Annotated in this window: 43 protein-coding genes, 1 other RNA gene and 1 pseudogene (2 of these 45 only partly in view); 22 read left to right on the forward strand and 23 right to left on the reverse strand. The window is 70.7% G+C overall.

Annotation, left to right across the window (positions count from 1 at the left end; genetic code table 11):
* Positions 1-2,703 carry the 3' portion of a preprotein translocase subunit SecA gene (secA, locus tag QF037_RS28260; RefSeq protein ID WP_307029907.1) on the forward strand. It extends 135 nt beyond the left edge of the window, so 2,703 of the gene's 2,838 nt are visible here — the last part of the coding sequence; the start codon falls outside the window, past its left edge; its stop codon occupies positions 2,701-2,703.
* Positions 2,704-2,785: 82 nt separating this feature from the next.
* Here secA and QF037_RS28265 read toward each other — a convergent pair whose 3' ends face one another.
* Positions 2,786-3,403 carry an Rv3235 family protein gene (locus QF037_RS28265; protein WP_307029909.1) on the reverse strand — a complete coding sequence of 206 codons (618 nt, stop codon included), beginning with the start codon at positions 3,401-3,403 and terminating at the stop codon, positions 2,786-2,788.
* A gap of 318 nt (positions 3,404-3,721) precedes the next feature.
* On the opposite strand from QF037_RS28265, the gene QF037_RS28270 reads away from it, so the two are divergent.
* Entirely contained in the window at positions 3,722-4,237 is a 516-nt protein-coding gene (locus QF037_RS28270) for a DUF6912 family protein (RefSeq protein WP_307029911.1), read from the forward strand.
* A 69-nt stretch (positions 4,238-4,306) separates the two neighbouring features.
* Positions 4,307-4,981, forward strand: coding sequence for an HAD family hydrolase (locus QF037_RS28275; RefSeq protein WP_307029913.1), 675 nt, complete (start codon positions 4,307-4,309; stop codon positions 4,979-4,981).
* 145 nt (positions 4,982-5,126) lie between these two features.
* On the opposite strand, the gene QF037_RS28280 is transcribed toward QF037_RS28275, so the two are convergent.
* Complete coding sequence (locus tag QF037_RS28280; RefSeq protein WP_307029915.1) at positions 5,127-5,693, reverse strand: DJ-1/PfpI family protein; 567 nt, start codon at positions 5,691-5,693, stop codon at positions 5,127-5,129.
* A gap of 509 nt (positions 5,694-6,202) precedes the next feature.
* Between QF037_RS28280 and QF037_RS28285 the strand changes: the two genes are divergently transcribed.
* Both QF037_RS28285 and QF037_RS28290 read left to right on the forward strand, forming a co-directional pair.
* Positions 6,203-11,134, forward strand: coding sequence for an NAD-glutamate dehydrogenase (locus tag QF037_RS28285; RefSeq protein ID WP_307029917.1), 4,932 nt, complete (start codon positions 6,203-6,205; stop codon positions 11,132-11,134).
* Positions 11,135-11,260: 126 nt separating this feature from the next.
* Positions 11,261-11,722 (forward strand): GtrA family protein, encoded by a 462-nt coding sequence (locus QF037_RS28290; protein ID WP_307029919.1) that lies wholly within the window; start codon positions 11,261-11,263, stop codon positions 11,720-11,722.
* Here the strand turns inward: QF037_RS28290 and QF037_RS28295 are convergent.
* The gene (locus QF037_RS28295; protein ID WP_307029921.1) at positions 11,719-12,579 is read right to left on the reverse strand and encodes an ABC transporter ATP-binding protein; all 861 of its coding nucleotides are present in this window, start codon (positions 12,577-12,579) and stop codon (positions 11,719-11,721) included. The genes QF037_RS28290 and QF037_RS28295 overlap by 4 nt on opposite strands.
* Positions 12,572-13,501 (reverse strand): ABC transporter permease, encoded by a 930-nt coding sequence (locus QF037_RS28300; protein ID WP_307029923.1) that lies wholly within the window; start codon positions 13,499-13,501, stop codon positions 12,572-12,574. Before QF037_RS28300 ends, QF037_RS28295 begins: the two co-directional genes overlap by 8 nt.
* A gap of 198 nt (positions 13,502-13,699) precedes the next feature.
* Here QF037_RS28300 and QF037_RS28305 point away from each other — a divergent pair, with 198 nt between their 5' ends.
* Positions 13,700-14,326: a TetR/AcrR family transcriptional regulator gene (locus QF037_RS28305; protein WP_307029925.1), complete on the forward strand. Its 627-nt coding sequence runs from the start codon at positions 13,700-13,702 to the stop codon at positions 14,324-14,326.
* 48 nt (positions 14,327-14,374) lie between these two features.
* Here QF037_RS28305 and QF037_RS28310 read toward each other — a convergent pair whose 3' ends face one another.
* From QF037_RS28310 to QF037_RS28325, 4 genes and pseudogenes are all read right to left on the reverse strand, one after another.
* The gene (locus QF037_RS28310) at positions 14,375-15,307 is read right to left on the reverse strand and encodes an ADP-ribosylglycohydrolase family protein (protein ID WP_307029927.1); all 933 of its coding nucleotides are present in this window, start codon (positions 15,305-15,307) and stop codon (positions 14,375-14,377) included.
* 99 nt (positions 15,308-15,406) lie between these two features.
* The gene (galE, locus tag QF037_RS28315; RefSeq protein WP_307029929.1) at positions 15,407-16,405 is read right to left on the reverse strand and encodes a UDP-glucose 4-epimerase GalE; all 999 of its coding nucleotides are present in this window, start codon (positions 16,403-16,405) and stop codon (positions 15,407-15,409) included.
* A gap of 270 nt (positions 16,406-16,675) precedes the next feature.
* Positions 16,676-17,227: pseudogene (locus QF037_RS28320) on the reverse strand (glycosyltransferase family 2 protein); the annotation flags it as partial.
* 156 nt (positions 17,228-17,383) lie between these two features.
* Positions 17,384-17,851, reverse strand: coding sequence for a MarR family winged helix-turn-helix transcriptional regulator (locus QF037_RS28325; RefSeq protein ID WP_307029931.1), 468 nt, complete (start codon positions 17,849-17,851; stop codon positions 17,384-17,386).
* A gap of 135 nt (positions 17,852-17,986) precedes the next feature.
* Here QF037_RS28325 and QF037_RS28330 point away from each other — a divergent pair, with 135 nt between their 5' ends.
* Positions 17,987-18,400, forward strand: coding sequence for an organic hydroperoxide resistance protein (locus QF037_RS28330; protein ID WP_307029933.1), 414 nt, complete (start codon positions 17,987-17,989; stop codon positions 18,398-18,400).
* On the opposite strand, the gene QF037_RS28335 is transcribed toward QF037_RS28330, so the two are convergent.
* The 6 genes from QF037_RS28335 to QF037_RS28360 all read right to left on the reverse strand — a co-directional run bounded on the left by QF037_RS28335 (position 18,390) and on the right by QF037_RS28360 (position 29,915).
* Positions 18,390-19,772 carry a hypothetical protein gene (locus QF037_RS28335; protein ID WP_307029935.1) on the reverse strand — a complete coding sequence of 461 codons (1,383 nt, stop codon included), beginning with the start codon at positions 19,770-19,772 and terminating at the stop codon, positions 18,390-18,392. The genes QF037_RS28330 and QF037_RS28335 overlap by 11 nt on opposite strands.
* Before the next feature lie 187 nt (positions 19,773-19,959).
* A complete protein-coding gene (locus tag QF037_RS28340) occupies positions 19,960-22,218 on the reverse strand; it encodes a bifunctional glycosyltransferase/CDP-glycerol:glycerophosphate glycerophosphotransferase (RefSeq protein WP_307029937.1) in 2,259 nt (752 codons plus the stop codon).
* Between the two features lie 164 nt (positions 22,219-22,382).
* Entirely contained in the window at positions 22,383-23,264 is an 882-nt protein-coding gene (locus tag QF037_RS28345; RefSeq protein ID WP_307029939.1) for a carbohydrate ABC transporter permease, read from the reverse strand.
* Complete coding sequence (locus QF037_RS28350) at positions 23,261-24,613, reverse strand: carbohydrate ABC transporter permease (RefSeq protein WP_307029941.1); 1,353 nt, start codon at positions 24,611-24,613, stop codon at positions 23,261-23,263. Before QF037_RS28350 ends, QF037_RS28345 begins: the two co-directional genes overlap by 4 nt.
* A 4-nt stretch (positions 24,614-24,617) precedes the next feature.
* Positions 24,618-25,991: an ABC transporter substrate-binding protein gene (locus tag QF037_RS28355; RefSeq protein WP_307029943.1), complete on the reverse strand. Its 1,374-nt coding sequence runs from the start codon at positions 25,989-25,991 to the stop codon at positions 24,618-24,620.
* A 195-nt stretch (positions 25,992-26,186) separates the two neighbouring features.
* Entirely contained in the window at positions 26,187-29,915 is a 3,729-nt protein-coding gene (locus QF037_RS28360) for an FHA domain-containing protein (protein WP_307037402.1), read from the reverse strand.
* Positions 29,916-30,244: 329 nt separating this feature from the next.
* Between QF037_RS28360 and QF037_RS28365 the strand changes: the two genes are divergently transcribed.
* The 4 genes from QF037_RS28365 (at position 30,245) to QF037_RS28380 (ending at position 35,380) form a co-directional block, all read left to right on the forward strand.
* Positions 30,245-31,912, forward strand: coding sequence for a serine/threonine-protein kinase (locus QF037_RS28365; protein WP_307037405.1), 1,668 nt, complete (start codon positions 30,245-30,247; stop codon positions 31,910-31,912).
* Positions 31,913-32,045: 133 nt separating this feature from the next.
* A complete protein-coding gene (locus tag QF037_RS28370; RefSeq protein WP_307029945.1) occupies positions 32,046-33,284 on the forward strand; it encodes a serine/threonine-protein kinase in 1,239 nt (412 codons plus the stop codon).
* Positions 33,285-33,358: 74 nt separating this feature from the next.
* Positions 33,359-34,462 (forward strand): peptide chain release factor 2, encoded by a 1,104-nt coding sequence (prfB, locus tag QF037_RS28375; protein WP_307029947.1) that lies wholly within the window; start codon positions 33,359-33,361, stop codon positions 34,460-34,462.
* Between the two features lie 291 nt (positions 34,463-34,753).
* Entirely contained in the window at positions 34,754-35,380 is a 627-nt protein-coding gene (locus QF037_RS28380; protein WP_307029949.1) for a hypothetical protein, read from the forward strand.
* 96 nt (positions 35,381-35,476) lie between these two features.
* On the opposite strand, the gene QF037_RS28385 is transcribed toward QF037_RS28380, so the two are convergent.
* On the reverse strand, positions 35,477-35,668 hold the full coding sequence (locus tag QF037_RS28385; protein ID WP_307029951.1) for a hypothetical protein: 192 nt from the start codon (positions 35,666-35,668) through the stop codon (positions 35,477-35,479).
* 231 nt (positions 35,669-35,899) lie between these two features.
* On the opposite strand from QF037_RS28385, the gene ftsE reads away from it, so the two are divergent.
* Positions 35,900-36,589: a cell division ATP-binding protein FtsE gene (gene ftsE, locus QF037_RS28390; protein WP_030780423.1), complete on the forward strand. Its 690-nt coding sequence runs from the start codon at positions 35,900-35,902 to the stop codon at positions 36,587-36,589.
* Positions 36,590-36,623: 34 nt separating this feature from the next.
* Positions 36,624-37,541 (forward strand): permease-like cell division protein FtsX, encoded by a 918-nt coding sequence (ftsX, locus tag QF037_RS28395; RefSeq protein ID WP_307029954.1) that lies wholly within the window; start codon positions 36,624-36,626, stop codon positions 37,539-37,541.
* 39 nt (positions 37,542-37,580) lie between these two features.
* On the opposite strand, the gene QF037_RS28400 is transcribed toward ftsX, so the two are convergent.
* Positions 37,581-38,765, reverse strand: a complete 1,185-nt coding sequence (locus QF037_RS28400) for an RNA-guided endonuclease InsQ/TnpB family protein (RefSeq protein ID WP_307037408.1) — start codon at positions 38,763-38,765, stop codon at positions 37,581-37,583.
* Between the two features lie 237 nt (positions 38,766-39,002).
* Between QF037_RS28400 and QF037_RS28405 the strand changes: the two genes are divergently transcribed.
* The 6 genes from QF037_RS28405 to dacB all read left to right on the forward strand — a co-directional run bounded on the left by QF037_RS28405 (position 39,003) and on the right by dacB (position 44,618).
* The gene (locus QF037_RS28405; protein ID WP_307029956.1) at positions 39,003-40,172 is read left to right on the forward strand and encodes a S41 family peptidase; all 1,170 of its coding nucleotides are present in this window, start codon (positions 39,003-39,005) and stop codon (positions 40,170-40,172) included.
* 58 nt (positions 40,173-40,230) lie between these two features.
* Positions 40,231-40,773 (forward strand): SsrA-binding protein SmpB, encoded by a 543-nt coding sequence (gene smpB / locus QF037_RS28410; protein WP_307037410.1) that lies wholly within the window; start codon positions 40,231-40,233, stop codon positions 40,771-40,773.
* Between the two features lie 98 nt (positions 40,774-40,871).
* Positions 40,872-41,259: a transfer-messenger RNA gene (gene ssrA, locus QF037_RS28415) on the forward strand.
* A gap of 76 nt (positions 41,260-41,335) precedes the next feature.
* The gene (locus tag QF037_RS28420) at positions 41,336-41,974 is read left to right on the forward strand and encodes a hypothetical protein (RefSeq protein ID WP_307029958.1); all 639 of its coding nucleotides are present in this window, start codon (positions 41,336-41,338) and stop codon (positions 41,972-41,974) included.
* Between the two features lie 75 nt (positions 41,975-42,049).
* Positions 42,050-43,015, forward strand: a complete 966-nt coding sequence (locus QF037_RS28425; protein ID WP_307029960.1) for an extracellular catalytic domain type 1 short-chain-length polyhydroxyalkanoate depolymerase — start codon at positions 42,050-42,052, stop codon at positions 43,013-43,015.
* A 46-nt stretch (positions 43,016-43,061) separates the two neighbouring features.
* The gene (dacB, locus tag QF037_RS28430) at positions 43,062-44,618 is read left to right on the forward strand and encodes a D-alanyl-D-alanine carboxypeptidase/D-alanyl-D-alanine endopeptidase (protein ID WP_307029962.1); all 1,557 of its coding nucleotides are present in this window, start codon (positions 43,062-43,064) and stop codon (positions 44,616-44,618) included.
* 25 nt (positions 44,619-44,643) lie between these two features.
* Here the strand turns inward: dacB and QF037_RS28435 are convergent, their stop codons facing one another.
* The 7 genes from QF037_RS28435 to QF037_RS28465 form a co-directional block, all read right to left on the reverse strand.
* On the reverse strand, positions 44,644-47,550 hold the full coding sequence (locus QF037_RS28435; RefSeq protein ID WP_307029964.1) for a glycoside hydrolase family 3 protein: 2,907 nt from the start codon (positions 47,548-47,550) through the stop codon (positions 44,644-44,646).
* Between the two features lie 59 nt (positions 47,551-47,609).
* Positions 47,610-48,620 carry a LacI family DNA-binding transcriptional regulator gene (locus QF037_RS28440; RefSeq protein WP_307029966.1) on the reverse strand — a complete coding sequence of 337 codons (1,011 nt, stop codon included), beginning with the start codon at positions 48,618-48,620 and terminating at the stop codon, positions 47,610-47,612.
* On the reverse strand, positions 48,620-50,869 hold the full coding sequence (gene yicI, locus QF037_RS28445; RefSeq protein ID WP_307029967.1) for an alpha-xylosidase: 2,250 nt from the start codon (positions 50,867-50,869) through the stop codon (positions 48,620-48,622). The genes QF037_RS28440 and yicI overlap by 1 nt, the downstream gene beginning before the upstream one ends.
* Before the next feature lie 11 nt (positions 50,870-50,880).
* Positions 50,881-51,705 (reverse strand): carbohydrate ABC transporter permease, encoded by an 825-nt coding sequence (locus tag QF037_RS28450; protein WP_307029970.1) that lies wholly within the window; start codon positions 51,703-51,705, stop codon positions 50,881-50,883.
* The gene (locus QF037_RS28455; protein WP_307029971.1) at positions 51,702-52,646 is read right to left on the reverse strand and encodes a carbohydrate ABC transporter permease; all 945 of its coding nucleotides are present in this window, start codon (positions 52,644-52,646) and stop codon (positions 51,702-51,704) included. The genes QF037_RS28450 and QF037_RS28455 overlap by 4 nt, the downstream gene beginning before the upstream one ends.
* Positions 52,643-53,914: an ABC transporter substrate-binding protein gene (locus QF037_RS28460; protein ID WP_307029973.1), complete on the reverse strand. Its 1,272-nt coding sequence runs from the start codon at positions 53,912-53,914 to the stop codon at positions 52,643-52,645. Before QF037_RS28460 ends, QF037_RS28455 begins: the two co-directional genes overlap by 4 nt.
* A 324-nt stretch (positions 53,915-54,238) precedes the next feature.
* Entirely contained in the window at positions 54,239-55,495 is a 1,257-nt protein-coding gene (locus QF037_RS28465; RefSeq protein ID WP_307029974.1) for an MFS transporter, read from the reverse strand.
* 83 nt (positions 55,496-55,578) lie between these two features.
* On the opposite strand from QF037_RS28465, the gene QF037_RS28470 reads away from it, so the two are divergent.
* The 3 genes from QF037_RS28470 to QF037_RS28480 all read left to right on the forward strand — a co-directional run.
* Positions 55,579-56,550 carry a LysR family transcriptional regulator gene (locus QF037_RS28470; protein ID WP_307029976.1) on the forward strand — a complete coding sequence of 324 codons (972 nt, stop codon included), beginning with the start codon at positions 55,579-55,581 and terminating at the stop codon, positions 56,548-56,550.
* Between the two features lie 197 nt (positions 56,551-56,747).
* Complete coding sequence (locus QF037_RS28475) at positions 56,748-57,596, forward strand: hypothetical protein (protein WP_307029979.1); 849 nt, start codon at positions 56,748-56,750, stop codon at positions 57,594-57,596.
* A protein-coding gene (locus QF037_RS28480) for a glycosyltransferase (RefSeq protein WP_307029980.1) crosses the window boundary here: on the forward strand, positions 57,596-57,671 show its start. The gene runs 2,120 nt beyond the window's last position; only the first 76 of its 2,196 coding nucleotides appear in the window; the start codon lies at positions 57,596-57,598; its stop codon lies beyond the right edge, outside the window. The genes QF037_RS28475 and QF037_RS28480 overlap by 1 nt, the downstream gene beginning before the upstream one ends.

Raw genomic sequence — 57,671 nt, forward strand, 5'->3', positions numbered from 1 at the left:
GATGAGTACAAGCAGCGGTACATCGATGGTGAGACGCTGGACGACCTGCTGCCCGAGGCGTTCGCCACCGTGCGCGAGGGCGCCAAGCGCGCGCTCGGCCAGCGTCATTACGACGTGCAGATCATGGGCGGCGCCGCCCTCCACCTCGGCTACGTGGCCGAGATGAAGACCGGCGAGGGCAAGACCCTCGTCGGCACCCTGCCCGCGTATCTGAACGCGCTGTCCGGCAAGGGCGTCCACCTGATCACGGTCAACGACTATCTGGCCGAGCGCGACTCCGAGATGATGGGCCGCGTCCACAAGTTCCTGGGCCTGGACGTCGGTTGCATCCTCGCCAACATGACCCCCGCCCAGCGCCGTGAGCAGTACGCGTGCGACATCACGTACGGCACGAACAACGAGTTCGGCTTCGACTACCTGCGCGACAACATGGCGTGGTCCAAGGACGAGCTCGTCCAGCGCGGCCACAACTTCGCGATCGTCGACGAGGTCGACTCCATCCTGGTCGACGAGGCCCGTACGCCGCTGATCATCTCCGGCCCGGCCGACCAGGCCACCAAGTGGTACGGCGACTTCGCCAAGCTGGTCACCCGCCTGAAGAAGGGCGAGGCCGGCAACCAGCTCAAGGGCATCGAGGAGACCGGCGACTACGAGGTCGACGAGAAGAAGCGCACGGTCGCCATCCACGAGTCCGGTGTCGCCAAGGTCGAGGACTGGCTGGGCATCGACAACCTCTACGAGTCGGTGAACACCCCTCTGGTGGGCTACCTGAACAACGCCATCAAGGCGAAGGAGCTCTTCAAGAAGGACAAGGACTACGTCGTCATGGACGGCGAAGTCATGATCGTCGACGAGCACACCGGCCGTATCCTCGCCGGCCGCCGCTACAACGAGGGCATGCACCAGGCGATCGAGGCGAAGGAAGGGGTGGACATCAAGGACGAGAACCAGACGCTCGCCACGATCACCCTCCAGAACTTCTTCCGCCTCTACAAGCGCCACGACCACAGCGGCAAGGAACAGCCCGGCCTCTGCGGCATGACCGGTACGGCGATGACCGAGGCGGCCGAGTTCCACCAGATCTACAAGCTCGGCGTCGTCCCGATCCCGACCAACCGGCCCATGGTCCGCAAGGACCAGTCGGACCTGATCTACCGCACCGAGGTCGCGAAGTTCGAGGCGGTCGTCGACGACATCGTCGAGAAGCACGAGAAGGGCCAGCCGATCCTCGTCGGTACGACGTCGGTCGAGAAGTCCGAGTACCTCTCGCAGCAGCTCAGCAAGCGCGGAGTCCAGCACGAGGTGCTGAACGCCAAGCAGCACGACCGGGAGGCGACGATCGTCGCCCAGGCCGGCCGCAAGGGCGCCGTGACCGTGGCCACCAACATGGCCGGCCGCGGTACCGACATCAAGCTCGGCGGCAACCCCGAGGACCTCGCCGAGGCGGAGCTGCGCCAGCGCGGCCTCGACCCCGAGGAGCACATCGAGGAGTGGGCGCAGGCTCTGCCCGCCGCCCTGGAGCGTGCCGAGCAGGCGGTCAAGGCGGAGTTCGAAGAGGTCAAGGACCTCGGCGGGCTCTACGTCCTCGGTACCGAGCGGCACGAGTCGCGTCGTATCGACAACCAGCTGCGCGGTCGTTCCGGTCGTCAGGGCGACCCGGGTGAGTCCCGCTTCTACCTGTCGCTCGGCGACGACCTGATGCGTCTGTTCAAGGCCCAGATGGTCGAGCGCGTGATGTCGATGGCGAACGTCCCGGACGACGTGCCGATCGAGAACAAGATGGTCACGCGCGCGATCGCGTCCGCCCAGTCGCAGGTCGAGCAGCAGAACTTCGAGACGCGTAAGAACGTCCTGAAGTACGACGAGGTCCTCAACCGCCAGCGTGAGGTCATCTACGGCGAGCGGCGCCGCGTCCTGGAGGGCGAGGATCTGCAGGAGCAGATCGTGCACTTCATGGACGACACGATCGACGCGTACATCGCGGCGGAGACCGCCGAGGGTTTCGCGGAGGACTGGGACCTCGACCGGCTGTGGGGCGCGTTCAAGCAGCTCTACCCGGTGAAGATCACCGTCGAGGAGCTGGAGGACGCGGCCGGCGACCGGGCCGGGCTGACCGCCGACTTCATCTCCGAGTCCATCAAGGACGACATCCACGAGCAGTACGAGGGGCGCGAGGCGCAGCTCGGCTCCGAGATCATGCGTGAGCTGGAGCGCCGGGTCGTGCTGTCGGTCCTGGACCGCAAGTGGCGCGAGCACCTCTACGAGATGGACTACCTCCAGGAGGGCATCGGCCTGCGGGCGATGGCGCAGAAGGACCCGCTGGTCGAGTACCAGCGCGAGGGCTTCGACATGTTCACCGCCATGATGGAGGGCATCAAGGAGGAGTCCGTCGGCTACCTGTTCAACCTGGAGGTCCAGGTCGAGCAGCAGGTCGAGGAGGTCCCGGTCCAGGACGACAAGCCGTCGCTCGACAAGCAGGACTCGGTGCCGGCGCAGGCGGGTTCGCGTCCGGAGATCCGTGCGAAGGGGCTCGACGCTCCGCAGCGTCGGGATCTGCACTTCTCCGCGCCGACCGTGGACGGCGAGGGCGGTGTCGTCGAGGGTGAGTTCGCCGACGACGAAGAGCCGGTGCGGTCCGAGGCGGATGGTCTTACGCGCGCGGAGCGGCGCAAGCAGTCGCGTGGGCGGCGCCGCAAGAAGTGACGGTGTCTGTGACGCTGTAGCGGTGTGAAGGGCCGGGCCACCTGGGGTGGCCCGGCCCTTCCGCGTTCGTCGGCGGGCGGTGTCAGACGTCGTCCGTGCGGGCGGCCCTGGGGCCGCCCAGTTCCACCGCCGCGCAGCGCCAGCGCCGGTCCCGGCCCTGTTCCAGACGGAAGGCCATCGCGCGGAGCTGGTCGCCGGCGCCGATACGGGCGAAGGCCTCGACCGCTCCGTCGCGGGGGACGTAGTAGCCGATGTCGCGGATGACGGGGCGGGTGCCGTGGGTGCGGAGGGGGCCGCGTTCGGCGAGCACGGCGAGTTCGTCGTAGGCCTGGCCGATGGTGTGCCGGAGCATCGAGTGGACGGGGCGCTGGCCGCTGAGGACCGCGAGGAGGAGGTCGGCGAAGAGGTCGGTGGGGCGGGGCTGGGGGATCGGCCTGCGCGGGGCCCGGGAAGGGACGACAGGGGCGCCGAGGGGCCTTTCGCGGGCCTCCGAGCGGGTCGTCGGCGGGCGGTTGTCGGCAGGGGCGGTGTGCGGGCCGGTGCCGGTCCGTGAGCCCGGCGGGCGGCCGTCGTCCGCGGTCGTGCGGGGCGTGCCGCCGGTCGGGGTGCGGGGCGGGGTGGTGCCCGGGCGGCGGGCGTCACGGCGGCCCGGGGGGCGGCTGCCCGGACGGTTCTGTGCCCTGGTCATGACCTTGTTCATGGGGTCCCCGTTCGGTGGGCCCGGCGTTGTACCGGGCGGTAACTTTGTGTTGGGGATCTTGTACGGGGCCGCGGGTGGCCGCGGCAAGGAAGCCAAGGGCCGGGTCGAGCGGCCGGAACGTTCACTTATCCGAGTGACCGAGGCGGGCTGAAGGCCGTGACCGCGGGGGCGCACCGGGTGAGTTCCGGGACCAGGGTGGACGCCTGCGGACGTAGAGGCAGGGACTCGAAAGGGGACGCCCGCACGTATCCTGAAGGCCTTCACCGAGGCCCCCGCGGAGCACTGCGACCCCGCCCCCGACCACGAAAGCGGCAGCCCATGCGCGTCTACGTCCCCCTGACCCTCTCCGGTCTCGCCGAGGCGTACAAGACGGGCGAGCTGGGGCCCGGACCGCTCGTCGCATACGCCGTGACGCCCGCGTTGCGCGAGTGGTACCTCTCCGACGACATCGAGGAGCTGGAGTACGCGGCGCTGAACCGGGCCGCGCTCGCCTCGCTGCGGCTGCTGGCGGCCGACCCCGGGGCGGTGCGGCGCCGGGTCGTGGTCGCCGTCGACGTGCCCGACGGCGCGGCGTTCTCCGACCCCGACCGGGGGCTCGACCCGACCGCGCTGGGCCAGGTGCGGGTCGACCGGGCCGTACCGCTCGGCAAGGCGGCCGCCGTGCACGTCGACGCGAGTGACGCCGAGACGGACGTGACCGCGGCCGCGGAGGCGCTCGCCGCGGCGGAGGGCGGGGACGACGACGCGCAGTTCGTCGTGGACGGAGCCGGGGACCACGAACTGCTCTGGTTCGCCACGCAGGAGATCCCGAACCTGGTCGGGCTGGGGAACTGAGGCGCCGGCCGTGCCTCTGTGACCTGCGAGTCACTTGATTGTCAGTGGCGGCGGGTACATTTTTTCGGCATGGGGAAGCAAACGGGCGCGCACATTGTGTGGGACTGGAACGGGACGCTGTTCCACGACAATGACGCGATCATCGGGGCGACGAACGCGGCGTTCGCCGAGCTGGGACTCGCGCCGATCACGATGGAGCGGTACCGGGCGCTGTACTGCGTGCCGGTGCCGAAGTTCTACGAGCGGCTGTTGGGGCGGCTGCCGACAGAGGCCGAGTGGGCCGTCATGGACGAGACCTTCCATCGGTACTACACCGTGCATCGGGTCGGCTGCGGGCTGACGGCCGGCGCGGCCGAGCTGCTCGCGGGGTGGCGGTCGGCGGGGCGCAGCCAGTCGATCCTCAGCATGTACGGGCACGAGGAACTGCTTCCGCTGGTCCGGGGGTTCGGGATCGAAGCGCACTTCATACGCGTCGACGGACGGACCGGGCCCTCCGGGGGCAGCAAGGCCGAGCACATGACCCGGCACCTCGCGGCACTGACGGGGGTGGCCGGAGTGGACCCCGCGCGGACCGTGGTGATCGGCGACGCGGCCGACGACGCGGTGGCGGCGCGGCACGTGGGGGCGCGGGCCGTGCTGTACACGGGGGGTTCGCACAGCCGGGCCAGCCTGGAGGAGGTGGGGGTGCCGGTGGTGGACACCCTGGCGGAGGCGGTTGTGGAGGCGGAGCGGCTCGCGGCGTAGCGGCGGGGACGGCTCGTCGGGTTCCCGGGGGCGGTGCGGGGGTGAGGGCTGAGCGGTGGCGGTGCGTGGGTCGGGGGAATCGCGCGACCAGCCCCCACTCAGCCTCAGTCGAACGACTACCTCAGCGGCACGTCCCTCATGCCCCTCATGTCACCGGCGCCTTCGCCCGCAGGATCGTCAGGAACTCACGCATCCAGCGGGAGTGGTCCGGCCAGGCCCGGGCGGAGACCAGCGTGCCGTCGACCACCGCCTCGGCGTCCTGGAAGGTGGCGCCGGCCGCCTGCATGTCGAGTTCCAGGGCGGGGTAGGCCGTGACGCGGCGGCCGCGGAGGCCGTCGACCGCGGCGGTGAGCAGGGGGCCGTGGCAGATCTGGGCGACCGGCTTGTCCGCGTCGAAGAAGGACTTGAGGATCTTGCGGAGTTCGGGGTCGTTGCGCAGGTACTCAGGGGCGCGGCCGCCGGGGATGACGATCGCGGCGTACTGACCGGGGTCGACCTCGGCGAAGGCCAGGTCGGCGGGCCAGGTGTAGCCGGGCTTCTCGGTGTAGGTGTCGAAGCCGGGTTCGAAGTCGTGGACCACGAACCGGAGCTTCTTGCGGGTGGGGGCCGCGATATGGACGTCGTAGCCCTCTTCACGGAGGCGCTGGTAGGGGTACAGGACCTCCAGTGACTCCGCTGCGTCGCCGGTGACGATCAGGATTTTGGCTGTCATGTCGGCAATGTGCATCCGGACCAGGCCCTTGCCAAGGGGGCCGGTCGACGACACCCACCGCATGGTGCGCGGCTTCCTGCCCCTGTGCAGAACGTCAAAGTTCGACCCCCGGTTTTGTACACATACGGCTCATGACGGGCCCCCTGTAAGGAGCGATAGCCTTAGTGGCGTGATCAGCGCGATAGTTCGCGGGGGCATCGTTGCCCCTGCCCTGCGCCCGGAGAGCACGGACGACATCCGTGACCGGGCGGCGGTCGCTGGTCTTCGCGGGCGGGGCGGGGGCACATGGGCCCCCGGGGCGCCGCGCACATCCCCTGGAGCGGCGTCGCAGAGAGCAGCGTCACATCCGTCGGGCGTGCCAAGAATGGCTGATAACCCCCCGCTCATCTCACCTTGCGGCATAGCGTCGGAGCAGACCGGACACCCCGTGTCGCGGCGTTACGTCCCAGGGGAAGAGACCGTACTTCCTTCAACGTCACGCAACGGCGCGCGACAGGAGCCAGAGGACAATGCAGACCAAGCTGGACGAAGCCAAGGCCGAGCTGCTCGAGAGGGCCGCCCGGGTAGCTGAGAACAGCCCGGTCGGGGGGCACCTACCGACCGGGACGACGGACGAGAGCACCCCTGACCGGGAGACCGTGCTCGCGTTCCTCCAGCGCTACTACCTGCACACCGCCCCGGAGGATCTCACCGATCGCGACCCGGTCGATGTCTTCGGAGCCGCCTACTCGCACTATCGGCTGGCCGAGAACCGGCCGCAGGGCACGGCAAGTGTGCGGGTCCTCACGCCCACCGTGGAAGAGAACGGATGGGCGTGCACGCATTCGATCGTCGAGGTCGTCACCGACGACATGCCCTTCCTCGTCGACTCCGTCACCAATGAGCTGACCCGGCAGGGGCGCGGCATCCATGTCGTCATCCACCCGCAGGTCGTCGTCCGGCGGGACGTCACCGGCAAGCTCATCGAGGTGCTCGCCCAGCGACCCAGCGGTGAGCTTCCGCACGACGCGCACACCGAGTCCTGGATCCACGTCGAGATCGACCGCGAGACCGACCGCGCGGACCTGAAGCAGATCACCGCCGATCTGCTGCGCGTCCTGTCGGACGTCCGCGAGACCGTCGAGGACTGGGAGAAGATGCGGGACGCGGCGCTGCGGATGGCCGAGGAGCTGCCCGCCGAGCCCGTCGCCTCCGACCTGCGCGAGCAGGACATCGAGGAGGCCCGCGAGCTGCTGCGCTGGCTGGCCGCCGATCACTTCACCTTCCTCGGCTACCGCGAGTACCAGCTCCGCGAGGACGACTCCCTCGTCGCCGTGCCGGGCACCGGCCTCGGCATCCTGCGCTCCGACCCGCATCACGCCGAGGACGAGAGCCACCCCGTCAGCCCCTCCTTCGAGCGGCTGCCCGCCGACGCCCGCGCCAAGGCGCGCGAGCACAAGCTCCTGGTGCTGACCAAGGCCAACAGCCGGGCGACCGTGCACCGGCCGTCGTACCTGGACTACATCGGTGTGAAGAAGTTCGACGCCGAGGGCAATGTCGTCGGTGAGCGCCGCTTCCTCGGGCTCTTCTCCTCCGCCGCCTACACCGAGTCCGTCCGCCGGGTCCCCGTCATCCGCCGCAAGGTCGAAGAGGTGCTGCAGCGCGCGGGCTTCTCTCCCAAAAGCCACGACGGGCGCGACCTGCTCCAGATCCTGGAGACCTACCCGCGCGACGAGCTCTTCCAGACCCCGCCCGACGAGCTGCAGTCGATCGTCACCTCCGTGCTGTACCTCCAGGAGCGGCGGCGGCTGCGGCTCTACCTGCGCCAGGACGAGTACGGGCGCTACTACTCCGCCCTCGTCTACCTGCCGCGCGACCGGTACACCACCGGCGTCCGGCTGCGGATCATCGACATCCTGAAGGAGGAACTCGGCGGCACCAGCGTCGACTTCACCGCCTGGAACACCGAGTCGATCCTGTCCCGGCTGCACTTCGTGGTCCGGGTCCCGCAGGGCACCGAGCTGCCGGAGCTCTCCGACCTCGACAAGGAGCGCATCGAGGCGCGGCTCGTCGAGGCGGCCCGCTCCTGGGCCGACGGCTTCGCCGAGGCTCTCAACAACGAACTCGGCGAGGAGCGCGCCGCCGAGCTGCTGCGCCGGTACGGCAACGCCTTCCCGGAGGGCTACAAGGCCGACCACACCTCGCGTTCCGCGGTCGCCGACCTCGTCCACCTGGAGAAGCTCACCGAGGACAACAACTTCGCGCTGAGCCTGTACGAGCCGGTCGGCGCCGCCCCCGAGGAGCGTCGCTTCAAGATCTACCGCAAGGGTGCCGCGATCACCCTGTCCGCCGTGCTGCCGGTCCTCAACCGGCTCGGCGTCGAGGTCATCGACGAGCGGCCCTACGAGCTGCGCTGCTCGGACCGCAGCATCGCCTGGATCTACGACTTCGGGCTGCGCATGCCCAAGTCGCAGAACGGCGCCGGGGACTACCTGGGCGACGACGGCCGCGAGCGCTTCCAGGAGGCCTTCGCCGCGACCTGGACAGGGCTGGCGGAGAACGACGGCTTCAACGCCCTCGTGCTGAGCGCCGGGCTGAACTGGCGGCAGGCGACGGTGCTGCGGGCGTACGCCAAGTACCTGCGGCAGGCGGGCTCCACCTTCTCGCAGGACTACATGGAGGACACCCTCCGCAACAACGTCCACACCACGCGGCTGCTCGTCTCCCTGTTCGAGGCGCGAATGTCGCCGGACCGGCAGCGCGCCGGGCACGAGATCGTGGACGCCCTCCTCGAAGAGGTCGACGCCGCCCTCGACCAGGTCGCGAGCCTCGACGAGGACCGGATCCTGCGGTCGTTCCTGACCGTCATCAAGGCGACCCTGCGCACGAACTTCTTCCAGGAGGCGCTCGGCGGCAAGCCGCACGAATACGTGTCCATGAAGTTCGACCCGCAGATGATCCCGGACCTGCCGGCGCCGCGCCCGGCGTTCGAGATCTGGGTCTACTCGCCGCGCGTCGAGGGCGTGCACCTCCGGTTCGGCAAGGTCGCTCGCGGTGGTCTGCGCTGGTCCGACCGGCGTGAGGACTTCCGGACCGAGATCCTCGGTCTGGTCAAGGCGCAGATGGTGAAGAACACCGTCATCGTGCCGGTCGGCGCCAAGGGCGGCTTCGTCGCCAAGCAGCTGCCCGACCCGAGCGTGGACCGGGACGCGTGGCTGGCCGAGGGCATCGCCAGCTACAAGACGTTCATCTCGGCGCTGCTCGACATCACCGACAACATGGTGGCCGGCGAGGTCGTGCCGCCCGCCGACGTCGTCCGGCACGACGAGGACGACACCTACCTCGTCGTCGCCGCCGACAAGGGCACCGCGACCTTCTCGGACATCGCCAACGGGGTCGCCGAGTCGTACAACTTCTGGCTCGGCGACGCCTTCGCCTCCGGCGGCTCCGCGGGCTACGACCACAAGGGCATGGGCATCACCGCGCGCGGTGCCTGGGAGTCCGTCAAGCGGCACTTCCGGGAACTGGGTGTGAACACGCAGGCCGAGGACTTCACGGTCGTCGGCATCGGCGACATGTCCGGTGACGTGTTCGGCAACGGCATGCTGCTCAGCGAGCACATCCGCCTGGTCGCCGCCTTCGACCACCGGCACATCTTCATCGACCCGAAGCCGGACGCGGCCACCTCCTACGCCGAGCGCCGCCGCGTCTTCGAGCTGCCGCGCTCCAGCTGGGCCGACTACAACGCCGAGCTCATCTCGGCCGGAGGCGGTGTGTTCCCCCGCAGCGCCAAGGCCATCCCGGTCAACGCACACATCCGCGAGGCCCTCGGGATCGAGGGCAAGGTCGCCAAGATGACGCCGGCCGACCTGATGAAGGCCATCCTCAAGGCGCCGGTGGACCTGCTGTGGAACGGCGGCATCGGCACGTACGTCAAGGCCTCCACCGAGACCCACGCCGACGTCGGCGACAAGGCCAACGACCCGATCCGGGTCGACGGCGCCGACCTGCGGGTCAAGGTCGTCGGCGAGGGCGGCAACCTGGGGCTCACCCAGCTCGGCCGGATCGAGTTCTCGCTCACCGGCGGGAAGATCAACACCGACGCCATCGACAACAGCGCGGGCGTGGACACCTCCGACCACGAGGTGAACATCAAGATCCTGCTCAACGGCGTGGTCGCGGACGGCGACATGACCGTCAAGCAGCGCAACAAGCAGCTCGCCGAGATGACCGACGAGGTCGGCCGGCTGGTGCTGCGCAACAACTACGCGCAGAACACGGCCATCGCCAACGCGCTGGCCCAGTCCAAGGACATGCTCCACGCCCAGCAGCGCTACCTGCGTCACCTGGTGCGCGCGGGTCTGCTGGACCGGGCCCTGGAGTTCCTGCCCACCGACCGCCAGATCCGGGAACGCCTGGGCGCCGCACAGGGCCTGACCGGCCCGGAGACGGCTGTCCTCCTGGCGTACACCAAGATCACGGTCTCCGACGAGCTGCTGCACACCTCGCTCCCGGACGACCCGTATCTGCGCGGTCTGCTCGACTCGTACTTCCCGAGCGCGCTGCGCGAGAAGTTCGCCGAGCACATCGACAGCCACCCGCTGCGCCGCGAGATCATCACGACGGTGCTGGTCAACGACACGGTCAACACGGGCGGTACGACCTATCTGCACCGGCTGCGCGAGGAGACCGGCGCTTCCCTCGAGGAGATCGTCCGGGCGCAGACCGCGGCCCGCGCGATCTTCCGCTCGGCCGTGGTGTGGGACGCGGTGGAGGCGCTCGACAACCAGGTCGAGGCCGCCGTGCAGACCCGGATCCGGCTGCACTCGCGCCGGCTCGTCGAGCGCGGCACGCGCTGGCTGCTCAACAACCGGCCGCAGCCGTTGCAGCTCGCCGAGACGGTCGAGTTCTTCTCCGAGCGCGTCGATCAGGTCTGGTCGCAGCTGCCGAAGCTGCTGCGGGGCGCGGACCTGGAGTGGTACCAGCAGATCTACGACGAGCTGACGGGCGCCGGCGTCCCGGACGAACTCGCCACGCGCGTGGCCGGGTTCTCCTCCGCCTTCCCGACGCTCGACATCGTCCTGGTGGCCGACCGCATGGGCCGGGAGCCGCTGGATGTCGCGGAGGTCTACTACGACCTCGGCGACCGGCTGCGGATCACCCAGCTCATGGACCGCATCATCGAGCTGCCCCGTGCCGACCGCTGGCAGTCCATGGCCCGCGCCTCCATCCGCGAGGACCTGTACGCGGCCCACGCGGCGCTGACCGCCGACGTGCTCGCGGTGGGCAACGGCAGCTCGACTCCCGAGCAGCGCTTCAAGGCGTGGGAGGAGAAGAACGCGGCGATCCTGGGCCGGGCGCGCTCGACCCTGGAGGAGATCCAGGGCTCGGAGGCGTTCGACCTCGCCAACCTGTCGGTGGCGATGCGGACCATGCGGACGCTGCTGCGGACGCATTCGTAGGCGATACGACGAGAGAGGGCGCCCCGGGCCGTCATGGCTCGGGGCGCCCCTTTCTTGGCCCGGCTTTTGGTCTGGCTTAGGGAAAATCCGGCGGGTGGCTTACCCGGGGCGGCTAAGCCTTGTGCGATGACTGTGAACCTCTCCGAGGAGCGAGCGGCCGCTGCCGCCGTGCCGCTCGAGCGGCTCCGGCGGATCGTCCGTGAAGTGGTGAACTTCGGGGTCGTCGGCGGCAGCGGTGTCGTGGTGAACTTCCTCGTCTTCAACGTGCTGCTGCACGGCCTCGGTCGGCGGGCGATGGCGGCGACGGTGCTGGCGAGCCTCGTCGCCATGGGCACGAACTACGTCGGCTTCCGCTTCTTCACCTATCGCGACCGGGATGCGCGCACACGTCAGCAGGTCGTGCTGTTCTTCGTCTTCAGCGCCATCGGTGTGGCGATGGAGAGCGGCCTCTTCTACGTCGGCTACCACGGCCTGGGCCTTCACGGTCCGCTCGCGTCGAACGCCGTGAAGGCCACGTCGATCGTGCTGGCCTCCGCGTTCCGGTTCCTGGTCTACCGGACGTGGGTGTTCCAGCACGAGGTGCGCTAGACGGCGACCTTCGGCTTCGGCTTGGGCTTCGGCTTCGTGGTCTTGTCGCCGGTGAAGGCCTCGTACTCCTTCAGGACGTCCTCGGTGGGGCCGTCCATGCGCAGTTCGCCGCGCTCCAGCCACAGCACGCGGTCGCAGGTGTCGCGGATCGACTTGTTGTTGTGGCTGACCAGGAACACCGTGCCGGCGTGCTTGCGCAGCTCGCGGATGCGCTGCTCGGAGCGCTTCTGGAAGGCGCGGTCGCCGGTGGCGAGGGCCTCGTCGATGAGGAGGACGTCGTGGTCCTTGGCGGCGGCGATGGAGAAGCGGAGGCGGGCGCCCATGCCGGAGGAGTACGTGCGCATGGGCAGGGTGATGAAGTCCCCCTTCTCGTTGATGCCGGAGAAGTCGACGATCTCCTGGTAGCGCTCCTTGATCTGCTCGCGGGACATGCCCATCGCGAGGCCGCCGAGGTAGACGTTGCGCTCGCCGGTCAGGTCGCCCATCAGGGCCGCGTTCACGCCGAGGAGGGAGGGCTGGCCGTCGGTGTAGATGGCGCCGCTCTCCACCGGCAGCAGACCGGCGACCGCTTTGAGGAGGGTCGACTTGCCGGAGCCGTTGGTACCGATCAGGCCGATGGCCTCGCCGCGGTAGGCGACGAAGGAGACCTTCTTCACCGCGTGGACCTTGCGTACGCCGGACGCCCTCTCGGTCTTCTCGCGGCGCAGGATGCGGTTCAGGGCGGCGGTCGCGGAGCCGCGGCCGGCGCCGGTGCCGTTGACGCGATAGACGATGTCGACGTTGTCGGCGACGACGGTGGGGACCAGGCCGGTCGGGGACGCGGTCGGGATTGCGGGGTTCTCGAGGTTCTCAGCCACGGCCGTACGTCTCCTCAGCCTTCCAGAAGTAGATGAAGCCGCCGACGCCGGCGAGCAGGGCCCAGCCCGTGGCGATCAGCCAGACGTGTTGCGGCAGTTGGCTGGAGTGGAAGCTGTCGATCAGCGCGAAGCGCATCAGGTCGATGTAGATGGCGGCCGGGTTGGCCTGGAGGACGGGGACCACCCAGGACGGCCAGTGGGTGTGCTTGGCGGCCAGGTGGTCGATGCTCCACATGACGCCGGACACGTACATCCACGTGCGCAGGATGAACGGCATCAGCTGGGCGATGTCCGGCGTCTTGGCGCCGACCCGGGCCACGATCAGCGAGACGCCGGCGTTGAAGGTGAACTGCAGCACCAGTGCCGGGATCGCCAGCAGCCACGAGACCGAGACCGGCACGCCGAAGCAGAGCAGGATCACGACCAGGGCGGCCATCGAGAACAGCAGCTGCTGGAGCTGCTGGAGGCAGAAGGAGAGCGGCAGCGCGGCCCGCGGGAAGTGCAGGGCGCGCACCAGGCCGAGGTTGCCGGAGATGGCGCGGGTGCCCGTGAGGATCGAGCTCTGGGTGAAGGTCCAGATGAACACGCCCGTGACCAGGAACGGGACGTAGTCCGGCACGCCCTTCTTGGTGCCCAGCAGCACGCCGAAGATGAAGAAGTACACCGCCGCGTTGAGCAGCGGGTTCATCACCTGCCAGATCTGGCCGAGCTTCGCCTGGCTGTACTGGGCGGTGAGCTTGGCGGTCGAGAACGCGGTGATGAAGTGGCGCCGGGCCCACAGCTGGCGGATGTACTCGGACAGGGTCGGGCGGGCACCGCTGACGGAGAGGCCGTGGCGGGCGGCGAGGGCCGCGAGGTCGCCTTCGGCGGTCGGGGGGAGGGTCGCCGTTGTCGGAGGCGGTGTGTGGAGGACCTGGCTCACATCCGCTGCTTTCGGTTGGGGGGTGTGTCCGGCACCCGACGTTTCCTTACGCTTCTCTTCACGTTCTCTTACGTCGGGACGGGACCGTATCGTCGCAACGTGAGCGTAGGCCGAGCGGGCGTCGGAACGCAACCGTTTCGTCGTGACGTTCTGCGTGGGGACGGGACCGTATCGTCGTAACGCCCTATGCTGGTTCGTATGACGACGAACGCCGACGAGCCGCAGACCCGTCCGCGCCGCCGGGCCCCCGCCGGAGCCGCCGTGCTCCGGGAGGATGTGACGGAGGCCATCCGGGCGGCCGTCTTCGAGGAGCTCGCGGCCGTCGGCTACGCGCGGATGTCCATCGAGGGGATCGCGCGCCGGGCGGGGGTCGGCAAGACCGCGGTCTACCGGCGCTGGCGCTCCAAGCTGCATCTCGTCCTCGACGTGGTGTCGGCGCTCGCCGTGCAGGGGCTGCTCGCGCCGGACACCGGTGCGCTGGAGAGCGATCTGCGGCTGCTGTACGAGGTGACCTCCCGTGCGCTGCGCCACCCCGTGGCCTCGCAGATTCTCCCGGACCTCCAGGCCGAGGCGGCCCGTAACCCGGAGATCGCCGAAGCGGTGCAGAAGGCGCTGCGGGACGGGCAGGAGGGTGTCGCCAGCAAGATCCTCGTGGCGGCGGAGCAGCGGGGCGAGGTCCGGTCGGGGCTCGATGACGAGCTGGCGCTCGATCTGATCTCCGGGCCGCTGTACTGGCGGTCCGTGGTGATCCGGAGCCCGAAGCTGCCGAAGGGCTATCTGGACGCGCTGGCACGCGGGACGGCCGCGGCGCTCAAGGCGCTGTAGCCGGGCAGCCGCGCGGTCGGTTCGGGAGGGGGCGCCGGTGCTGGGTCCTCAGCCGAGCAGTTGACGCGCGAGACCTGCCAACTCTGGTGCGCGCAGGACCCGTTCGCCGAAGCCGGGAAGCGGGACATGGAGTGCTTCCGTCCATGGGGCGGGGACGGCTTCGACGCCGTGGACCGCTCCCGCGAGGCCGCCGGTGACCGCGGCGACGGTGTCCGTGTCGCCGCCGAGGTCGATCGCGGCGCGTACGGCCTCCTCGTATGAGGAGGTGGTGCGCAGGGCCCAGACGGCGGATCCGAGGCAGGGCCAGACGGCGCCGTTGAACTCCGTCGCCCGGTCGGGGTGCCAGTCGGGAGCGAGGACGGTGGCGTACCTCTCCCGGTGGTCGGGGTGTACCGCGGCGAGTGCGGCGGGGAGGGCGGCGAGCGGGTCGGCGCCGGTGAGGGCCGTGCGGATCAGCTCATGGAGGATCGCGGTGCCTTCCCAGGCCGCCCGGTCGCCGTGGGTGAGGGCGGAGAGGCGACGGGCGGCGTCCATGGTGGACTCCCGCCCCTGGGGCGCGAAGAAGACCGCGGAGGGTGCCGCCCGCATCAACGCGCCGTTCCCGGCGGCCCGTTGGCTGGTCTGGAAGTGCAGGGCGGCGGCCAGGTCCCAGGGGTCGCCGCCGCTCAGCACGGCCTCCGTCTGCAGGCCGATGTCCTTGGGGTCCGCGGCGGCCCAGCGCCGGAACCGGTGGAAGACGTCCGGGAGCTCGAGGCCGCCGTGCTCCAGCAGTGACTCGGCGACCAGCACGGCCATCTGCGTGTCGTCGGTCGCCTCGCCCGGCTCCCAGCCGCCGCCCCCGCACATCTCGCCGCCGTGCCCCGGGTGGGGAAAGCGGGCGGAGAACGCGCCCTCGGGGCCGAACTCGAAGGGGGCGCCCAGGGCGTCGCCGACGGCGGAACCGATGACGGCGCCCAGGGCGCGCGAGGTGAGGTCGGTCATCGGGGCAGGCTAGGGCCTGTCCGGCACGGGCCGTCGGACGGGGTCGCTCGGCGGACCGCGGAGCGCGGGCGGCCCCGGCCCTCGCGCAGCCTCTGCCCTCTATCCCCGAGCCGCCTCCGGGTGCAGTCGTACCCAGCCCTCCCAGGCCGAGGTGATCATGTCCTGGATGTCGTGCTTGGCATTCCAGCCCAGCTCGGCGGTGATGCGGTCGGCGGAGGCGACGACTCGGGATGGGTCGCCGGGGCGGCGGGGCGTGACGGTCGGGGGGCGGTCGTAGCCCGTGACGGCGTTGATGTGGTCGATCATCTCGCGGACCGAGACGCCCTCGCCGCGGCCGACGTTGAGGGTGAGGTCGCGACCGGGGGAGGAGCGCAGGGCGCGGGCCGTGGCGACGTGGGCGTCGGCCAGGTCGAGCACGTGGATGTAGTCGCGGACGCAGGTGCCGTCCGGTGTGGCGTAGTCGTCGCCGAAGATGCGAGGGGGCGCCTTCTCCGTCAGCTTCTCGAAGACCATGGGGATCAGATTGAAGACGCCGGTGTCCGCGAGGTGCGGGGTCGCCGCGCCCGCCACGTTGAAGTAGCGCAGGGACGCCGTGGCCAGGCCCGTCGCCCGGCCCGTCGCGCGGACCAGCCACTCGCCGGCCAGCTTCGTCTCGCCGTAGGGCGACATGGGCACGCACGGCGTCTCCTCCGTGACCAGCTCCACGTCCGGCATGCCGTACACCGCCGCCGAGGACGAGAAGACGAAGGAGGACACCCCGGGCGCTCCCGGCGCCCCGGCCCCGGTCACCTGTTCCAGCAGGACGCGCAGGCCCTCGACGTTCTCCCGGTAGTAGTGCAGCGGCAGATCGACCGACTCACCCACCTGCTTCTTCGCCGCCAGATGCACGACCCCGGTGACGGCGTGGTCCGCGAGGGCGCGCGCCACGCGCTCCGCGTCCAGGGTGGAGCCCACGACCAGCGGCACCCCGTCCGGGACGCGCTCGGCGATTCCCGTGGACAGGTCGTCGTACACCACCGCGCGCTCGCCCGCCTCGGTCATCGCCCGTACGACGTGCGCTCCGATGTAGCCGGCGCCGCCGGTGATCAGCCAGGTCATGTACGGCCGTCCCCTCGTCAGATGGAGCGAGATGTGCGTGTGGTGCGCGGTCGGACACCGGCTTCAGTCAACCAGGCGCCGGAGCACACTGCGGACAACCGCGACAACTCCCCGTGAGCGGGACACCACGTGCGGTACCGGTTCCGCCGCCCCGTGCCCGGCGCGCACCGCCCGCGCCAGCTCCACCCGTCCGGCGGTCAGCAGGATGTCGTACGCCAGCCGGTAGGCCTCCGTGAGCGCTCCGCTGTCGGAGGTCTGCGGGGCGCGCGGCACGTACACCCGCTCGGGCACGAGCACGATGTCCGGGCTCGCGGCCAGCACGCGCGCGTGGAAGACGACGTTCTCGTGGGCGAAGCGGCCCTCGGGGAAACGGATGCCGTGGTCGTGCAGGAAGTCGGTGCGGTAGAGCTTGTTGCCGCAGACGCTGTCGTGCACCCATAGCGGGCGCTGCGCGGGACGCGCGCACAACCCGCTCGCGACCTCCGCGCGCGCCCCCAGCAGCGCCCTCACCGCGCCGGGCAGCAGCGTGTCCCCGCCGTCCAGGAACATCACGTACGGCGAAGTCACCCGGTCCAGCCCGGTGTTGCGCGGGCTGCCCCGGCCGCCGCTGTGCACCCGTCGCCGGAGCACGCGCACGCGTGGGTCGATCGAAGAGAGGCGGGCCAGCAGTTCCGCGCCGCCGTCCGTCGAGCCGTCGTCGACGACGAGGACCTCGCGGACGGCGGGCCCCTGGGCGAGCACGGAGCGCACGGTGGCCCGCACGCGCGCGGCGTCGTCGTGGCCGGTCACGACGGCACAGGCCTGGGGGGCGTGAAGGTCCATGGGGGCCGTGTTCCGGAATCGCGTGAAGGGGAGGCACTCGATCCGGAAGACGGTGAGAAGCCACGCCGGGTTCATTCGCGGGCGCGGGACGGGAATTCACACCGAAGGGGGAGTACGGCCGTGGCGGTGTGACCTTCCGCCGCTACGTCGGAGGCGTCAGGAGTTCTCGTCCAGCTGAGCCGAGTCCAGCGCCGTGGTCAGCTCGTCCAGCCGTGCCCGCAGCTCGCGGATCTCGTCCATGTCGAAGGAGGTCGCCGCGGCGATCCGGCGCGGCACCTCCAGCGCGCGCTCGCGCAGCGCGACGCCCTCCTCGGTGAGCCGGACCTCCACGGAACGCTCGTCGCGGGCGCTGCGCTCACGGCGTACCAGGCCTGCCGACTCCAGCCGCTTGAGCAGCGGGGAGAGGGTGCCCGAGTCGAGGCGGAGGTGCTCGCCGAGCTTCTTGACGGGCAGGTCGCCGTGCTCCCACAGCACCAGCATCACCAGGTACTGCGGATACGTGAGCCCGAGGTCCTTGAGGATCACGCGGTAGACGCCGCCGAAGGCGCGTGAGGCGGCGTTCAGGGAGAAGCAGATCTGCTGGTCGAGGCGGAGCCAGTCGGTGGTGGGCGGAGGCGTGGTCATGTCTCCAGAGTAGCGCTAGTCCGCCATTTAGTTGTGCACAACTTAATTGTGTGCTCTACTTGTGGTCGTGAGACGGCCCGGACCGAGAGAACGGGCCGGCCGCCCCCGTCACCACGTTTGAGAGGGATGGAACCCATGGACGCGCTCTACACCGCTGTCGCCACCGCCACCCACGGCCGCGACGGTCGTGCCGTCAGCAACGACGGTCAGATCGACCTCCAGCTGGCCCCGCCGGCCGCGCTGGGCGGCAACGGTCAGGGCACCAACCCCGAGCAGCTGTTCGCCGCCGGCTACGCCGCCTGTTTCGGCAGCGCCCTCGGTCTCGTCGGCCGCCAGGCCAAGGTCGACGTCAGCGACGCCGCAGTGACCGCCGAGGTCTCCATAGGCAAGGAGGGCGAGGGCTTCGGTCTCGCCGTCGTGCTCCGCGTCGAGCTCCCCGACACCCTGGACCAGGCGACCGGCCGCAAGCTCGTCGAGGCCGCCCACCAGGTCTGCCCCTACTCCAACGCCACCCGCGGCAACATCGAGGTCGAGCTCGTCATCGAGTAGTCACCGGCACCGCCCCGACGACCCGCGCCAGCACCTCCCCCGTGCGCGCGCTCCACGCCACCACCACCGCCTCCCCGGGCACCCTGTCCTGCCGCGTCAGCAGCAGCCAGCGCACCTGGTGGCGCCGGACCACGGCGGCACGGTCGGCGCGGGTCGACGCCGGGGAGAGATAGTCCCGTACGTCCCGCTGGTGGCCCTTCGCCACAGGGCCGGACGGGACGAGATTCGCCCCGAACCCCGCGAGCGCCAGGGCGGCGTGGCGGTCGGCCGTGAGGACCACCTCACCGCGTCCGATGTGCCGCGCCGCCCACTCGTACGTCGGCGGCGCCGCAGGCCTCGGCATCGTGAGAAGCCCGAGGCAGGCCACCGCGGCCACCACCCCGGCGTACACCCTGCGCCGCGCACCCCACGGCCGGGGCGCCGCCAGTTCCACGGCCGCCGCGCACACCAGGGCCACGACCCCGGCGAACCCGCCGTACCCGCACGCCGCGACCGGGCAGCCGAGGACGAACATCACCGTCAGCGGATCCCGCCGCCCCCGCGCCCACACCGCCGGCAGCCCCACCAGCGCCGGCCAGAACCGCCAGGGAACCGGCACCCGCTCCGGCGCGACCAGGTCGAAGTACGGCCACCCTACGGCGACCAGCGCCGCCACACCGGCCGTCACCGCCCAGCGCACCCCGACGGTCCGCCCCCACCCCCGCTGCCACCCCGCGACAAAGGCGACGGCCCCCGCGACCGCCCCCACGGCGATGACCGGATCGATCAGCAGCACCGCCCCGTACAGCACGCCCGCCCCCACGTACCCGGCGATCCCCGGCAGCCCGCTCGGGCCCACATACCGAAGGGCCCCGTCGTTGCGCGCCCGTGCCCCCGTCAGCGCCCAGGCCCACAGGCTCAGCCCGGCCGCGAAGGCCGCCGGGGAGCCGGGATCCCCGGCCATCAGCAGGACCGGCAGCGCCAGGACCGGTGCCCACGGCCGGGGCGTCAGCGTCCGCACCAGACGGCCCAGGCCGGTCAACAGCACCAACAGGTTCAGTGGCCCGGCCAGTCGCACAACCTCCCAGCCACCCAGCCCCGTCAGCCGCGCGAACAGGCCCTGCGCCACCGTGTACGGCGAGTAGTACGGGCTGCCCGCACCCGGCAGATCCGCCAGGGGATGCCGCGGATGCCACAGATCGACCCGCAGCCGCTCGATCACCGCCGCGTGCAGCCCCGCCTCACAGCACAGCGGAGCCGCCCAGTACGCCAGCGACATCACCAGCCAGCACAGGAAGCCGAAGACCAGATACGGGCCGGGACGCCAGGCACGGCCGCCGCGCAGCGCCGTCGCGCCACGAAGAGACCGCCGGCTCAGAAGACCGCTGCTCACCGCACCAGCCTTCCCGTCGCAGCCGGCCGCTGCGCCTGGCGTCACACGCCTGGCGCAGCGACGCTCTCCTCGGCCGCCCGGCGGGTCAGCGGCCGGGGCGGCCGGCCGGGCGCCAGGTGTGGGGGCGGGTCGGGGTGGGCCGCGACGGGCTGGAGGGCATGGGAACTCCCCTGGATGAGGACGGCGTTCAGACGGTTTCGGCGACGAGTGACGGAGCCGCGGCCCGCTCCACGGTCGCCTGCGGCGGCAGTTCCGGCGCCGCCGCCGCGGACGGTACCGGGAAGCGCTCGGCGAGCGGCAGGAAGGGTGCCGGTTCGGTCTGGCCCAGCACCACATGGCGTACGACCCGCTCGGCGGCGCGTCCGTCGTCGTAGGGGCAGAAGCGCTCACGGAACGCCGAGCGCAGCTGCGTGGAGCGCGAGCCCCGCCAGTGGCCGGTGGAGAAGATGTCGGTCAGCTCGTCCTCGCTGCGCGCGACCGCGCCCGGCGGGAAGGCGCGCAGGTCGAAGTAGGTGCCGCGGGCCGCCTCGTACGCCTCCCGGTCGTCGGAGTGGATCACGATCGGGCGGTCCAGGTTGGCGTAGTCGAACATCAGGGACGAGTAGTCCGTCACCAGGGCGTCCGAGACCAGACACAGGGACTCGACGCTCGGGTGGTCGGTGACGTCGATGATCCTGCCGGTGCTCGTCGCGAGGGGGCCGCCGTGCCGGTGGTGGGCGCGGGCCAGGACGACGAAACGGGGGCCCAGGCGGCGCAGGACGCGGTCCAGGTCGAGGGCGGGGCGCTGGGTGCGGCGGTAGTCGCGGTGGGTGGGGGCGTACAGGATCGCGACCGTGCCCTCCGGGATGCCGAGCGACTCGCGCAGCCGGCGTACGTCCTGCGAAGTCGCCTGCTGGAAGACGTCGTTGCGGGGACAGCCGTACTCGAGCGTCGTGTACGTGCCCGGGTAGACGCGCTCCCAGGTCAGGGTGGTGTGGCGGTTGGCGGACAGCAGGTAGTCCCACTTGTCGACGTCGTCGAGGAGGGCCGTGAAGTCCATGCCGCAAGCGGCCGCCGGGCGTTCCTGGAGGTCCAGGCCCATGTGCTTGAGGGGCGTGCCGTGCTGGGTCTGGACGAGGACCTGGCCGGGTCGTTTGACCAGGCGGTGGTCGAAGTCGGTGTTGCTGACCAGGTACTTGGAGCGGGCGAGTGCCGTCCAGTACGCGGCCGAGCCGGGGCGCAGCCGGCGGGTGGCGGTGGGGATCGTGTGGTGGTGCTCGGCGCCGGCGATCCACGCCGTGCGGATGTGCGGCGCGTGGGTGCGGAACGCCTGCTCCAGGGCGCCCGGGTTGCAGCTGTGGCCGCGGTTGCCGTAGGCGGCGAAGACGGCGTGGCCCGCGCGCAGGGGGAGGCGGCGCTGGACGCGGTAGTGGAGGCGGAGGGCCGCGGTGCGCAGGGCTTTGGCGAGGCGGGTGCCACGGTGGGCGGTTCGGTGGCTGAGCCTCTTGGCCAACTCCAGTGCGCGGTAGGTGCGGTGCAGGCCCAGGCGGACCAGAGCGTGGCGCAGGCGGGCGCGCACCGGGACGGGGTGACCCGGGGTGCAGTAACGGCGGTAGTGGGCGCGGGCCTTGAGCAGGAACTCGGCCCGGACGCGGCGCGGCAGCCGGTGCCGCTCGGTGAAGAGCGCCGACAGGTGGTCGACCATGCGGCGGGACAACTCCGGGCGCCACCGGGCGAGTTCGGGGTGCTGGTCGACGTACGTGAAGACCCTGTCGTACTGGTCGAAGACTTCGAAGTGGCCACGGCTCGTGCCGGGGACGGTGACCTGGCGGCGTCGGCGGTGGTGGACGCACACCCGGTCCAGGGTCGCGAGGGTCTCCGCCGCCATCAGGGCCGGATACGTCCAGGCGATGTCCTGGTGCCGGCCCGGCGGGAAGGAGTAGCCCGCGCGCTCCACGAACTCCCGGCGGTACACCTTGTTCCAGGCCACCACCCGCAGGCGCAGCAGCCCCGGGCGGTCCTCCAGGCGGAAGGGCGCCTGGCCGTCCTCGGTGAGCTGCGTGGCGAAGCCGTCGCGGACCGCCGCGCCCGTCCAGTCGGTCAGCGCGTGATCGTGCACCAGGACGTCCGGGTCGCCCGTCTCCTCCAGCCGGTCGGCGATCGCCCGCAGCGCGTCCGGGGTGAGGGTGTCGCCGCCGTCCAGGAACACCAGGTAGTCACCGGTCGCCGCCGCCGCACCGGCGTTGCGCGCGCCGCCCGGTCCCCGGTTCCCGGCCAGGTGCACCGGCCGCACACGCGGGTCCCGGGCCGCGAACTCGTCGACGATCGCCCCACAGGCGTCCGGCGAGCGGTCGTCGACGGCGATCAGCTCCAGATCAGGACACGACTGGGAGAGCACCGAGTCCAGGCACTCGTGCAGATACGCCTGAACCTTGTATGCGGGGACGATGACACTGAACCTGGGCAAGGCACATCCAAGAGTCGGCGCGGACGGTGGGCCGTGTCGGCCTTGCCCGGGAACTGCCGGTGAGGTGACTTGGTTACGTGGTGTGCGGCATACGGGGGATTTCCGGGGAAAGCGAAGGGGCGGACCGGCTGCGGTCCGCCCCCCCAATTGGGCCGCCGTACGGGCTACTTGACCGCGCCCGCCATCACCCCGGTCACGAACTGCCGCTGGAACGCGAAGAACACGAGCAGCGGGATCACCATCGAGATGAACGCGCCGGTCGCCAGGATCTCGATGTTGCTGCCGAACTGCCGTACCTGCTGCTGCAGGGCGACCGTCAGCGGCTGCGAGTCGGAGTTGGTGAACACCAGCGCCACCAGCATGTCGTTCCACACCCACAGGAACTGGAAGATGCCCAGCGAGGCGAGCGCGGGTGCCGCCAGCGGCATGACCACCGTCGTGAACAGCCGGGCCTCGCCCGCCCCGTCCAGGCGCGCCGCCTCCAGGAGTTCCCGGGGGATCTCCGCGAAGAAGTTGCGCAGCAGGAAGATCGCGAACGGCAGTCCGAAGGCGACGTGGAAGAGGATGGCCGCGATGATGTCGCCGAAGATCCCGATGTCGCGGAAGAGGAACGTCAGCGGGATCAGCGCGATCTGCACCGGCACCACGAGCAGCCCCACCACGACCATGAACCACGTGTCACGGCCCTTGAAGTCCATCCACGCGAAGGCGTATCCCGCCATCGCCCCGATGATCACGACGAGCAGAGTCGAGGGGACGGTGATCCAGATGGTGTTGAACAGGGAGCTGGTGATCGTGTCGTTCTTCAGGATCGTCTCGTAGCTGTTCGCGGTCAGCTGGCCCGGCGCCGTGAACACCTTCCACCAGCCCGAGGTGGCGATGTCGGTCGGGTCGCGGAACGAGGAGACCAGCAGCCCGAAGGTCGGCACCAGCCACACCAGCGCGATGACGATCAGGAAGACCCGCATCACCCCGCCGGCCGCCCAGCTCGCCACCCGGGCGGCGAGCGAGCGCTTGGCGCGCACGGTCGTGTCGAGAACGGTCACCGCTCACGCTCCTTCCGCAGCCGTCGGAGGTTGACCCACATCACCGGCAGCACGAGCAGCAGCAGGATGACGCCGATCGCACTGCCGATGCCGTAACTGGCGCCGCCGCCGAACGACGACTGGAACAGTTGCAGCGCCAGCACGTTGGCGTCGTCCTGACTGGGCTGCGGGGCGATGATGTAGACCAGGTCGAAGATCTTCATCACGTTGATCATCAGCGTGACGAGGACGACGACCAGGACCGGCGCCAGCATGGGCACCGTGACCTTTCTGAACACCTGCCACTCGTTGGCGCCGTCGACCCGGGCCGCCTCCAGGAGGTTGCGGTCCACCCCCGCGAGCCCGGCCGCGATCAGGATCATCGCGAAGCCCGCCCACATCCACACGTACGCCCCGATGATCGCCGGGGTGATCAGTGCCGGGCCGAGCCAGTCGATGCCGTTGTAGGGCGCCGAGAAGTTCGAGCCGGGCAGCCGCAGTTGGGCCCCGTCGGCCTCGCCGGGCAGATTGAAGGTGCCGTCGGCGCCGCTCTTCGTCGAGGCGACCACCTTGCCGTCCTTCACCGCCTCGACCTTCACGCCCTTCAGCGCCTTCTCACCGGCGTCGATCTGCCCCTTCGTGCCGCCGCCGCCCAGTTTGAAGTCCAGCCAGACGGTGCCCGTGACACCGTCACCGGTGGCCGCCTTGGCGCCCTCGGGGCTGCCGGGGAGCTTGTTGGGCGCGATACCGACGAGCGGGAGCAGCACCGGCGTGCCCGCCCGCACCGTGCCGGTCGAGGTGAACGAGCCGCCGCCCGAGGCCTTCAGATCGCTCACCGCCGCGTTCGGCCGGGCCTTCGGATAGACCGAGGAGTCCACGAACGTGTCGTGCACGGTCGTCACCACCGCGTTGGCGACGCCCTGGTCCGGGTCCGCCGAGTACACCAGCCGGAAGATGATGCCCGCGGCCAGCATCGAGATCGCCATCGGCATGAAGACGATCAGCTTGAACGCCGTGCCCCAGCGCACCCGTTCGGTGAGCACCGCGAAGATCAGACCGAGCGCCGTGACCACGGCCGGGGCGACCGCGACCCAGATCGCGGTGTTCTTGACCGCGGTCAGCGTCGCGTCGTTGCTGAAGATGTCGCCGTAGTTGTCCAGGCCGACGAAGCCGGAGCCGTCGGCGTCGTAGAGACTGCGCCAGACCGACCACCCGATCGGGTAGACCACGAGCGCGCCGAGAAGGATCAGCGCGGGCAGCAGGAACAGCACCGCCACCCACAGCCGCGTCTTCGTCACGCTCTTGCGCGGAGACACGGAGGGCGTCGGCAGTGCGCCGGCGCCCTCCGTCGAGTTCGCCACGGAGGTCATGGCGTCAGCCGGCCCCGTACGCCTTGGCGGCGTCGGCCTCCAGCTTCCGCTGGGCGCCCGCGACATCGCTCGGGTTGTTGAGGAAGTCCTGCAGGTCCTTCCACTCGCCGGTGCCCTGGGTGCCGCCGAAGGCCGCCGGTGCCTGGTCGGACATGTCGAACCGGAAGTCGTCACCCGCGTCGATGAGCGCCTTGGCGATCTGCCGGGTCACGTCGTCCTTGTACGTGCTCTGGTCCATCTCCTTGTTCGGGGAGAGGACACCGCCCTGCGCCGCCCAGACCTCGGCCGCGTCCGTCGAGGCGAGGAAGGTCAGCAGCGCCTGGGCGCCCTTGCTGTCCTTCAGCGCCACGGCCACGTCGCCGCCGCTGACCACCGGGGAGTCGGAGCCCACCGCCGGGAACGGGAACACCTTGGCGTCCGTGCCCACCTTCGCCTTGGTGTCGGCGTTGATGTTCGCGGTGACGAAGTCGCCCTCGAAGACCATCGCGGCCGGGGTGTCACCGGTGAAGGCCTGGGTGACCGACTTCGGGAACTCCGTGTCCAGCGCGCCCTTGCGGCCGCCCGCGAGCAGCTCGTCCTTGCCCCACAGCTCGGCGAGCGTGGTGAGGGCGTCCTTGACGGAAGGGTCCGTCCACTTGATCTCGTGCTTGGCGAGCTGGTCGTACTTCTCCGGACCCGCCTGGGACAGATAGACGTTCTCGAACCAGTCGGTGAGCGTCCAGCCGTCCGCGCCGCCGACGGAGACGGCGGGTGAGCCGGCGTCGGACAGTGTCTGCGCGGTGGAGATGAACTCCTTCCACGTCTTGGGCGTCTCGCTGATCCCGGCCGCCTCGAAGGCCGCGGTGTTGTACCAGATCAGGGACTTGTTGGCGGCCTTGGCGTAGACGCCGTACTGCTGACCGTCGACGGCCCCGAGGTCACGCCATCCCTGGGAGAAGTTCTTGTCCAACTGCGCCTTGGCTTCCGCGCCGAGGGGCTTGAGCCACTTCTTCCCCGCGAACTGGTGCAACACGCCGACCTGCGGCAGGAACGCCACGTCCGGGGGCTGACCGCCCTCGATCTTGGCGGCGAGGAAGGTGGAGGTGTTGTTGCCGGTCGGTACGAACTTGACCTTGGCGCCGGTGCGTTTGGTGAACTCGTTCAGGACCTTGGTGAAGTTCTCCTGTTCGGCTCCGGTCCAGACGGCGGCGACCTCCAGCGTCTGGCCGTCGAGCTTGGGGAGCGTGACGGAGGTGCCGCCGGTCTCCGTGCCCTTGGTCGGGTTGTCGCTGCCGTTGTCGTCGTCGCCGCCGCAGGCGGTGAGCGTCAGGGCTCCCGCCAGGAGGGCGGCGGCTGTCGCGGTGACCCTTCGTGTCCGGTATGTGCTCGTGCTGCGCATCACTGCCCCGTTCTTCGTTCGTCGTCGAACGCCGAGCGCTGTCCCGTGGCTCTGGTCTACGCCGGGGGCCTGGGGTCGGCAAGACCGCGTGCGGTGTCAAGCGGGGGATCGTTGTCGCGTCGTAACGGGACACACGCGTTGGACAGCGCTCGTCGACCGGTTCCGGACCGGAACCGGACCGGAACCGGACCGGAACTAGAGAAGCGACGGGACCTCCGTGGCCGCCACCTCACGTGCCGCCCGCTCCAGCGCGCTCGCCAGCAGCGCCAGGTCTGTCGGCCCGTTGCCCAGTTCCCGTACCGGGCGGCGGGTCGGCGGGTCGCCCATGCGGTGCCAGTCCAGGGGGACCACGGTCGGGCGCAGCGTCGCCGTGCGGGGGATACGTCCGGTGACCCGCCCGCTCTGGAGGGGCGTGACCCTTCCGTCCGCGGAGGTCAGACGGCCGCGCCCGGGCGCGGGTTCGTCCGGGCCGGATGCCGGGGCGTCCAGGGTGACCCGCAGGGCCGCCCTCCTGGCCGCGTCCGACTCCGCCGTACGACCACCGGAGACCGCCGCGGCCACCAGGTGGACGCCGAGCCGCTCGCCCTCCCTCGCCACGGCCTCCAGCGCGCGCATCACCGAGCCCGCCGAGGGCCGGCCCGGCGAGCCGAGCGCGGGGGAGACCAGGGCGTCCAGATCGTCGACGACCACCACGAGGCGGGGCAACGGCGGTGCCGACTCGGTCTGTCGACGGGCCGCGGCGGGCCGCAGACGAATGGTCGAACTGGGCGGGGCGTCGAGGTCACCGGCTCCTCCGGCGGACCCGCGCTGGGCGACTATACGGCCCGTCAGTTCCCGTCCGGTGTGCCACTCGGCGAAGTCGGAGCGGCCCAGCAGCTCGGCCCGCCGCTTCAGCTCGGCGCTCAGGGACTGGGCGAACTCCCGCATCCGCACGGGGTCGTTGGCGGTGAGGTGAGTGGTGACATGCGGTACGTCCGTACAGACCCGCAGGCCCTCGCCGTGCCCGGCCCCCGCGCCCACGCTGTCCCGGCCGTCCATCAGGACGATGCTCAGCCGGTCCGGCCGCTCGGCGGCGGCCAGCGAGGCGACGACCGCCCGCAGCAGTTCCGTACGGCCGCTGCCCGGCGGGCCCTCGATCAGCAGATGCGGGCCGTCGGCCACGAGGTCCGCGCAGACCGGCCCGCGCGGCCCGGCGCCGAGTATGGCCAAGGCCCGTCCGCCGAGCGCCTCCGTGTCGTCCGCCGCGTCCGCCCAACGCGTCATCAGTGACGCCGGGGTGGCCCGCGCCAGCCCCAACTCGTCCAGCAGCCGCGCCATCTGCGGCAACGGCGCCGACACCCGCGGCTGCCGCTCACCGCCCGCGCCGTCCGTGCGCAACGGTGCCAGCGCCCGCGCGAACCGCTCCGCCCAGGCGGGGGAGACGGCGTCCACGGCGGCGACGGTGCCGTGGCCCACGGGACCGGTGGTGTGGGCCTGGGGGGCGGGATGACCGGCGGGGGCCTCGCCGACGGGACCGCGGTCCGCGGGGCCGGAAGGGCGGCCGGGGGCGCGCGGGTCGTCGGAGCTGAGGACGACGGTGCCGTCGGAGCCGAGAGCTCCGCCCCGCGCCACCCGCATCAGCCGCAACGCCGTCGCCACGTCCCCGCTGAGCAGCGCGACCGCGCCGCAATCCCGGAACGCCGGGGACGCCGCGCACGCCCTCTCGTACGTCTCCGTCACCGGCGACGCGGGCGAGGCCGGCGCCGTCTCGGCGAGACACACCACATGGATCCCGGCCCGCGGGCCCTCCAGCGCCAGCCGCGCCACGGCCTCGCGCACATCGGCGCCGCCGGGGTCGCTGTCCACGAGGAGGACGGTGTACGGCCCCTCGAAGCCGGGTGCCCTGTCGGCGCTGTCGTCGTCGCGCGCCCAGGAGGGCCGCCGGGTCGCGTCGCGCCCCCGGTCCTGCTCCGGGAGCCCCTTGCCGCCGGGCCCTTGAGCCGGAAGCCCCGGTCGGCCGGTCGCTCCCGCCGGCTGCGGTGTCTCGTCCAGGCGTCGCAGGAGCTCCTCAGTGCGGGCCGTCGCCTGTTCGCGGTCGTAGGCGAGGAGGAGGCGGCAGTCCTGGCCGTGGGCCGGGCGCAGATGCGGGAGCCAGCCCAGCCAGGACCACTCGGCGGTGCGCTCGGCCAGGGAGCGGGAGCGGTCGGCGCTGATCAGGACTATCTCGAGGGTGTCGGGGGAGTGCAGCGCGGCGAGCTGGGCCACCACCGCGCGGGCCAGCCCGGCCAGCCGTGCGCGCGGGCCTGCCAGCCCCAGCGCGCCCACCTCGCGCAGATCGGCGGTGACCGGCACCGCGGGCAGCAGCCCCGAACCGTCGGGCGCCGCCCGGTCCGCCGTGCCCAGCCGCACGGTGAGCGCCTCCGGGTGGTCCGGCCCGCGCTCCCAGAGGCGCGGTCCGGGGCCCAGCGCGGTCAGCAGCAGTGCCGCCGGGTCCGGCCAGGTCTCCGGCTGCTGCGGGGTGACGGCCGAGGGGACGGGCGGGGTGGCGGCCACTTCCTCGTCGTACGCCTCGCTCCCGACCGCGATGCTCTGCTCACCGCGTCCGCCGGTCAGCTTCCGTGCCCACGCGCCGAGGCCTCCGCGCTTGCGCACGCCCTGCGGTACGTCGGTGCCCCGCAGGGGGGTGCCCTTGCGGCGGCTGCCTGCCGGGGTGTCCATGGCGCGGATGTGCTCGTCGCCGGAGCCGGAGGCCGCGGAGGCGTGTGCGGAGTCGGTCGGCCCGCCGTGGCCCGGGGCGGACCCGGAGCCCGACGTCCCGCCGGGTGCGCGGGTGTCCCCGCCGCCGCGCGGCGTCGCACCGCGTGGCAGTCCGCCGGAGGCCGGAATGCCGTCCGGGCCGGGGTGGCCGTTCGCGGTTGCCCCGTCGTCGGAGGCCGGGCCGGACGGGGCAGGGCCGCCCGCGGTCACCGGACCGCCGAAACTTCCGTCGGAGGCGCGCGCGCCGAGCCGTCCGGCATGGGTCTCGCCACTGCCCCCGGCGCCCGCGCCCGGCGCCCCGGAGAGCCCCGCGACCCCGGACACCCGCCGACGGGACACGGGACCCTTCGCCTCGTACGCCCGCGCCCCTCTGCTCTCGATCCGTGGTGCCTGCCCCTGGCCCGGCACGACAGGCTGGTCCACGTCCTGCGGCACCGGTGCGGTGCTCAAGTCGGCGGTGCCGTACACAGACCGCGTCGGTCCGGAAGGCGCCCCCGAACCGGTGTCGGTCTCCGCCGGAGGCGCAACGCGCACGTGTCCCTCGCCGTCCGGCGCCGTGCGCAGCCGCGGGCCCGGGCCGCCGGGCGGAGCCAGCCGGAGGGCCGACTCGCCGACGCGCAGCAGCGCGCCCGGTGCGAAGCGGACCGGGCGGGTGCCCACGCGGACGCCGTCGAGGACCGTGCCGTTGGTGGAGTCGAGGTCGGCGACCGATACGCGGCCGTCGGCGGCGACCGTCACCGCGCAGTGCAGCCGGGAGACGTCCGGGTCGTCGAGCGGGACGTCGGCGTCGGCGGAGCGGCCGATCTCGATGCGGCCGCCGTGCAGGAGGTGGACCCCGCCCGCGTCCGGCCCGGCGACCACGTCGAGGCGGGTGGGTGCGTCGTCCACCTCGGGGTGCGGCTCGGGGTCGGTGGGGGCGCCGAGGGAGAGCACGGCGCCGTCGGTCAGCGGGGGCTCGCCGATGGTGCAGCGCTGGGCGTCCAGTCGCTCGGCACCGGCGTACAGCACGGGCTGTCCGGTGCCGGAGGTGAGCGGGCCGTCGCCGGAGACCGCCGAGGCCAGTGCGGACGATATCGCCGCGAGGGCCGTACCGGCGGGTGCTGTGACCAGCACGTCGCAGCTCGCGGCGCGGACGTGGGCCTCGGCAGGCGGGCCCAGCGGGTCTACGACGGTCAGCCGGATCTGCATCGCCGTCAGCGGTCCCTTCTGCCCGGGCGCGGACTGTCCCCCACCCCACACGAGCACATCGGCCAGTACTGGAGGCATCCTCGCACCTGCCACTGACAACGCGCCCCGTTCCCGAGAATAAGTGATCTTGATTGGTCAGCTCTGCCCCTAAAAGTGCCTGACCAGTGCATCGTCGACGATCACTTGAGATCGGTCACGTCAACCTTCGGCAACCAGGAGACCGAGTCGGGCGTCTTTCCTGCGAACAGGCTTCGCAACGCCTACGTAGTGCTCAGGGAGACGGCACTACAGTGGACCGGAACACAGGCAAGCAGCAGGGAGCGCATGACGTGCGGCCGGTAGGCAGCAAGTACTTCCTCGAGGAGCCGCTGGGGCGCGGTGCCACGGGGACCGTCTGGCGTGCTCGCCAGCGTGAGGCCGCGGGCGCCGAGGCCGCCGTGCAGGGGCAGGCCGGCGAGACGGTCGCGATCAAGGTCCTCAAGGAGGAGCTCGCGAGCGACCCGGACATCGTGATGCGGTTCCTGCGGGAGCGCTCCGTCCTGCTCCGGCTCACCCACCCGAACATCGTGCGGGTGCGCGACCTGGTCGTCGAGGGCGATCTGCTCGCCCTGGTCATGGACCTCGTCGAGGGCCCCGACCTGCACCGCTACCTCCGGGAGAACGGCCCCTTCAGCCCCGTCGGCGCCGCCCTGCTCACCGCGCAGATCGCCGACGCGCTCGCCGCCAGCCACGCCGACGGCGTCGTCCACCGGGACCTGAAGCCCGCCAACGTCCTGCTCAAGCAGCACGGCGGCCAGATGCACCCGCTGCTCACCGACTTCGGCATCGCGCGCCTCGCCGACTCCCCGGGCCTGACCCGCACCCACGAGTTCGTCGGCACGCCCGCGTACGTGGCCCCCGAGTCCGCCGAGGGTCGCCCGCAGACCTCCGCCGTCGACATCTACGGCGCCGGCATCCTGCTGTACGAGCTGGTCACCGGCCGCCCGCCGTTCTCCGGCGGCTCCGCCCTGGAAGTGCTCCACCAGCACCTGAGCTCCGAGCCCCGGCGCCCGTCGACGGTCCCCGACCCGCTCTGGACGATCATCGAGCGCTGTCTGCGCAAGAACCCCGACGACCGGCCCAGCGCCGAGAACCTCGCACGCGGTCTGCGGGTCGTCGCCGCGGGCGTGGGTGTGCACGCGAGCTCCGCGCAGATCGCCGCCGCCGAGAACGTCGGGGCCCTCCTCGCGCCCGACCCGGCCCCCGCGGCCGTACCGGGCTCCGCCGACCCCACCCAGGTGCTGCCGCACGGCGCGGGCGCGTACGACCCGAACGCCGCGACCAACGTCCTGCCGCACGTGGGCGCCGCCGACCCCACCGCCGTACTGCCGAACCGCGGCGCCGCCGACCCGACGGCCGTCCTGCCGCCGGTGCCGCCCGGGCAGCCGGGCCAGCAGGGTCAGCAGGGACAGGGCGGACCCGAGGACCCGCACCCCTGGCAGAACCAGCTGCGCGCGGCCCGCGACCGCAACGAGCAGACGCAGGTCCAGTACCTCGACCCGAACCAGGACCCGCTGCGCCGCCGCCCCCAGCGGCAGGTCGCCCGCCCGCAGCAGCCGCCGCAGCGCCAGCAGCGTCCACAGCCCCACCAGCCCCAGCAGGGCTACGGCGGTCATCCGCAGCAGCAACAGCAGCCCCAGCGGTACGCGCCGCCACCGCCCCAGCAGCCGCAGCCGCAGCGGTACGCACCGCCCCAGCAGCCGCAGCAGCCCCAGCGCGAGCCCCGGCAGCCGCGGCAGCGCAGCTCCAGCCCGATGAGGATCCCCGGTCTCGGCTGCCTCAAGGGCTGCCTGTTCACGATCGTCATCCTCTTCGTCGCGGGCTGGCTGATCTGGGAGCTGAGCCCGCTGCAGGACTGGATCGGCACGGGCAAGAGCTACTGGGACCAGATCGGCGACTGGATCGGCACGGTGTCCGGCTGGATCGGGGACCTGGGCGGCGGCTCGGGCGGCCAGTAGCCCCCGTAGGCCGCCGGATCGGTGACGACTCTGGAGATTTGTCGACATCTGGCGGGTGATTTCGGCCTCCACGGTGAAGGTGGGCTCGTCGGACGCGTAGTTTTATCGCCCACACGCGTCTGTAGGAGCAGCCTTGGCACGGAAGATCGGCAGCCGGTACACCGCCAACCAGATCCTGGGGCGGGGCAGTGCCGGCACGGTGTGGCTGGGTGAGGGGCCCGAGGGGCCCGTCGCCGTCAAGCTGCTGCGCGAGGACCTCGCGTCCGACCAGGAGCTCGTCGGGCGGTTCGTGCAGGAGCGCACCGCACTGCTCGGGCTCGAGCACCCCAACGTCGTCTCGGTCCGCGACCTCGTGGTGGACGGCAACGACCTCGCACTCGTCATGGACCTCGTCCGCGGCACCGACCTGCGCACCCGGCTGGACCGGGAAAAGCGGCTGGCGCCCGAGGCGGCGGTGGCGATCGTCGCGGACATCGCGGACGGGCTGGCGGCGGCCCACGCGGCGGGCGTCGTGCACCGGGACGTCAAGCCGGAGAACGTACTCCTCGACATGCAGGGCCCTCTGGGACCCGGCGGCTCGCACCGCGCCCTGCTGACGGACTTCGGGGTCGCCAAGCTCATCGACACCCCGCGCCGCACCCGCGCCACGAAGATCATCGGCACCCCGGACTATCTGGCGCCGGAGATCGTGGAGGGACTGCCGCCCCGCGCGGCCGTGGACATCTACGCGCTGGCGACCGTGCTCTACGAGCTGCTCGCGGGCTTCACGCCCTTCGGCGGCGGACACCCGGGCGCGGTGCTGCGCCGCCATGTGACCGAGACCGTGGCACCGCTCCCCGGCATCCCCGACGAGCTGTGGCAGCTGCTCGTGCAGTGCCTCGCCAAGGCGCCCGCCTCCCGGTTGCGCGCCTCCGAACTGGGGGCGCGGCTGCGGGAGCTGCTGCCGTTGCTGGTCGGGATGCCGCCGCTGGACGTGGACGAGCCGGACGCGGAGGACGACGAGGAGGAGCCCTTCGAGGCGCCGTCGGAGCAGCCCGCGTCCTCGGCGCCGGTACGGCGCGGTGCGGTGCCGTTGGTGCCGGGGGCGAAGCCGGCCGACTCCAACCGGGACACGCATACGTCGATGCGGGTGCCGGCGCCGGACGAACTGGCGGGAGGCGCGCGGGGGACGGCACGGGTGCCGCGGGCGGCCGGGGCGCCGCGTCCTGGCTCCGCGCGGAACCGGGCGGCGACCCGTCGGCGCCGGGTCGTGGTGAGCATCGCCGCGGTGGTGCTCGTGGCGGCGGCCGGGGTGGGCACATGGGTGGCCACCTCGGGGGACGACGCGGGAACTCCCCAGGACACGAAGAACTCGGCACCGGCGTCTCCGTGACGGGGGGCGCGCCGGATTTCCCGCCTCGATACCGCCCGGCGCTGGTCGGTTGCCACAGCCGTTAGGCTGGAGGCGTGGCAGTCGTCGATGTATCCGAAGAGCTCAAGTCCCTCTCCTCGACCATGGAGTCGATCGAGGCCGTTCTGGACCTCGACAAGCTGAGGGCAGACATCGCCGTGCTCGAGGAGCAGGCGGCCGCGCCGTCCCTGTGGGACAACCCGGACGAGGCGCAGAAGATCACCAGCAAGCTGAGCCACCTGCAGGCCGAGGTCAGGAAGGCCGAGGCGCTGCGCGGGCGGATCGACGATCTCTCCGTGCTCTTCGAGATGGCCGAGGAGGAGGACGACCCGGACACGCTCGCGGAGGCCGAGGCCGAGCTCATCTCCGTCAAGAAGGCGCTGGACGAGATGGAGGTCCGGACGCTGCTGAGCGGTGAGTACGACGCCCGCGAGGCGCTCGTCAACATCCGCGCCGAGGCCGGTGGCGTCGACGCCGCCGACTTCGCCGAGCAGCTCCAGCGCATGTATCTGCGCTGGGCCGAGCGCCACGGCTACAAGACCGAGGTCTACGAGACGTCGTACGCCGAAGAGGCCGGCATCAAGTCGACCACCTTCGCCGTACAGGTGCCGTACGCCTACGGCACGCTCTCCGTCGAGCAGGGCACCCACCGGCTCGTCCGGATCTCGCCCTTCGACAACCAGGGGCGCCGCCAGACCTCCTTCGCGGGCGTGGAGATCCTGCCCGTCGTGGAGCAGACCGACCACGTCGAGATCGACGAGTCGGAGTTGCGCGTCGACGTCTACCGTTCCTCGGGCCCCGGCGGCCAGGGCGTGAACACGACGGACTCCGCGGTCCGGCTCACCCACCTCCCCACCGGCATCGTGGTCTCCTGCCAGAACGAGCGCTCGCAGATCCAGAACAAGGCCACCGCCATGAACGTCCTCCAGGCCAAGCTCCTCGAGCGGCAGCGCCAGGAGGAGCGGGCGAAGATGGACGCCCTCAAGGACGGCGGCAGCTCCTGGGGCAACCAGATGCGTTCGTACGTCCTGCACCCGTACCAGATGGTCAAGGACCTGCGCACCGATTTCGAGGTCGGAAACCCGCAGGCCGTGCTCGACGGCGAGATCGACGGATTCCTCGAAGCGGGAATTCGCTGGCGCAAGCAGCAGGAGAAGTAAGTTTGTCGACAAGGCAACTACTGCCCCCGCGGCGGTAGTTGCCTTTTCTGTGCCCGGATGTCTGGGTTTTACATCACACTCACAGGCTCCGTCTCCCCGCAAAGAACCCTTACCCGGACATCGCGTACGCAACGGCCTTGACGTTGCTTTGAAAAATGGGAAGGGTGAAGCGCGGCATGCGTATCTCTGGGGCGCATGTGAACCGGGGGACTCGCGCACGCCGCCGCCCCCGTCGATCACGGCCCCCGAGCGCCGCCTCACTGACGATGAGCTACTGGGGGTAGCAACCTTATGACCAAGAAGACGCGCATCCGGATCGCGCGCATAGCCGCCGGCGCCGTGATCGCGGCCGGCGCCTCCCTGACCGCCGCGGGTGCCGCCTCCGCGGCCGAGACGGACGACTGCCTGCTCGGCATCCTGTGCGGCGAGGAATCGCCGGTCCCGGACCCGACGCCGACGGACCCGGTCCCCACCGACCTCCCGACGGACCTCCCGACGGACCTTCCGACGGACGAGCCGCCGATCACCGAGGAGCCGCCCACCGACGAGCCCACCGAGCCCACGGAGGAGCCCACCGAGGACCCGACGGACGAGCCCACCGCGGACCCGACCGACGACGGCAACAACGGCGGCGGCAACGGCGACGGCGGCAACGACAACGGGGGCGGCAACAACGCCGACCCCGACGGCGGCTCCGACACCTCCGCCCAGCAGCAGGGCTCCTCGAACCTGACCGACACCGGCTCGGACACCTCCACCGACACCTCGGCCCAGGGCGGCGGCGCCGAGCTCGCCGAGACCGGCGCGGGCGACAAGACCACGTTCCTGGTCATCGGTGCCGCGACGATGATCGCCGGCGGTATCGGCTTCCGTATCCTGCCGCGTCTCGCAGGCGGCCGCGGCGGTGCCGCAGCCTGACGGTGACCCCGCGCACACGACAGGTGTGCAAGGCGTACGACGAGGGGCCCGGAGCGAGTGATCGCTCCGGGCCCCTCCGGCGTTCCCTACGGGCGCCTACGCGGTCTGGTGGGCCAGCAGGGCCAAGGCCGCGATCAGCACCGCGAGCAGAGCGATCAGCGTCATGGGGTTGAGCTGGCCGAACAGATTGTCCTGGGTGAGCCGCTCACGGTTCGCGCGGCAGACGGGGCAGCGGCCCTCATTCACGGGCGCGGCGCAGTTCGCGCACACCAGCCGGTCGTACGTCATGCGCTCGCCCTCCTAGTGCCGGTTCCTACTACAGAACGGTCTCCGGGTCCGGAACGTTCCCCCTCCACTGTGCCAGGTTCCTCCGGAAACGGCTCGAGCGCTCTCGGAGTGACCCCCTGAGCAGGTACACAAAAGGCACATCCGGCACGCAACCGCAACCGGTGCCTGCGCCCGCACACCCCGGTCGCGTAAGGTCACGCTCATCTACCCCCGGCTAACCGTGGTGCATCCGTGATCCGATTCGACAACGTCTCCAAGGTCTACCCCAAGCAGACCCGCCCCGCACTCAGGGATGTGTCCCTGGAAGTGGAGAAGGGCGAGTTCGTCTTCCTCGTGGGGTCCTCCGGCTCCGGAAAGTCCACCTTCCTGCGGTTGGTGCTCCGCGAGGAGCGGACCAGCCACGGCCAGGTGCACGTCCTGGGCAAGGATCTCGCACGCCTCTCCAACTGGAAGGTGCCGCAGATGCGCCGCCAGCTGGGGACGGTGTTCCAGGACTTCCGGCTCCTGCCGAACAAGACGGTCGCGGAGAACGTGGCCTTCGCGCAGGAGGTCATCGGCAAGTCGCGCGGCGAGATCCGCAAGTCCGTGCCGCAGGTGCTCGACCTCGTCGGGCTCGGCGGCAAGGAGGACCGGATGCCGGGCGAGCTGTCCGGTGGTGAGCAGCAGCGCGTGGCCATCGCGCGGGCCTTCGTCAACCGGCCCAAGCTGCTGATCGCCGACGAGCCCACCGGCAACCTCGACCCGCAGACGTCCGTCGGCATCATGAAGCTCCTCGACCGGATCAACCGGACGGGTACCACCGTGCTGATGGCGACGCACGACCAGAACATCGTGGACCAGATGCGCAAGCGCGTCATCGAGCTGGAGCAGGGCCGCCTCGTCCGCGACCAGGCGCGCGGCGTCTACGGCTACCAGCACTGACCGCACAGTCCACGGAAAGGCCCAACCAGACGCCATGCGCGCCCAGTTCGTACTGTCCGAGATCGGTGTCGGTCTCCGTCGCAATCTGACGATGACCTTCGCCGTCGTCGTCTCCGTCGCCCTGTCCCTCGCCCTGTTCGGCGGGTCGCTCCTCATGAGCGACCAGGTCAGCACCATGAAGGGCTACTGGTACGACAAGGTCAACGTCTCGGTCTTCCTCTGCAACAAGAGCGACGCCGAGTCCGACCCCAACTGCGCCAAGGGTGCGGTGACCGAGGACCAGAAGAAGGAGATCCTCGCCGACCTCGGCAAGATGTCGGTCGTCGAGAAGGTCACCTACGAGACCCAGGACCAGGCGTACAAGCACTACAAGGAGCAGTTCGGCGATTCCCCGCTGGCGGCCTCCCTCACGCCGGACCAGATGCAGGAGTCGTACCGCATCAAGCTGAAGGACCCGGAGAAGTACCAGGTCGTCGCGACCGCCTTCGACGGCCGCGACGGCGTGCAGTCCGTGCAGGACCAGAAGGGCATCCTGGACAACCTCTTCGGCCTTCTCAACGGCATGAACTGGGCCGCGCGAGCGGTGATGGCGCTCATGCTGGTCGTCGCCCTGATGCTGATCGTCAACACGGTGCGCGTCTCCGCGTTCAGCCGACGGCGCGAGACCGGCATCATGCGCCTGGTCGGCGCCTCGGGCTTCTACATCCAGGCCCCCTTCATCATGGAGGCCGCGGTCGCCGGACTCATCGGAGGCACGGTCGCCTGCGGATTCCTGGTGGTCGCCCGCTACTTCATCATCGACCACGGCCTGGCCCTGTCCGAGAAGCTCAACCTGATCAACTTCATCGGCTGGGACGCCGTACTGACGAAGCTCCCGCTCATCCTGGCGACAAGCCTGCTGATGCCGGCCCTGGCGGCGTTCTTCGCGCTGCGCAAGTACCTGAAGGTTTGACCGCTCCCCTCCGCGCCAGGCGGGGAGGGGATTCCTGGCTCAGGCGGCCTCCTGGAGCGGCGCTCCAGGAGGTCTTACGCCCTCGTCACCAGCCGGGGCCAGACCAGCCCGGACGAGCATCACGCGCGCGGAGTTCTTGTCCCTGGGGGACACGAGCCCGCATGCGGTGCAGGTGTAGGTGCGTTGCGACAGCGGCAGTGCGTGCTTGGTTCTCGCTCCGCACCTGCCGCAGTCCATGGTGGTGTGCGCGGGGTGGACCAGGCGGACGTCCCGCCCGTGTTTGCGGCCCATTTCCAGCAGGGCCTTCTTGGTGGTGCCGATGGCGGCGTCGGCCGCCTTGCGTGCCAGGGACGACCGCGCGAGGAACTTCGGCTTGAAGTCCTCCACCGCGATCACGTCATGGTCGCGCACGACCTTCTTGGCCCACTTGCGCGCCGTGTCCTGCCGTTGCCGGGCGATCTTCCGGTGCGTCTTCGCCCGCCATCGCTTCGCCGTCCGATAGCCCTTCGAGGCGGCCTGGCCCTTCTTCGGCTTACGGCGGGCCATCATCCGGTCGTACCGGGAGAGCTTCTGCCGGGCCTTCCCGCCGTGGTCGGGGTGCGGGAGGTCGTGGGCGTCGCTCGTGGTGGTCGCGATCTCTGTCACACCCCAGTCGACGCCGAGCACCCGGTCGGTGACAGGCAGCGGCTGGACTTCGGCCGGGACGAGGAAGGAGGCGTACCAGTCGCCGACGCCGTCCTGGTACACCCGCACACTCGACGGTTCTGCGGGCAGTTCCCGCGACCACACCACCGGTACGACGACCCCGCCCGCCAAATGAAGGCGCCCGGCCTTGAGACGGAACCCTCGCCGCGTGTAGTTCAGCGTGGGGGCGGCCTCGCGTTTCTTCTTGTACCCCGGCATCCCCACCCGCTGCCTGACGGGCAGTCTCTCCTTGACGTCCTTCAGAGCCTTGGCACGGGACTTGCCGAAGTCACGGATGAGCTGCTGCTGCGGAACCGAGGACCCCTCGGCCAGCCACGGTGTCACGGCGCGGGCCCGAGTCAGCATCCGGTCCAGCCGCGCCGGACCGCACTTCTCCCCGTCGCGGTGGGCCTTCTTCGAGCGGGCCACGCACTCGTTCCACAGCCACCGGCAGCGGTCCCACTCGGCCAGCAGGGCCTCGCGCGCGACCGCGGAGACGCGCAACCGGTAGGTGTACCGGACGTGCCCGGCTTCCTCCATGGCGACCACGTCGACTCTCTCCCCACCTTCGCCATCGGCCGCTCAGAGCGTATGCACGACGCTCGAACATCTGGGTCCTGCGGCGTCACTGTCACGCCACGGGGTGACCATTGGTGCGTTTGTTCGCTCCTTGCTGATTCCGGTGTGCCGTGCATCAGGCGCCTCGGTGACGCATGCCACGAGGGGCGTGCGGCCAACGGCTCATGCGCTCCTCCTCGTTGTCCTAGACTCACCCGCATGTCAGGCCGAGACCTGTTCTGTCAGCCCCGTCGCATCGGCCGCGGGGCGGCTCTGACGTTGGTGTTCGCGAGTGTGCTGGTGGCGGGGGCCGCGACCGGGTCGTTGCCCGAGGCCGACCGGAAAGGCACGCAGGACAGGGCGGGTTCGGCCGTGCCGGCCGGGCGGCAGGAGAATGTCGCCGACGCCGCCGCCGAGGCCATGGCCGCCGGGAAGTCGCCCGTGGAGGCGGCTGAGCGGGCCGTCAGCCGTAGTGGGGACCGGTGGGGAGCCGTCTACTCGCCGGGGGAGTACGAGGAGTTCGAAGAGGCCCTCGACGGGCGGTACACCGGCGTCGGGCTGTGGGCACGGCGGGAGCGGGGTGGGCGGATCGAGGTGACCAAGGTGCGGACCGGGTCGCCCGCGGCGGTCGCCGGAATCCGGGCCGGGGACCGGCTGCGCAGTGTCGACGGACGGAAGGTCGACGGGCGGCCCGTCACCGAGGTGGTCTCCTTACTGCGCGGTGACGCCACCGACGCGGCGGCCGGTACGGCGGTCACGCTCGGGCTGGAGCGGGGCACGCGCGCGTGGGACGAGACGGTGCGGCGGGCCCGGCTGTCCACGGACTCGGTCACCGTTCGACAGCTCGCAGGCGGGATCACCGTCATCAAGATCGACTCGTTCACCAAGGGCTCGGGCGACGCCGTCCGCACCGCCGTACGGCAGGCCCCCGCCGCCTCCGGCGTCATCCTCGACCTGCGCGGCAACTCCGGCGGCCTGGTCACCGAGGCCGTCACCGCCGCCTCCGCCTTCCTCGACGGCGGCCTCGTCGCCACCTACGACGTCGACGGCGCCCAGCAGGCCCTGCACGCCGACCTCGGCGGCGACACCACCAGACCCCTGGTCGCGCTCGTCGACGGCGGCACGATGAGCGCGGCCGAGCTGCTCACGGGTGCGTTGCAGGACCGGGGGCGCGCGGTGGTCGTGGGGTCCCGCACCTTCGGGAAGGGCTCGGTGCAGATGCCCAGCCGGCTCCCCGACGGGTCGGTGGCCGAGCTGACCGTGGGGCACTACCGGACGCCGTCCGGACGCGGTGTCGACGGCACGGGCATCACCCCCGACCTGGACGCCGACCAGCAGATGATCGAGCGCGCGGAGACGGTCCTGAGCGGACTGGGCCCCCCGTCGTAAACGACTTCCCGTACACCCCCTCCGTAGTGCGAAAATGGTCGGCACTATGAGCAAGGGAATGTACGTACCGAAGGAGTCCCAGCCCAAGCAGGGCGGGACGGCCGCCAAGGGCCGGGACGGCGAGAAGGGCGGCAAGCGCAAGATCGTCGCCCAGAACAAGAAGGCCCGCCACGACTACGCGATCATCGACACCTACGAGGCCGGCATCGTGCTGACCGGCACCGAGGTCAAGTCGCTGCGCGAAGGACGGACCTCGCTGACCGACGGCTTCGTCCAGATCGACCAGGGGGAGGCGTGGCTGCACAACGCCCACATCCCCGAGTATCACCAGGGCACCTGGACCAACCACTCCGTGCGCCGCAAGCGCAAGTTGCTCCTGCACCGCGAGGAGATCGACAAGCTGGAGTCGAAGGCCCAGGAGACGGGTCACACGATCGTGCCCCTCGCCCTGTACTTCAAGGACGGCCGGGCCAAGGCCGAGATCGCCCTCGCGCGCGGAAAGAAGGAGTACGACAAGCGGCAGACCCTGCGCGAGCAGCAGGACCGGCGGGAGTCGGACCGGGCGATCGCGGCGGCGAAGCGGAGGCAGCGGGGCCAGTAGGAATAGGCTGGCACCCCGGTGCGTTGGTCACGTACGATGGGTACAGCACCTCAGCGAAGGTGCGCACCCCTCTCCGGAGGGGATTGAAAAAACAACATGGGGATGATCGGTTTCGACAGCGGATGTCGAAGCAGGGGAAGCGTGTCGAGGAAGCGGCAATGATCTCGTAAACCATATGTCGCAACCAATAATCGCCACTAACAAGAGCGATTCCCGCGCCTTCGCCCTCGCTGCCTAATAAGCAGTGAGCGGAGGCCCATAACGGGTGTCAGCCCGGGAGTGTTCCCGACCCGGATCCTGGCATAATCTAGGGAACTAAACCATCGAGCCCGGTCACGGGGTTCGATGGGAAATCAAACAGTGACTGGGCCCGTCGGCGACTTGTTCGCGTGATCGCCGGGGCCGAGAAAATCACAGCGAACTGCACACGGAGAAGCCCTGATTCTGCACCGTTGGACGCGGGTTCGATTCCCGCCATCTCCACCATTTCCCATGTGGGCGAGGCCCCGTAGCTTTCGAGCGGCGGGGCCTTTGCCATGCCGTCATGACCCATGGACGTGCCTTGACCGACGAAACCGAACCCCGGCAGCTACTGCTGCGCGCCGACGCGGATCTGCCGTGGGACGACCTGCCCACCGGCCTCGCCACCGAGCTGCCCGCCGACCTCACCGACCGGCTGCGCGCGTGGATCCTGGCCCGTCCTCCCGGCGGCTTCACCGACCGGCCGGCTCTGCGCAGGCACGTCAAGCAGGGGTTGGAGGTGGCCCGGGCGCTGGCGAAGCAGCTCGGTCCCGCATGGGTGGTGCGGTACCGGGACGAGCGGCACCGCGCCGACAAGACCGTGTGCTGGGGGTGCGGGCAGCTGTACTGGTCCCTCGACGCGCACGGTACGCCTCCGCACCCGCTGCACCTTGTCGTCGAGTGCGAGTACAAGTGGCACCCGCTGCGCGGCGAGGGCTTCGGCGACTTCGCCCCCGACGACCCCGCCGCCGCCCTCGATCTCTCCGACGGTCTGGTGGACGACCTGAACCGGTGGGCGCGGGACATCACCGCCGCCATGGACACCTGGCTGACGGACCGGGACGACGCCGCGCTCACCGCGGCCCACGACCGACTGCGGGACGTGGGCCGGGAGTTGACCGAGCGGGTCGCCCGTGAGGTGGGTCCGGGGCGGACGGTGACCTACGGAGGGGTCTGGTAGCCCCACGGTCGGCCCGCCCGTTGTGGTGCGCCACCCCATATCGGGGGCTCGTTCACGCTTCTACGGTCCCTCCTCATGACACAGACCAGAGCCGCGACCCTGCTCACCGTCCTGACGGCCCTCCTCGCCGTCCTCCTGACCCCGACGCCCGCCTCCGCCGCCTCCGTCCAGGAGGTCACCGGGTTCGGGACCAATCCCGGCGCGCTGCGGATGTTCCGGTACGTCCCCGACGGGCTGCCCGCCGGGCGCCCCGTCGTCGTCGCGCTGCACGGGTGCACACAGAACGCCTCCGGATACGGCACCGGCAGCGGGTGGACGCAGCTCGCCGACCGGTGGGGTTTCTCCGTGGTGCTGCCGCAGCAGCAGTCCGCCAACAACGCCTCGCTCTGCTTCAACTGGTTCCAGAGCGGCGACATGGCACGCGGCCAGGGCGAGGCCGCGTCCGTCGCGCAGATGGTGGAGCGGCAGGTCGGCGATGTCTCCGGTGGGCCGGTGCATGTCACCGGGCTGTCCGCCGGGGGCGGGATGACCGCCGTGATGATGGCCGCGTACCCGGAGAAGTTCACCGCGGGCGGGATCGTCGCCGGGCTGCCGTACGGGTGTGCGCAGGCCGCCGGGTCGCCGTATGTGTGCATGTATGTCGGGGCCACGCAGACGCCGGGCCAGTGGGGCGACCGGGTGCGGGCCGCGCGGCCCGGGTACGCCGGGCCCTGGCCGAGGCTGGTCGCGTTCCAGGGGACCGCCGACTACACCGTGAAGCCCGTGAACATGAGCGACCTCGTCGAGCAGTGGACCGATGTACAGGGCGGCGACCAGGTCGCGGACGTGAGTGACACCGTCGCCGGGTATCCGCATCGGACGTACACGAACGCGGGCGGCGACACCGTCGTCGAGACGTACAGCATCACCGGCATGGGGCACGGGCAGCCCGTCGACCCCGGGAGCGGGAGCGCGCAGTGCGGGACCGCCGGGGCGTACATCCTCGATGTGAACCTGTGTGCCGCGTACCGGATGGGTGCCGCGTGGGGGCTGAACGGCTGAGAGGCGTTCTGGTGAGGAGCGCCGGGATCCGGAATGCTCGGCCGGCATGAACCCCCACAGAGGCAAATGGACTTGGGCCGTCACCGTGGCGCTCGTCGCCGCCGTCCTCGGCCCCGGCGCGCAGGCCGGAGCGGACTCGGACCGCTCCGGCCTTCCCGAGGCCATCGACACCGTCCTGGGCGACGCCCGTATGGAGGGCGGGGTGGCGAGTGTCGTCGTCGCCGATGCCGCGACCGGTGAGCTGCTGTACCAGCATCTGCCGAGCACCCGACTGATGCCCGCCTCCAACACCAAGCTGTCCACCTCGGCCGCCGCGATGGAGATCCTCGGGCCCGGGTACCGGTTCACCACGGACGTCCTGGCCCACGGGCGACGCTCGGGCTCCGTGCTCCGCGGCGACCTCTACCTCCGCGGCACCGGCGATCCGACCCTGCTCGCCGCCGACTACGACAGGCTCGCCGCCCAGGTCGCCGCGTCCGGCGTCACCCGCGTCGACGGGCGGCTGATCGCCGACGACACCCGGTTCGACGCGCAGCGGCTCGGGCGCGACTGGGCCTGGGACGACGAGTCGTACTACTACGCGGCCCAGATCAGTGCGCTGAGCGTGGCCCCGGACACCGACTACGACACCGGGACCGTGATCGTGACGGTCGCCCCGGGGGCGGCGGTGGGGGACGAGCCGGTCGTCACTGTCACACCCGACACCGACTACGTCGAGATCGACGTGCGGGCCACGACCGTCGCCGCCGGTGGTGCGAACGCCCTCGCCGTCGAGCGGGAGCACGGCAGGAACGACATCGTCGTCAGCGGTACGACACCCGTGGGCGGCGCGGGTGCCAAGGAGTGGATGACCGTCTGGGAGCCCACCGGATACGCGGCCGACGTCTTCCGGGACGCGCTCGCCGACCACGGGATCAAGGTCACCGGACCGAACCGGCTCGGACGTCAGACACCGGTCGGAGCGAGGCCTTTGGCGTCGCACGACTCCATGGCGCTCAAGGACCTGCTGATCCCGTTCATGAAGCTGTCCAACAACATGCACGCCGAGATCCTCACCAAGGCCATGGGCTACGAGGTGTCGCAGCAGGGCAGTTGGAGCGCCGGGCTCGCCGCGATCGCCGGATATCTCAAGGGCATCGGCGTCGACACCGCCAAGGTGCGGCAGGTCGACGGTTCGGGGCTGTCGCGGATGGACAACTTCCCCGCCGGTCAGCTCGCCGAGCTGCTGCTCGCCGTGCGCGCCGAGCCCTGGTACGCGGACTGGAAGCGCTCGCTGCCGGTCGCCTGCGACCCGGACCGGTTCGTCGGCGGCACGCTGCGGACGCGGATGTGCGGGACGGCCGCCGCCCTCAACGCACGGGCGAAGACAGGGTCGTTGACGGGGGCGTCGGCGCTCTCCGGGTACGTCACGGACGCCGGTGGACGTGAGCTGGTCTTCAGCATTGTCCTGAACAATTACCTGGCGTCCTCCGTGAAGCCGCTGGAGGACGCCATCGTGGTCACGCTCGCGAAGTCGACGGAGGAGGCCGCCACGCTGGTCGAGCCGCGGACAGCGCGTGGCGGCGACCTCGAGTGCGCGTGGCGCAAGCCCGTCCTCTGCTGAGGCGGAGGGCCTGCGCCACGCGGTCTCAGTCCAGGCTGAACGTCGCCAGGCGCAGGCCCTGTCCCTTCAGCACCAGGTAGACGTCGGTACGGCCCTTCGCCGCGCGCGAGAGGTCGGCGGTCACCGTCTCGTAGGCGTACGGCGACGAGGTGCCGCCGAAGGCCGCCGTACCGACGAGGGTGCCGGTCGGGGAGCCCAGCCGGACCTCGACCGTGCCGGACGCGCCGGCCACGCGGGCCGTGAACTTGGAGGCGCCCGAGCCGAGTCGGGCGTCGCCGTACTTCAGCCACGCCCGGTCGGCCGTCACCCCCACCGCCGTACCGCGTTCCTTCGACTCGTCGACGAGACGCGTGCCGTCGTAGTCGTCGAAGTTCTCGGCGCGGGTCGTGCGGGAGAGGTCGCGGGCCGGGATCGTCTCGCCGGACACCTGCCAGGCCGTGCCGGTGCGGATGTCGGCGGAGGAGGAGCCGACAAGGATGTCGTAGGTGCCCTGCTCCACCACCCACTTGGAGCGCGTGACGTCCCAGTGCGCGAGGTCCTTCTTCGCCAGCTTCAGCTTGACCGTCTTCGTCTCGCCCGGCTTCAGCGTCACCCGCTGGAAGGCCTCCAGCTGCTTCAGGGGCTGCTTGTCGCGGGAGACACGCTGGTGGGCGTAGAGCTGGACGACCTCGTCGCCGGTGCGGCTACCGGTGTTGGTGACCTTCACCTCGTAGCCGTCGGCCGTCTTGTGAAGGCCGCCGTAGCGGAAGGACGTGTAGGAGAGCCCGTGGCCGAAGGGATAGAGCGGGCTGCCCTTGAAGTACTGGTAGGTGCGGTCGGACTTGATGATGTCGTAGTCGAGGATCGACGGGAGGTCCGACTCCGAGCGGTACCAGGTCTGGGTGAGGCGGCCCGAGGGGTTGGCGTCGCCGTAGAGGAGGTCGGCGAGGGCGTTTCCGGTCTCCTGGCCCGCGTGCGAGGTCCACAGGACGGCCGGGACCTCCTTCTGGAGGGCGCCGAGGGTGGTCGGGTAGCTGTTCTCGACGATCACCACGACCCGGGGGTTGGCCGCCTTGACCGCCTTGACCAGGGCTTCCTGTGCGGGGGCCAGGCCCATGTCGGTGCGGTCGTGGGCCTCGCGGCCGTTGATCGACGGGTTGGAGCCGACCACGACCACCGCGTGGTCCCTGCCCTTGACCGCGGCCACGGCCTCGTCGACGCCGCTGCGGACGACGTCCTTCGTGTAGTGCGCGGCGGCGTCCTTCGCGACCAGGCCGAGCGTGCCGTCCGCACCGGTCGGGCCGAGGTAGACGGGGTTGCCCCACCACGGCTCCTCGGTCTCGTAGCCGGCGTAGCGCAGGAGGTAGGTGCCGTCCGCCTGCTCCTCCAGCTTGAACTGCTGCTGGACGTACCAACCGTTCGGCTGCACCTGGTCGTTGACGAAGTTCGCCCAGTTGTAGCCGACGTACTTGCCGTTGGCGGCGGAGCGCAGGGTGACGATGCCCGCGCCCCAGTCGAAGACGTCGAACTGGGCGCTCGTGTCCGAGGCGGACGTCTCCTTGAGCGGCTCGCCGTCCGCGTCCGTGCCCGCTGTGACGTAACGGCCCGTCTCCGCGTTCTTCAGCGCGATCCGGTCGACGCCCTCATCGGTCGTGACAGGGGTGCCGAGTTTGGCCGCGATGCCGTCGGCCGGGGTGACCGCGTAGGGGAGCGTGCCCGAGTACCAGTCGGTGTAGAGGGTGTCGGCGAGCGGGCCGACGACGGCGACGTCCTTCGCGGACTTCTTCAGCGGCAGGGTGCCCGCCTGGTTCTTCAGCAGCACGGCACCTTCCGTGGCCGCCTTGCGCGCCAGCTTCTGGTGGGCGGGGCTGTTGATGACGGATGTGTCGATCGCGCCGTACTTGCCACCGCCCGGGTCGAACTCGCCGAGCCGGACGCGCACGGACAGGATGTGCCCGGCGGCCTCCTCGACGTCCGACTCCTTCAACAGGCCCTGTTGCAAGGCGGATGTGATCGCTCCGGTCGTCACCGAGGAGTTCGCGTCGTTGTCGGTGAAGCTGTCGATGCCGGCCTTCATGGCCGCGGCGTCGCCCTCCGTCACGCTTGGGTAGTACTTCTGGTCGCCGGGGAGGTTGCCCGGGGCGAAGGCGTCGGTGACGTTCAGGAGGTCGTAGGAGGTCCACTTCCGTACGACGCCGTCCAGGTCCGGATTCACCGTCGCGGGGCGGCCGTTGACGAGGTTGTACGAGGACATGACCCCCGTCGCCGCGTTCGCCTCGATCGCCGGTTTGAAGGCCGCCTCGTCGTACTCCTTCGCGACCCGCGGGCGCAGGTCGGAGGAGGTGGTCGTGCGGTGCCACTCGTTGTTGTTGGCGAGGTAGTGCTTGAGGGTGGGCGCGGTCTTCAGGTGATCGGGATCACCGCCGGTCAAGCCCTTGCCGTACGCCGTCGACAGGGCGCCGGTCAGTGCGGGGTCCTCGCTGTAGCCCTCCTCGTTGCGGCCCCAGCGCGGGTCGCGGAGCAGGTTCACCACGGGCGCCCAGAGGTTGAGGCCCCAGCCCGCCGGGCGTTCCCGCTGGAAGCCGCGTGCCTCGTCGCCGACCGCCGAGCCGACCTGTTCCATCAGGGCCGGGTCCCAGGTGGAGGCGAGCCCGACGGCCTGGGGGAAGACGGTGGTCTCGCCGAGCCAGGCGACGCCGTGCAGGGCCTCGGTGCCGGTACGGAAGGACTCGATGCCCAGGCGGGGGATGGCGGGCTGGTACTGGTGGAGGAGGGAGATCTTCTCGTCGAGGGTCAGCCGGTCCAGCAGGTCGTCGACGCGCCGGTCCACGCTGAGGGAGGGGTCGCGGAAGGGATACGGGGTCTCGGCGTGGGAGGGCACAGTGGCGCCGAGCCCTGCGATCAGGGCCAGCGCCACCACGAGTGTGGATCTGCGTCTCTTGCGGCCTTTCATGTCACGGCTCCTTCGGGTAGGGCCTTGCATCTACGGGCACACAGGGGCATCCGTGGGGGTCAGGGGGCGTTCCTCGGCGCCGTGCTCGCGCGTTCCGTCATGCGGGGCGGCAGCAGCGTCGCCTCGGGCACCGTCTTGTGGTCGAGCTTCTTCATCAGCAGCTCCACGGCCCGGGTGCCGACCTCGGCGGAGGGCAGGTCGACCGAGGTGACGGGGACGCGGAGGTTCCCGGCGAGTTCGTCGGGGCAGATGGCGGTGACGGAGAGATCGGCGGGGACCCGCAGGCCGAGCTGCTCGAAGGCGTCGATGAGGGGTTCGAGGATCGCCTCGTTGTGGACGACCACCCCGGTCAACGCGGGCTGCTCGCGCAGCAGTTGCTCGGCGACCTGGCGGGCGGCGGCGGGCGAGGCCTCGCACGAGTGGACCGAGGAGGCGAGCCGGCCCCGGTCCGCGGCGGCGGTGAAACCCTGGACCACGCGCTGGGCGAACGCGGTCTGGCGGACGTACACCTCCGGCGGCGACCCGACCAGCGCGACCACCCGGTGCCCGAGCCGCGCCAGATGCTCCACGCACGCCTCGCCGGCCGCCTTGAAGTCGAGGTCGATGCAGGTCAGACCGTCCGCCTCGGCCGGGAACCCGATCATCACCGACGGCCGCTCCAGCGAACGCAGCAACGGCAGCCGGGGGTCGTCGAGCTGGACGTCCATGACGATCATCGCGTCCACCAGTGCCGTGTCGGCGACCCGGCGCAGCCCGTCCTCGCCCTCCTCCTGCGTCAGCAGCAGCACGTCATGGTCGTGTCGCCGTGCCGTCGTCACCACCGACACCGCGAACTGCATCACCACCGGGACGTGGATCCCGGTGCGTAAGGGCACCACCAGCGCCAGCACGTTCGATCTGCTGCTGGCCAGGGCCCGGGCACCCGCGTGCGGCCGGTAGCCCAGTTCGCGGATGGACGCCTCGACGCGCTGCCGGGTCTCCTCGGAGATCGGGCGCTTGCCGCTGAGCGCGTAGGAGACGGTGCTGGGGGAGACGCCGGCGTGCCGGGCCACATCAGTGATCTTCACCATCAGCCCAGCTCCACCGTGAGAAACCCGGTCCCGGCCTGCGCCCGCCCGACCCGCTCCCCGGCCGCCAGCGCCCACGGCGCCGAAGGGTCGCTGCACGAGGCCCGCATCGTGTCCCCTTCGCGTACGACGGTGTAGGCCACGTCCCCGATCCGTACCGTCACCTGGGCGCCCCGCTCCAGGCCGTAGGCCCGCAGGGTCACTCCGTCGGCGTGGTCGTAGTCGGGCCGGTCGGCCACCGCGCCGACCGGGATCACCGCACCGGGCCGTACGAGCAGCGGCACGCTGAGGAAGCCGTGTTGCTCGCGGACCCAGCGCGGGCCGGTGACCGTCCGCCCGCTGACGAAGTGGGTCCAGGTGCCTTCGGGGACGTAGTACGCGACGTCGTCGGAGTCGCTGAACACCGGCGCCACCAGCAGATCGGGGCCGAGCATGTACTGCCGCTCCAGATGCGCGCACCCGGGGTCGTCCGGGAACTCCAGCACCATCGCCCGCATGACCGGCACGCCCTCGGTGTGGGCGGTGCGGGCGGCCTCGTACAGATACGGCATGAGCTGGAGCTTGAGCCGGGTGAAGTGCCGCAGCACGTCGACCGATTCCTCGTCGAAGAGCCACGGGACGCGGTACGACGAACTGCCGTGCAGCCGGCTGTGGGAGGACAGCAGGCCGAAGGCCAGCCACCGCTTGAACAGCGACGGTGTCGGGGTGCCCTCGAAGCCGCCGATGTCATGGCTCCAGAACCCGAACCCCGAGAGGCCCAGCGAGAGTCCGCCGCGCAGTGACTCCGCCATCGACTCGTACGTCGCCTCGCAGTCGCCGCCCCAGTGGACCGGGAACTGCTGGCTGCCCGCCGTCGCGGACCGGGCGAACACGACCGCCTCCTCCTCGCCCCGGTGCTCGCGCAGCACGTCGAAGACGGTGCGGTTGTACAGATAGGTGTAGTAGTTGTGCATCCGCTCCGGGTCCGAGCCGTCCGACCAGGCCACGTCGAGGGGCACCCGCTCACCGAAGTCGGTCTTGAAGCAGTCGACGCCCTGCGCGAGCAGCCCCTCCAGCTTGGACGCGTACCACTCGCGCGCCGCCGGGCTGGTGAAGTCCACGATCGCCATCCCCGGCTGCCAGAGGTCCCACTGCCAGATCCTGCCATCCGGCCGCTTCAGCAGATGCCCGAGCGCCTTGCCCTCCGCGAAGAGCGGGGAGCGCTGGGCGATGTACGGGTTGATCCAGACACAGACCCGCAGCCCTCGCTCCTTGAGCCGCTTGAGCATGCCCTCGGGGTCCGGGAACACCCGTGGGTCCCACGCGAAGTCGCACCAGTTGTGCTCGCGCATCCAGAAGCAGTCGAAGTGGAAGACGGAGAGCGGGAGTTCGCGTTCCCGCATGCCCTCGATGAAGGAGGTCACCGTCTCCTCGTCGTAGGAGGTGGTGAAGGAGGTCGACAGCCACAGGCCGAAGGACCAGACGGGCGGGAGGGCCGGGCGGCCGGTCAGGGCCGTGTACTTGCGGAGGATGTCCTTCGGCGTCGGGCCGTAGATGACGTAGTACGTCAACTGCTGGGTCTCCGCGCTGAACTGCACCCTGGAGACCGCCTCCGAGGCGACCTCGAAGGAGACCTTGCCCGGGTGGTCGACGAAGACGCCGTAGCCCGCGTCCGTCAGATAGAACGGGACGTTCTTGTAGGCCTGTTCGGTGGTCGTGCCGCCGTCGGCGTTCCAGATGTCGACGACCTGGCCGTTCTTGACCAGCGGGCCGAATCGCTCGCCGAGGCCGTAGACGCTGGTGCCGACCGTGAGGTTGAGCTGCTCGCGCAGATAGTGGCCGCCGGCCGCGTCCCGCATGATGCCCATGCTCTTGTGGCCGCTGCTGGTCAGGACCCGGCCGTGGGCGCGGAAGTCGAGGTGCCAGGGGCCCTCGGTGGCGAAGCGGACCGAGAGGGCGCCGGAGGTCAGGATCGCGTGGTCGTCGTCGTAGGAGATCTGTGCGGCGGGGTGGTCCGTGCTGAGCTCGAACGCGGGTCCGGTGGGCTGCTCGCCCTCGAAATGGGTGAAGGTGACGCCCACGACGTCCGGCATCGGTGTGTGGGCGTTGATGGTCATGACCGGTCCCGTCATCAGGTCGCCGCGGCTGAGGATGGGCCGGGAGGGTGCGTGGATCTCCAGACCGGACTCGGTGGGGGTGACGTCGAGGACCTGGGCGGGGTGGTCCGCCGTGACGCCTTCGCGCAGCAGCCAGTAGCCGTCGGTGAACTTCATGTGGGGGGTCCTTATTTGACGGCACCCACGGCGATGCCGCGGGTGAGGGTCCGCTGGAACAGAAGGAAGAAGACGATGGCCGGGAGGACGCCCAGGAGCGCTGCCGCGTTGGTCATGGTGGCGTCCATCAGGCGCTGGCCCTGGAGGACCCCGAGGGCCACCGACACCGTCTGGTTGTCGTTGGAGATCAGCATGACCAGGGGGAGCAGGAACTCGTTCCAGGTCCAGATGAAGAAGAAGACCAGCAGCACGCCGATGGTGGGGCGGCTCACCGGGACGACGATCCGCCACAGGATCTGCCACTTGTCGGCGCCGTCGATCTTCGCGGCCTCGATGATCTCGCGGGGGAACTGACCGAGGACGGAGGAGAGGAGGTAGGTGCCGAACGCCGCCTGGATCACCGTGAACACGATGATCACGCTGAGCCTGGTGTCGTAGAGCCCGGCTTCCTTGCTCAGGTAGTAGATCGGGTAGACCAGCGCCTCCTGCGGCAGCATGTTCGCCAGGACGAAGAAGGCCAGCACCCAGGTGCGGCCCTTGATGCGGCCGATGCCGATCGCGTACGCGTTGAGGACGGACAGGATCACCGCGAAGACCGCGACTCCGCCGCTGATCAGCAGGGAGTTGAAGAGCTTCTGGCTGTAGTCGACGCGCTCCCAGAAGTCCTTCAGACCGTCCAGGTAGAGGCCGTCGGGGAGGCTCAGCGGGCCGTTCTGGGAGTACTCGGCGGGGGACTTGACCGCGTTGACCGCGACGATCAGGAAGGGCACGACCATGAAGAGGGCCGCGACGCACAGGGCGACGAGGACGGGATAGCGGCGTAGTGCGGTGCTCATGCTGTCCCCTCCGCGCGGGTCTGGAGCTTCAGGCCGATCAGCGAGAGGGCCAGGATGATCACGGTGAGGACGGTGGAGATGGCGGCGCCGTAGCCGACCTGCGTCTTCTCGAAGAACGTGGTGAAGGAGAAGTAGGACGGGACGTTCGTGGCGCCGCCCGGGCCGCCCTTGGTCAGGACGTACACCGCTCCGAAGACCTTCAGCGCGGCGATCGTGCACCAGGTCAGGACGACGTAGATCTCCGGGCGGATCTGCGGCAGCGTGATGTGCCAGAACCGGCGCCACCAGCCGGCGCCGTCCAGCTCGGCCGCCTCGTGCAGCTGCGGGTCCACGCGTTGCAGGCCCGCCATGAAGATGACCAGCGGGAAGCCGAGTTGGACCCAGACCATCACGCCCATGACGCTGTAGAGGGCGATGTCGGGGTCGCCGAGCCAGTCCTGCCGCCAGCTCGACAGCCCTACGGCCTTGAGGAGTTCGTTGAGGGAGCCGTCGGTGGGAGCCAGGATCCAGCTCCAGACGATGCCCGCGACCGCGATCGGCAGGACCTGGGGGAGGTAGAAGCAGGCGCGCAGTACCGCGACGATCCTCGACCCGAAGTGCTTGCCGATGTAGTCGAACAGCGCGGCGGCCAGGACCAGTCCGACCGCCGTCGGTACGGCCGCCATGGCGACGACCATGAACAGGCTGTGCCGGAACGACTCCCAGAACTCCGAGTCGTCCATCAGCTCGCGGTAGTTGGCGAGCCCGGTCCAGCTGGGGGAGCCCACGCCCTGCCAGTCGGTGAAGCTGACGCCCGTGTTCATCAGGAACGGGACGACGATGACGGCGAGGAACGCGAGGACGCCGGGGAGGAGGAACAGGGCGTAGGAGTCGCGGGGGCGGCGAGGGTGACCGGCGTGGGTCTCTTCGCTGGTCACCCTCTTCTCGACGGTCACCGTCATTGCTTCGGCACGCCCTTGTCGTACGCCTCCTGGAGGGCGTCCAGATAGCCGTCCGGCTGCTCGCTGCTCGTGATCAGCTTCTGGGTCTCGGAGACGAGGACGTCGTAGTAGCCGGGGACCGGCCAGTCGGGGTAGAAGGCCAGACCGTCACGCTCGGAGAGCACGTTGAAGTTGTCGATGAGGGCCTTCGACTTCGGGTCGGTGATGGCGCTCGCGTCGGCCGCGACCGGGACACCGCCCTTGTTGCCGAGCAGGTTCTGGATCTTCTTCGACATGGTGATGTCGATGAAGTCGTAGGCCAGCTTCTTGTTCTTGGCGCCCTTGGGGACGACCCAGAGGTTGCCGCCGGAGCCGAGGGTGAGGTTCGAGTCGGGCCACAGGAAGGTGCCCCAGTCGAACTTCGCCTCGTCGACGAAGCGGCCGTACCACCAGCTGCCGGAGAACAGGATCGGCGACTTGCCCTGGATGAAGGAGACGCCCGCGTCCTCGGCCTTGGCGCTGCTGGAGGTCTTGGCGATGTAGCCCTTCTTCACCCAGTCCGCGAAGGTGTCGGCGGCGTGGCTCCAGGCGGTGTCGTGGAAGTCGGTCTTGCCCTTGTAGAGCTCGTACGAGTCGACCCAGGAGCGGTCGGCCTTCGACAGGGCGAGCTGGTAGAGGTACTGCTGGGCGATGTACTCGGCGCCGGCGTTGGCGAGCGGGGTGACCTTGTTCTGGACGAACGTGTCCATCGCGGCGGTCAGTTCGTCGAACGTCTTCGGTTCGGCGATGCCGTACTTGGCGAAGAGGTCCTTGTTGTAGAAGACCATCGTGTACTCGGCGTAGTTGGGGACGCCGTACCACTTGCCGGAGCCCATCACGCCGTTGGTGTCGTACATGCTGGTGGTGCGGACGCTCGCGCTGAGTTTCTTGTCCCAGCCGCGCGTGGTCGCCTCTTGGGTGAGATCGGTGAGGAGCCCTTGCTTGGACAGGAGGCCCGCCGTCGCGTTGCCCTTGTTGTACTCCATGACGTCGGGCGCGTCGGAGGAGTTGAGGACCATCGGGGCGGTCTTCTGGATCTGTTCGAAGCCCTTCTCCTCGAACTCCACCTTCACGCCCGGGTGCTTGGCCTTGAACTCCTTGATCGCCTCGTTCCAGGCCTGTCCCATCGCGCTGTTGGGGGCCTCGTAGTGCCACAGTTTGAGCGTCTTGCCGTCCTCGGAGGACCCACTGTCCGAGTCTCCGCAGGAGGCCAGGAGCAGTGACCCGGTCAGGGCCACCGCCGTCGCCATCACACGCCTTCGTGCCGTCAACATCCCGTGCCTCCAGGGAAGTTCGGAGCCGGATGGTTCTCGGGGCGGCGTCACGCGGCGGGGATCGACAGGGGTCGTCGAATCGATTCGATGCGTGACGTCGAAGCGCTTCGACGGGCGAAGGTATGTGCGAGCTGTGGGGGCGTCAATGGGGTGCGCGCGAATTGGGGTGCGGATCCGGGTGTTTCGCCCCCGCCGCCCCTACCCGTCCCGTCCCTGGGGGCTGCCGCCCCCAGACCCCTGCTTCGGCCCCGAAAGGGCCTCGTCCTCAAACGCCGGACGGGCTGAATTGCACCCCGGCGTTCAGCGGCCTACCGCCCGCCCCAGCGTGATCACCAGCGCCACCGCCGCCGCAGCCACCGGTACCCCGAATCCCGCCGTCGCCGAGACGTGTTCCGCCGTCCAGCCGCCGAGCGCGCTGCCCCCGGCGATCCCGCCGAGCAGGCCGGTCACGGCGAGGGTCATGCCCTCGTTGAGGCGGCCCTCGGGGGTGTGTTCCTGGACGAGCGTCATACCGGTGACCATCGTCGGCGCCGTCGCCATCCCGGCGATCAGCAGCGCGGCCGCGAGGACGAGCAGGGAGCCGGTCAGGGACGCGGCGAGCAGCGGCAGGGTCATCAGCGCGGTCATCGCGGCCACGCACCACGGGTAGCGCCGCTCGGCGGGACCGGTCGGCTTCCACGCGCCGTACAGCAGGCCGGCCGCGCAGGAACCGGCCGCCTGGAGGGCCAGGACGACACCGGCCGCCGAGGGGTGCCCCCGGACGTCCGCGAACGCGAGGGTGACGACCTCCATGGACCCGAACACCGCGCCCATGGCGAGGCAGACGGCGAGGAGCGCGGGGATGCCGGGGGCGCGGAGCGGGGCCTTGGTCCTGCGGAGCGAGCCGGACACCGGCGGCTCCGTCGACCGCTGTGCCGCGAACACCAGGATCCCGGTCACCAGCAGGGCCACCCCGACGAGCGTCCCCGCCCCCGGGAAGAGCCAACCGCACAGCACCACCGCCAGCACCGGGCCCAGCATGAAGCACAGTTCGTCCGCGGCCTGTTCGAAGGAGTTCGCGGTGTGCAGGGCCTTGTCGTCGCCCTTGAGCAGATGGGCCCAGCGGGCCCGGGACATGCCGCCGGTGTTGGGGGTGGTGGCGGTGGCGGCGTACGCGGCGAACAGCGTCCAGTCGGGGGCGCCCCGGTGCACGCACAGCACCAGGGCGAGCGAGCCCAGCGCCGCGAGCAGCGTGGCCGGTACGGCGACCCGAGCCTGGCCGTACCGGTCGACGAGCCGTGCCGTCCAGGGCGCGACCAGCGCGGTCGCCGCGAGGCCGGTCGCGGTGACGGCGCCGGCGAGGGCGTACGAGTCCCGGGCGGCGACGATCATGACGACCGCGCTCACGCTGAACATGCCCATGGGCAGGCGGGCGAGGAGGTTTCCGGCGGTGAAGGCGCGGGTGCCGGGGCGGGCGAAGAGCCGGCGGTAGGGGCCGGGTTCCCGGTGACGGGTCCGGGGGGTGAAGTCGACGGCGACGAGCGTGTCCGCGGTCGTCGTGAAGAGGGGTTGCGGCATGCGTCCACCGTCGCCCGGGAGTGATCAGGGGGTCCAACACCTGATCGGTGGGCATTCACGCACCTGCGTTGTAGGTTCGCGGGATGCCCGCCCCGACCCACCTCGACGCCCGCCTCCTGCGCGCCTTCCTCGCCGTCGCCGAGGAACTGCACTTCACCCGTGCCGCGGCCCGGCTCTACGTCGCCCAGCAGGCGCTCAGCCGGGACGTACGGCGGCTGGAGCGGGAGCTGGGTGCCGAGCTCTTCGTGCGGACCACCCGGCAGGTGACGCTGACGGCCGACGGGGAGCGGCTGGTGCCGCACGCCCGGCGGGTGCTGGACGCGCAGGACGCGCTGATCGCCGCCTTCGGACCGGTCCGGCCGTTGCTGGTCGACATCAACTCGCCGGGCCTGGGCACCGGCAGCCGGGTGCTGCACCGGGCCCGCGAACTCGCCCCCGACATCGAGCTGATGGCCCGCTACGAGAGCGGTCTGACCGGTGCGGCGGCCGAGGTGCTCGCGGGTCGCCTCGACGCCTCCTTCGGCCGGTACGCGGGGCTGGCCCCGGCGCTGCGGGCGGGCCTGGACCACCAGATCGTCCGCTTCGAGCCCATGGCGGTCGTGCTGCCCGAGGACCACCGGCTGGCGGCCTGGGCGGAGGTGCCGCTGGCCGAGCTGGCGGGGGAGGACGTGTACGCGGGCGCCGGAAATCCGCGTACGCCGGAGTGGACCGATCTCGCGCGCCGGCTGTTCGACGGACGGGGGATCGAGGTCGCCTCGCCCGCGCCCGTCGCGATCGGTCACGAAGAGTTCCGGCGTGTCATGGCCAGAACACGCAACCCGGTCCTCGCGGTGGTGGACTTTCCAGCCATGCCGAACACCGTGCTGCGCCCGCTCGTCGATCCGGTGCCCCTGTCACCCGTGTCACTGGTGTGGCGCAAGGGGCTGGTGCACCCCGGAATCGACGCGCTGCGCCGCGCGGTGGCCGAACTTTCCGCAGCCGAGAAGTGGCTTCACCGGCCCGCCGGGGCATGGATTCCGGCCATTGACATGAAGATCATCAATGTCCACAACTGACACACTGCAAACACACCGGCCGTCGGTGCGCTACATTCGTGGCCTGAGCACGCTGTGGTAAAGGGGGCGCTCGGGCCGGGTGGGGGCTCGGTTCGGTCGACGAGTGCTCGGCGTCGTATGCGCACCCAGAACTGTCCCGTGGGGGGATCTGCGTGCGCGAGAATTGGCGAGAAGACGCCCAACCGGAATGGCCCTCAGTGGCCTCCGGGACCAGGGAGTTCCCCGCGCCGGGGAACGGCACCCAGGCTTTTCCGGAGACCAGAGGCTCGGATGTCCTCGCGTCGGACCAGACCGAAGTGCTGCCCAGGGTGGGCCCCGAGGGGACGGCCTTCGCCGACCCGTGGAGCAACACCCATGACCCGCACGAGGTGACCGTCCAGCTGGACGCGGTCGCCCTGCGGGCCGACAACCGTCTGGTCGGCCAGGCCGGCGGCGACACCGCGGAGGGCTCCGACGGTCCGGTCTTCGTCGACGAGTCGGGCCGCAGAAGCCGCAGATACCGCCGTATCGGCATCTTCGTCGGACTCGCCTGCGCGATCTACGCCGTGGTCATCGTCACGACCCTGCTGTCCGGCAACTCCAACGCCCCCTGGCTGCCCGTACCGGGCCAGGGCGAGGGCCAGGAGGCCGGCCAGGTCGAGAACTCCCCGCTGCCCGGGGAAACGGTCCCGCCCACCGACGGCGGCACTCTCTCGCCCGGCGTCTCCCCGTCCCCGAGCGGCACCACGACGGTGTCGCCGGGCGCCGGCGCCACCGCGCCCGGCGCCACCGCGACCGCCCAGGACCCGGGCGCGGTGACGGCCCCGGAGCCGACGGCCACGAAGACCACCTCGGGCACCGGCAGCGACCCCACCCCGAACCCCGAACCGACCGAGCCGGCGACGAGCAGTCCGCCCCAGCCGACGCCCACCGAGGAGCCCACGCCCGACCCGACGGAGACACAGGTCGGCGACAACGGCGGCACCGGCACCGACACGGTGGCCGGCGGCGCGAACGAACCCGCGCCCCTCAGCACCACGACACCGTCCCCGGAGAGCACCGTCTGATGGCAACCCGCACCCGCCGTCCCCGGGCCGCGTCCCCGGCCCGCGGCGGCTCTCGGCGCCGCCTGCCCATGCGCC

Origin of the sequence: Streptomyces canus, assembly GCF_030815415.1 — a bacterium.
Taxonomy (GTDB): domain Bacteria; phylum Actinomycetota; class Actinomycetes; order Streptomycetales; family Streptomycetaceae; genus Streptomyces; species Streptomyces canus_F.

Coding starts and splice junctions, on each gene's coding strand:
- QF037_RS28290 (WP_307029919.1), top strand. CDS start 11,261: ATGACTGTGAACCTCTCCGAGGAGCGAGCGGCCGCTGCCGCCGTGCCG.
- QF037_RS28350 (WP_307029941.1), bottom strand. CDS start 24,613: ATGACCTCCGTGGCGAACTCGACGGAGGGCGCCGGCGCACTGCCGACG.
- QF037_RS28465 (WP_307029974.1), bottom strand. CDS start 55,495: ATGCCGCAACCCCTCTTCACGACGACCGCGGACACGCTCGTCGCCGTC.
- QF037_RS28285 (WP_307029917.1), top strand. CDS start 6,203: ATGCAGACCAAGCTGGACGAAGCCAAGGCCGAGCTGCTCGAGAGGGCC.
- QF037_RS28265 (WP_307029909.1), bottom strand. CDS start 3,403: ATGAACAAGGTCATGACCAGGGCACAGAACCGTCCGGGCAGCCGCCCC.
- QF037_RS28455 (WP_307029971.1), bottom strand. CDS start 52,646: ATGACGGTGACCGTCGAGAAGAGGGTGACCAGCGAAGAGACCCACGCC.
- yicI (WP_307029967.1), bottom strand. CDS start 50,869: ATGAAGTTCACCGACGGCTACTGGCTGCTGCGCGAAGGCGTCACGGCG.
- QF037_RS28310 (WP_307029927.1), bottom strand. CDS start 15,307: ATGACCGACCTCACCTCGCGCGCCCTGGGCGCCGTCATCGGTTCCGCC.
- smpB (WP_307037410.1), top strand. CDS start 40,231: ATGTACGTACCGAAGGAGTCCCAGCCCAAGCAGGGCGGGACGGCCGCC.
- QF037_RS28440 (WP_307029966.1), bottom strand. CDS start 48,620: ATGGTGAAGATCACTGATGTGGCCCGGCACGCCGGCGTCTCCCCCAGC.
- QF037_RS28385 (WP_307029951.1), bottom strand. CDS start 35,668: ATGACGTACGACCGGCTGGTGTGCGCGAACTGCGCCGCGCCCGTGAAT.
- QF037_RS28305 (WP_307029925.1), top strand. CDS start 13,700: ATGACGACGAACGCCGACGAGCCGCAGACCCGTCCGCGCCGCCGGGCC.
- QF037_RS28330 (WP_307029933.1), top strand. CDS start 17,987: ATGGACGCGCTCTACACCGCTGTCGCCACCGCCACCCACGGCCGCGAC.
- QF037_RS28275 (WP_307029913.1), top strand. CDS start 4,307: ATGGGGAAGCAAACGGGCGCGCACATTGTGTGGGACTGGAACGGGACG.
- QF037_RS28325 (WP_307029931.1), bottom strand. CDS start 17,851: ATGACCACGCCTCCGCCCACCACCGACTGGCTCCGCCTCGACCAGCAG.
- QF037_RS28360 (WP_307037402.1), bottom strand. CDS start 29,915: ATGCAGATCCGGCTGACCGTCGTAGACCCGCTGGGCCCGCCTGCCGAG.
- QF037_RS28425 (WP_307029960.1), top strand. CDS start 42,050: ATGACACAGACCAGAGCCGCGACCCTGCTCACCGTCCTGACGGCCCTC.
- QF037_RS28435 (WP_307029964.1), bottom strand. CDS start 47,550: ATGAAAGGCCGCAAGAGACGCAGATCCACACTCGTGGTGGCGCTGGCC.
- QF037_RS28355 (WP_307029943.1), bottom strand. CDS start 25,991: ATGCGCAGCACGAGCACATACCGGACACGAAGGGTCACCGCGACAGCC.
- QF037_RS28270 (WP_307029911.1), top strand. CDS start 3,722: ATGCGCGTCTACGTCCCCCTGACCCTCTCCGGTCTCGCCGAGGCGTAC.
- dacB (WP_307029962.1), top strand. CDS start 43,062: ATGAACCCCCACAGAGGCAAATGGACTTGGGCCGTCACCGTGGCGCTC.
- QF037_RS28280 (WP_307029915.1), bottom strand. CDS start 5,693: ATGACAGCCAAAATCCTGATCGTCACCGGCGACGCAGCGGAGTCACTG.
- galE (WP_307029929.1), bottom strand. CDS start 16,405: ATGACCTGGCTGATCACCGGCGGCGCCGGCTACATCGGAGCGCACGTC.
- QF037_RS28405 (WP_307029956.1), top strand. CDS start 39,003: ATGTCAGGCCGAGACCTGTTCTGTCAGCCCCGTCGCATCGGCCGCGGG.
- QF037_RS28400 (WP_307037408.1), bottom strand. CDS start 38,765: ATGGAGGAAGCCGGGCACGTCCGGTACACCTACCGGTTGCGCGTCTCC.
- QF037_RS28470 (WP_307029976.1), top strand. CDS start 55,579: ATGCCCGCCCCGACCCACCTCGACGCCCGCCTCCTGCGCGCCTTCCTC.
- QF037_RS28380 (WP_307029949.1), top strand. CDS start 34,754: ATGACCAAGAAGACGCGCATCCGGATCGCGCGCATAGCCGCCGGCGCC.
- QF037_RS28460 (WP_307029973.1), bottom strand. CDS start 53,914: ATGGCGACGGCGGTGGCCCTGACCGGGTCACTGCTCCTGGCCTCCTGC.
- ftsX (WP_307029954.1), top strand. CDS start 36,624: ATGCGCGCCCAGTTCGTACTGTCCGAGATCGGTGTCGGTCTCCGTCGC.
- QF037_RS28450 (WP_307029970.1), bottom strand. CDS start 51,705: ATGAGCACCGCACTACGCCGCTATCCCGTCCTCGTCGCCCTGTGCGTC.